The following is a 54,037-nucleotide window of genomic DNA, read 5'->3' as shown; positions in this document are numbered from 1 at the left end:
TAATAGCTGCGCTGGCTCATTCCCATTTCTGCATATACTTCATAATCATACATTTCTTCCAGTTGCATATAGAGCATGACGATGATCTGCCGTTCTCTTTGAGAAAGCCGGTTAACAGCCCTTTGAATCCTTTTTAAGAATTTGTCACGCTGAACCTCCCAATCAAGACGCTTTAATGCTGCCTCTTCTGTTGAAGAATGAAACTCATTTGTGATGCTTGGCGGAACAATGCTGTAAGTAGGTGTAACCTTTGGTAAAAAATCATCTGGCACCTGTAAGAGATATAACCGGTATTGATCAAGCAGCTTCTCTGCTTTTAATTTAGTCGCTTCTTCGTCAATCTGAGGAATGTTTAATGTTAATTGATTCATATTTTTACCCTCCCGTTTATTTGCGTCTTAAAGCCCCGCCTTTGCCTCTTTTCAATGTTTGCCTGTCTTGCCCCATCATTTGCCGCCAAAACCGTTCAGAACGCTCCTGTGCGTTTTTATTGGGCTTTTTCTTTTTCATGTCATCCCTCCGTTCAAATAAAAAACGGACACCAAACAAACAGCTTTAATGCTGTAAGTTCAGTGTCCGCAGGCTTTCCGTCTTGGACTTATTTAGTTTTAATTGAATCCCATTTGGCTCAATGCTGATTTTACTGCAAGTGGGACCACGTCTACTGGCTCAATATTTGGATTCTCTTTATATTCCACATAGTACAGTGATATTAGTTTTGAAGTCTCACTCACCATTTGCATTTGCAGTGGCATGATTTTTTTCATTTCATCAAACATCATCTGCATTTCAATATCTGAAAACTTATTCCCCATCACTCCGCACCCTCCACTTCGCAAACAGCGCATTTAAAGACGGGTTCATAATGTTCGTTTGTATAGTGACCTCTCAACTCTCGTTTGACTTCTAACGTTACATTGCCGACGTTCCCGAATTTCTTTTCTAAATGGCTTTTGATTATTTGTTTAACCTCTTCTGGCGATAAAGACACTTTCATTTTCATCAATCCGCGCCCTCCTTCACAGGTAGAAACAGATCAATCATAAACAAGTTAGGGGTGAAAACCCCATCCGGTTTCGCCTTCTCAAATTGAAAAACCTCTACCACGAATCCTAGATCATGCGCCGCTTGTATCCTTTCACACGCTTCTTTTAGGGTTCCGGCTTTGACTGACGTCACAGCTTTTTTATACATTCTCCACACCCTCCAATAACTCAGGATTTCGAAAAATGTCGCCGATTATTGAGATTATCGCCGTCTCAGAAAACAACGGGCGGCACTCTTCTTTTTTGTCGTTGACGATGCACCATTGACCCTCAATCATTTTCACTTCCCCAATAAGAGTGGGATTCCCGCATAAGTCAGGATCAAGATTCTCTTGTCGGACAATGTGCCCCGCATAAATTGTTTCCCCAAGTTGGATTTCTTCGGGCGCTTCTCTTATCCCAGTTCCCCACATGAGAGACGTTCCTTCTTCGTGACTTCCTGTGACATATCTCTTGTGACCTTTGTTGTCCATATTCCGTAAAAACCAATGAGTCCCTATAATCTCTAAACTCATACCTGGTTCATCCCAATAATGCATCTGCTCGCCGTCCCACACTCTGTATGCTGTGTTCATTGTGCATCCTCCTGAATATCTACTTTTATAGCGAATGAAGCCATATCTTTCACGTCTACTTTCTGCAAGCAATTTCTGCTTTCTGTATCACACGCTGGTATTTCTATGGTTATGTTGGATTGTTCATAGGTTTTATAAGAGTCAGTTTCTCTATTGCATACTGCACATGGCTTTTTTTCTGATGATAAGACGCTATCGATTTTCACGCTATTTCCTCCTCAACGCCCATGCTGCAGCCGCATTTCGGGCAGCGTGCATCTGGGCGGATTTTTATATCTAATTCGTTGTGACCACATTCGGGGCAGCTGTATTCGATCATGATGCCGCCTCCTGATCCATAATCGCTTTGAATATCGGGTAAATCTGCTGAGGCACAACCGCGTTGCCTAATCCTTTAATTCTGTCCACCCGGTTGGGAACCCCATGAGCCACTCGACCCACGTCGGGTTCAGCTGGCCAGCGTTGCCTGCTGTCATCTGTTTCCGTTCCTGTTCTGTAATAACTCCCTTTTCCTGTAGATCTATCATTGTCTGAAATGAACCGGTGCCGCCGCACATCCCTTTTGTTCTCGGAGTCGGCCAGAGAACTGCATCGGGGAGCGTCTGATGATTCCAGTTCGGTCCTGTTCGTCCTTTCCAATCCCTTGCTGTCGGAGTCGGAAAGAATTGAACGTACCTCCCCGACCCTATTGAACCGTCCGTCCCATTTCCGGTTTTCTTCCTGAGAGTCCCTGTGGAATTCACTGTGAAACTGTCGTTTTTCCCTATGATGCTCCCTGTTGTGCCGTCCGAAGCTGTCGGAGTAGGCAACAACGAAGGTTCGATCTCTTCGATGTTTGGCGTCGACGGCGCAAGCCGGTATAATAAACGATTGCCCTTTGTAACCTGCGCTTTCCAAGTCAAATAGCGTGCGGTCGAGCTCCATGTTTGCGAAGTTAGCAACGTTTTCACCAACAACCCAAGTGGGTCTAAGTTCTTTGATGATCCTAAACATTTCCGGCCAGAGGTCGCGGTCATCTTCCGTGCCTCTTCGCTTCCCGGCAATACTGTAAGGCTGGCAAGGGAATCCCCCTGAAATAATGTCAATTGTTCCACCTGGCTCAATCACTCCTTTTTCCTCTAAAAGCTGTCTATTCAAGGTGCGTACATCATCGAAGATGGGAACGCCCGGGAAGTTCTTATTCAATACTTTCTGGCAGAAGGGTTCACGCTCACAGAATGCGACTGTTTCAATTCCAGCCCATTCAGCAGCAAGCGCTATACCCCCTATTCCTGCGAATAACTCGATGCTTTTCATGCTGTCATCCCCCTATTCCCAGCCGACTGCGATTGCAAAGAATAAAATCAAAACCATCGCCACAATGAGCCAGCCATTTGTTTTGTCCCTTTTTGCAATAATTGCGTCATTGCCGATCATTCTTAGATCATCAGCCTGAGCAACGATCATAGGCACTTCCTCGACATTAACCTTTAAGTGTTCGGCCGCCTCGTAAATGGTCATCGCTTCGTCCTTCGTGGATTTAACTGCCCGCTGCAGCTCAACTTGTAAAGGAATCATTTTGCATCACCTACTAATGCTTTTTTTGCGATATCTCCCCAATCCATATCAATAGCAGGTGGACAGTCTTCAAATTCTTTTGTATATGTTGTTTCTTCCGCGTAAAATTTTAATGCTTCTTTATACCGCCCGTTCTCAGACTGTAGCCGCTGAAGTTCTTCCCGAGTCTGCCGGAATTGATGAACCGTTACTTCCTGCTGGCGCTTGTTTTCTTCAATGATTTCCTTTAGCCCAATAACTTCATCAGCAAGAAGGTTTACCGCTTGATCCTTGCCGAGTGGAAGACTGTTAGTACCCAGCTCGGTAAAACAAACCCCTGAAATATCCTTACGAAACACAACGCCCGATAATAAAGTGAATTTATATTGGTTCATGCCTGTTCCTCCCATATCGCAGAGAGGACCGGCCCCTCTGCGTCACATTTTATATCCGATCTCAAAATCAATTCTGGAAAGATTGCCTTTTGACGTTTGCACGATTGTTTTCCCGTGCTCTGGCATTTCCGTTAACTTGAATGATTTATTGTTTCCGTCAATCACAATGACGTAATTTTTGTCATTTTCAATTTGATTAAGTACCTGTTCCAGATTTTCTATATGTTTTGGACAGTTCACTATAAACGCCCCCGTATGGTATAATAAAAGTGTTGAGTTTCTATTTTCCATACGGTGGCATTTACTAAGTGACCATCATTACATCCAATCGTTCATCGGGAAAACTTGCAGCTTTGTCTGTGGTTCTTCCGCTGGGATGATTGGATGTTTTTTTATATACTCCAAACGCTCCTCTTCCGTCATAACCCATGTAATAACTTCCCCATGCTGACGTAAGTTTTTATTTTCTGTCATGTCCTCTCGCCTCCTTACTCTTCGTTCAATTGTTTGATGCGCAGATTGTAAAGTGTCTCAATTTCATCGTCTGACTGGCGTTCCAGAAATGCTTTTCCGTATCCACCCAAGACAGTGAGCCACTCAATCAAGTGCTGACGTTCTGTCCATTCCAACGGTCCCCGCTCCCTTCTTGATCAATAATTGCATCGCAGCATTTTTATAGTCAGGCGGACATTCTTCATACCGCACGATGACCATGAGTTGGTGAATGGTTGCTTTCTCAAATGGGAAGGCGCTGCCTGATAAGATCATGTTCTGTCGCATCCTTTCCGAGAAGCCCGTTCATTCGTGGCTGAATGAAGTCCCTGCTGGCTTGATCCATAACGAGGAACAGCACTTCGTCTATGTCTCTATTAAGCTCCTCTGAAATACAGATAATAGACTCATTGGCTTCCCACATTTCACGAAACCGCTTGATCTCCGAATCATTCCAGACAAAGTTTTTTTCAATGAATGGTATATACACCGGGCTATCCTGCACGAACCGCCGCAGATTATCTTTTTTACCTTTCAGGTGCGTTCTCTTGATTGAAATTCGTTTATTTGCATTTAAACCATAAGGACGTGGCGGGAGCACGCGGCCTCTTGCAAAGTCAACAATCAGCAAAATGATTTCATCTGGCTTTCTATTCAGCAGCTCCGCCATGTCATAAATGGATTTGCCGTCGTACCAGTAATCAACAACCTGACGCATTTGCACCAATGACCATTCAAAATTAAGATCAGTCAAAGCGATTTCTAAACGATCAGCAAGAACCGCCACGCTCATGCCAAACACTTCCTTACCGTACCGGTATACCGGTGAACAATGATCAATCTCTGTTCATGCTGCAGGTTTTTAGAAACCAGCCAGTTGTTTGGATTTAAACCGTTTTGCTTGATAATGTCCTTTTGCGCGCGTGTTGGGCGTTTACCGTGTTTCAAACTGCATTCCTCCTAAAGTTTTGATAGTCAGTAATTTTCTGATCAATGAGAGCAATAAGTTTATTAATCTCTTTTTTGCGTTCGGCGTCAGTAAGCTTCCGTTCTGGCTTGAGCTCCCATACGCCGGGCATAATCAATTGAGCATTAGTTCCATGCACTGTTTCCACCTCCTTTAGGGATGCGTTTATCCTCTCCGGTAAACTTGACAACCTTTGTCCCTTTCATCATTCGAGATATGATGCGGCCGCCGTGAATACCGTATTTCGCTTGAAGGCTTTCAACGTTGTAATTGGTGGTAATAATATTGGGCTTGTCCTGCCGAGACTCAATAATTGTCAGTATCAAGTCGGTAGCCCATGATTCCTCACCGTCTTTGTCCTTTTTGACGTACTCTGCGCCCAAGTCATCAAGCACAAGTAACTGGCATTCTTCAATGTTTTTAAGAATAAGGCTTTCTGTTTCCGTCTTATCTCCGTATGAGTTTCGGATTTTCCGTAGCAGCATTTTGGTATTTGCGAAAATCACTTTTTTCCGCAGCCCTTTAACATACTGCGCAACGCTGTGAGACAAGTGACTCTTTCCGATCCCGTAATTCCCTTGTAGTAGCAAAGAATCAAAGTCTCCCCAGTTTTCAAAGTTCTCAGCGTACCATTTCAGCTTTCGGAAGGCGTCCATCTGTGAGTCTGATAAGCCTTTCAAGTTGAAATTACCGAATGCGGCTTTCTGAATATCCGGAGGAACCAGACTGTTATTCCAGAAGAATGCGTCCGCTGCTGTTTCTTCTTGAAACTCAATCATTTCTTTTTCAAGTGCAAGGTTGTCACAAGCTAAACACCGGCTATGCTTCTTGCCATTCTGTAAGTAAATCGGAACCTCGTTACCGCACCCCTCACACTCTCTAACGCCGATCTTTTTCGGAAACAAGTGCTGCAGGCTTTTAGGAACTGCTTTAGAAAAGGCCTGTGTATTGGTTTGTTTCGTTTGCTGGGCTGGAATCAAACTGACGGCCTCCCTTTTGATTTAAATAATTTTCAAACTTGGTACCGAATAGCGTTTCTGGACGAATGAATTTGTTCATTTCCGGATCATTTAACCATTCTTGGGTTTTTACAAGGATGACATGTTTAAAATCATTGAATCTAAAACCTTCGTTCCATCTGGCCTTTATAAGATTTCTTGTTTTAGGTGTAGATGAGCGATAGTTTTTGCCTGATACTTTGTTCAAAAGATCAATGATCAGCTTGTAAGGAATCTCCTCTATTGCTTTTTTTGAGGAGGATGCGGCGTCGGGTTTACCCGACAATATATCTTTTTCTTTTTCTTCTTCTTTTTCTTCTTCTTTTTCTTGTCCACTTGTCGGTAACGTATCGTGATACGTGTCGTTTACGTATCGTGAAAATGATTCCCTGATAGCTTCATTAGGAATGTGCGGATAAAGAAGCTCTATCAACGTTTTGTCCTTAACTTCCTGCAGCTCTTTTTCTATGCAGTCCATCATTGGTTTTCCAGCTTTATTGAGGTTGTATTTCCCCCACTTGATGATGGCAATTTCCCGTGTATCAGAGTTATACACGATTAACCTATGATGATTTTGAAACCGTTCCATAAGACTGTTAATCGATTCGATTGAATATCCAATATCAAAGGCCATTTGCTTTTTAGTAATAGAGTAAATGCCTATTTGAGTCGTATTGGGATTAGTTAAGAGATACAAATAAAAGTATTTATCCTCAGGTGTTAATTCCTCTAATACTTTTGGATCTTGCCAGAATTGCACATGAACCTGCCGGAATTTAGCCATTAGTTTCACTCCCCTGCTCTATTGCTTCCGTTTTAGTCAAAGGCCAGGGCGATCTCTTTCCGTTAACAATTACAGAACCAAGGGTGTCAGCAGAACAATCATTTGCAACGACAGAGCCCCCTAACTCTTGTAATTTAGTTAGTTGACGCTGATGGGTTGTAGGTGATTCGCTAATCACAATGTTAAATTTTTGATTTAGCCAAACTTGACTAATTAAATACATGGCGCTTTACCTCCTAACTGCGATTTAACTCACTTTGAACAGTTCATCTATAGACCGCCCGAAATGTTGAGCCAAAATTCGCGCCTCCGACAGAAGAAATTCTCTTTTACCGGATTCCTTTAAGTAATAGGTCTGCGGACTAATCTTCAAAATTTCAGCAATTTCACGCTGAGATTTTCTTTTTTCTTTCCTAGCGACATAAAGGTTTAAATACATAACTCAATCAAACACCTCCTTTCCCTAATCCGTATTCCTGACAGGTATAAAACTATTCAAAAAAAAGTTTCGCTTTGATATTTAACGATTGCGAAATTTGTTCTAGGCTTTTTAAGGTCGGCGAAACCTTTCCGTTTTCTAACCGTGAAACATAAGAACCAGTACAGCCGATCTTTTCTGCAAAAACTGTTTGAGAAAGACCGCTCTCTTTTCTTTTTTTCCTGATCATATGACCAAGTTCAGATAAGTCTATCAAATTAACCCCTCCAAAGTATTCTTGTCAGGAATATATTCAAAATATACCACACAGGAATATTCATGGCAAGTATTTTTTTCAATACAATATTCCCGACGGGAAAGTTGCTATGATATAATATTTATATCATTATTTGTATCATTGACTTTAAATTTGAATTTAAAGTCAATTTATTTTTGACATTAAATTCAAATTATTTATCCTTTATCCCTTAGATGAAAAGGTGGTTAAAGCATGGAAAGTAAGAAAATTGGACATGCCGTTAAACGTCTGAGAACCGAAAAGAAAAAAACTGTGGATGAGGCAGCTAAAGAAATCGGAATTTCTCAGAGTTATTTATCAAGAATAGAAAACAATACTCAAGTGCCTTCGTTAAAGGTTATAGAGAAAATCGCTGATTACTTTAATGTTCATAAATCATATTTATTTTTTGATGAAGAAAGCTTGGATAGCTTTACAGACCCGGAGAAAAAGTTGCTCGCACAGCAAAGTATTACAGTAGACGATTTAAAAAAACTCAATATAGTGCACGAGAACGGTAGCAAGATAACAGAAGAAGAATTGCAAATTGTGATTCAACACTTGAAAGAATTAAGGAAATTAAAGGAAAGCTATATGAGCGATAAGGACTAAACCGCCTCTTTTCGGTCATTTAATTTTTCCTTATCTTTGTTAATCTCTTTTCTTAAATTTTCAATAAGATTTTCAAAAGTGATTTTCATGTTGTATCCCCCAATTTATATAGAACATATGTTCTATTATATTTTAAATTGTAATCAAAACAAATACTTTTAGAAGAATTTCCTGTTTTCGTTTTTTTTGAAAACAGGAAATTTCCCCAAAAAGCACGAAAGACGTTGCCATTTCTGGCAGCGTCTTTTTTGTTTATTTAATATGCTTTTCGGGGTGTTGATGAAAGATTATGCTCCGACTCTAATCTCAGCTGTTTGGAAATTACCTTGTGCATTTGAATGATCCAATGCACCATTTACATAAGCCAAGGTCAATATACCGAACGCCAAGGTTAGGACTAAAGACATTTTTTTCATCTGCAACACCTCCCGCTACTAAATATTAAAATTAAATCCTAATTTTATCAAGTATATTTTTGGAAGGTTTGCTCTAAATTGATCACGTTGCTGAGAAAAATGATAGAGTGACAGAAGCAACTTTTCTGCGGACTCTTCCATTATCCCATCGAAGAGCAGAGCATATTTTTTATAATAATCGTGCTCATAAAAAGAGCTTAGCGAAGTCTGTTTGGCCAATGCCTTTGCAAAATCAGTCACCTGAAATTCCTCAGAAATTTCTTTGTTCCAAAAGCGCTGTAAAATTGCTATCTCTTCTTTATTCTGAATTAATTCATCTTCTCGATCTGGAAAGTTTTCTAGTAGTTTTATACACTTTATGTAGTGCTCATATGATAACGAATATGACTCGTTCATATAGGACAACGCCAGTATATATAATGCTGTCATGTTAAGGTTTACGCTCAGATTTTTTTCCAACAAAGAATAAGCCGATTCTCTGGCTTTATAGATGTTATTGTCTTGCTTTAAGTATATATTCACCGAAACCTCTTCCAAACGTGCAGCGTAGGCTAATTTTAAAAATGGATCTGATATATCTTTAATTAACCTTTTAATGTTTTCAATTTGATAAAGGGTTAGCTCATATCTCCCATTATAAAAACTAGCATACATTTCTAATATCTGTAGTAATGTTTTCGTCTCATGACAACTTGGTCTGAATCGTTTTAGGCCTTCTATATACTCGTAATTTCCATCTGAGAGTCTAAATCTAAGGATGAATGTATAAATATCTGACCATATATTGGACTTTCCATCACGTTTAATCTGTTCATCAATCAAAGTTTCCACGACTGTAAATAGTCGTTTGGCATAACAATATTCTAGTGCCGCAGGGTAATTCTTCTTCTTTACTCCATTTAGACAATATCTTCTCAATAACTCAGTCTCATTGTTGCTATCCAAATATTGGACTATATCTCTTACCATCCAGAAATTTATTTCTTTCCCATTAAGAAATTTGCTTAGGTATCCTTCGCTAATTCCTATATTCGCTGCGACGGTATTCTGTCTTTCTCCCGATGATTTTATGAGTTCTTTTAGATGCACTCTTATGTCTCTTGTTGCTACCTCGTTCACTATAATCACCTTTTCAACTCAAATTTAACATAAGTGCAAAAAGAATATTGTCGAACCATGACGAAAATATTTAGAATTTTGCAATATTTTTGAAGAGAAATATTTCTATACTTAATTATACCATATTTGTAATAAAAAGTATTGAATTTTCCGTCTATTTTCGCATGAAATATGTAAACTTTTCTTTTCAAGTTTTAAATCCAGTGCTATCTTAATAGTATTATTTCACTATGCAATAGTTATTCTTTAGAAAGGTTGAATGATATGCCTGTATATAAGGACGAGAAACAAAACTCTTATTACTTTATTTGTCGTGTACCCCAAAATGATGGAAAGGTAAAACAAGTAAAGCGCCGAGGGTTTAAAACCAAAAAGGCAGCAAAAGAGGCAGAAGCAGAAATGCTCCTATTTAAGGATTCCGGATCACGGATCACGTTCAAAGAAGCTGCAGAAAGTTATTATGTTTGGTATAAGGCCCGACGAAAAACGTCATCGGTAAATGTCATTAAGAATATTCTTTTCAATCACTTGATCAAGGAATTCGGTAACATGAAAGTGGAATCCATAACACCTAAAAATGTTATGATGTATCAAAATAAAATCATTGATCAATACGCTCCTGACTTTTTGAAGAAAATTCATTCTACCCTCTCCGCTGTTTTCAATTTCTCAACAAGGTTTCATAACACGAAAAATAACCCGGCAAAAATCGCCGGCAATTTTGAGGTAGAAGTGAATAAGCGTTTGAATTACTGGGAGTTCGATGAATTTAAGAGGTTCATTTCGGTGGTAGATGATCCGATGTATAGAGCATTTTTTTCAACTCTATATTTTAGTGGAGCTCGTAAGGGTGAATTGCTAGCATTAACCTGGGCGGACGTTGATTTTGAGAACAATCATATTGACATAAATAAGACAGAATACAATCGAGAAATAACCAAACCCAAAACAAAGTCATCAATCCGGGTTATCCTCATGCCAAAACAAGTCATGGACCAATTAAAAGACATAAAAAAAAGCGCTGAAAACATAGCGCCAGTTAAATCAGATTATAGGGTTTTTGGTTCTTTTTACGATAGCATAGCGACCAGCACAATTGACAGACGCTACGAAAAATATCTTAAAAAATCAGGAGTTAAAAAAATAGTGCTCCATGAATTCAGACATTCACATGCATCATACTTGATCAATAAAAGATGCAATCCTTTGGTCATCGCTCAAAGGCTGGGGCATAAGAATGTTGCCGAAACATTGAACACGTATAGTCACCTTTATCCGTCTGCACAACATGAGGTTATTGGCTTTATGGAAAACGAAAAATTTTAAAAGTGTTACCAAAATGTTACCGCAGTGCCCTCAAAAGCTTTAAAAGCCTTGATAGCACTGCGGTTTCAAAGTATGTATGGAGACGGTGGGAGTCGAACCCACGTCCAGAAACATCGATTACTTAAGCGTCTACGAGCGTAGCCTGCATATTTATGGTTTCACTCATCTTCTTGCCTGCGGGCGGGCCTTCCGAGAGCTAGTCTGTTCATCTCTTCTTACGTTCTCAGACGGGAACGCAAGCGTAGCCTACTTAGATGTGCTCTTCACAGACACATAGGCAATGTCAGGAAGAGCTCGCTGCGCTTATTAGGCAGCTAATGCTACGTTTTGGTTAAAACTGTTAGTTTTGCCAGTTATATTTAAGTGCGTGTTTACGAGATCGCCTCTCGGCTCGCAGCTCAAGCTCGATCCATCCCTGTCGAATCCGTAACGTCCCCTTGGTATAAGGGAAATACGGGAGAAAATATCAAGCTCTCACTCAAACTGGCTATAGTCTTATTATAACATGATCACGGCTCTTTTCAATTGTCAAATCCTTCAAATGAATGTCGACGTGATCTGATCGTGAACACAGTATAGCACAGGCCTGATTTTCGAATCAAGCACTATGCCTTTAGAAGCCTTTTTGGCTGTCTCTGAATGCTCTTTCGATTTCCCGCTTCGCGTCCTTGCGCTTCAGGTCTTCCCGTTTGTCATAGTTCTTCTTCCCTTTTCCAAGGCCGAGAAGCACTTTGGCAAAGCCATTTTTCAAATATAGCTTCAGCGGAACGAGAGAATAACCTTTTTCCTTTGTTAACCCGATCAGCTTGTTAATCTCCTTACGGTGCATTAACAGCTTTCTCGTACGGAGCGGATCGTGGTTATAGCGGTTTCCCTGCTCATATGGGCTGACGTGCATATTGTGGAGAAACACTTCTCCCTGTTCGATTTTGGCGAAGGAATCCTTAAGGTTTACGCGACCGGCGCGAATCGATTTGATTTCGGTTCCTTGCAGAACGATGCCGGTTTCATAGGTTTCTTCTATAAAATAATCGTGGTTGGCTTTCTTATTTTGAGATAATACTTTTCCTGACCCTTTTGGCATGCCAGAACCTCCTCTCTCTAAGGAAAAACTGTCCACCTTTTGCGATACGCTCTATTTTACCAAATGTCACGTACCGCTACAATGAAAAGCTGTTTCCGAAAGAAAGCAAATAGAGCGCTGCGGCCCTATTTGCTGGTTGAGCTGTTATTTCTTCTTTTTCCGTTTCTGTTTCGGCGCATTTTGGAAGCCGCGTTTTTTCTTTTTCTTCTTCGGCTTAGTGAACCATTCTCCTTTTTCCTCAGACGGCGCTGGAGAAACAGGTGTATTGGTGCTTTGAACGCGTTTTCTGGCAGGTTTTCCGCGTTTTCTGCTCCGGCTGCTGTCCAATTCTCTCGGACGGCGTGGAGAGCCCTTCATGCCGACGATTTCAAAGTCGATATTGCGCTCATCTTTATTGACATCGACAACCTTGACTGTGATTTCATCCCCGATGCGGAAGACGTTGCCTGTCCGCTCGCCAATCATTGCGAAATGCTGTTCGTCAAAGCGGTAGTAGTCATCTGTCATAAAACTGACATGGACGAGTCCTTCAATTGTATTCGGCAGCTCGACGAACATTCCGAAGTTTGTCACAGAGCTGATCATGCCGTCAAACTCTTCACCGATTTTATCAAGCATGTATTCCGCTTTTTTCAGATCATCCGTCTCACGCTCGGCATCAACTGCACGGCGCTCCATAGATGATGTATGTTCGGCGATATCCGGCAGGCGTTCAGCCCACTTTTCCTGAGTCGCTTCATCGACTTTGCCGTTGATCAAATACGTTCGGATCAGACGGTGAACGATTAAGTCCGGATAACGGCGGATCGGCGATGTGAAATGCGTATAGAATTCCGTTGACAGACCGAAGTGCCCCAAGCTTTGCGGGTCGTATTTCGCCTGTTTCATCGAACGGAGCATAACAGTAGATATAACCGTTTCCTCTGGTCTGTCACGCACAGCGTCCAGAATGCTTTGCAGGGCGCGCGGATGAATATTTCCCGCCGTTCCTTTCACCACATAGCCAAATGTCGTCACAAACTCTAAAAACTTTTGCAGCTTTTCAGCATTCGGCTCTTCGTGAATCCGGTATATAAACGGGACGTTCATCCAATGGAAATGCTCCGCTACTGTTTCATTTGCCACAAGCATAAATTCTTCAATGAGCTTCTCGGCGACAGAGCGTTCTCTGATCACAACGTCTTTAACCGCTCCTTCGTCATCGACAAGCACCTTTGCTTCTTTGAAATCAAAGTCAACGGCGCCGCGGTCCATCCGCTTATCGCGAAGAATTTGAGCCAGGCGCTCCATGTCTTTGAACATCGGAACAAGAGGCTCGTATTTTTGTTTCAGCTCTTCATCATCGTCAACAAGAATTTTATTCACATCTGAATATGTCATTCTTTCCGTTGTTTTGATGACACTTTGGAAGATCTCGTGCTCTGTCACCTGTCCCTGACTGTTAATGGTCATTTCACAAGAAAGCGTCAGGCGGTCAACCTTTGGATTTAAGGAGCAGATGCCGTTTGACAATCTGTGCGGAATCATCGGGATGACACGGTCAACCAAATACACACTCGTCCCTCTTTCAAGCGCTTCTTTGTCAATCGGTGAGTTTTCGGTTACATAATGGCTGACATCAGCAATATGAACGCCAAGCTTGAAGCTTCCATCGTCCAGCTTCGTCACGGTAACTGCATCATCCAAATCCTTCGCGTCCGCCCCATCAATGGTGACAATCACCTGGTCACGGAGATCACGGCGGTCTTTCAGATCTTTTTCATCAATTGTGTCAGGCGTACTAGATGCCTGTTCCATCGCGTCAGCTGGAAATTCTCCCGGCAGGCCGTGCTTATGAATGACCGATAAAATATCAATGCCCGGATCATTTTTGTGGCCGAGAATGGTTTCAATCTCGCCCTCAGCGTTCATGCGGCCTTCAGGATAGCTCGTCAGCTTGACAACAACCTTATGCCCTTCCGCAGCTCCATTTTTCCCGTTTTTCGGAATGAAGATGTCACTCGTGATTTTTTTGTCGTCCGGAATGACAAAGCCGAAGTTTCTCGTTTCTGTATACGTGCCGACAACCCGCTGAATCGCTCTTTCTAAAATCCGTATGACGGTTCCTTCCTGTCTGGAGCCGCTTGACTGTGAATTCAGGCGAACCATGACGATATCGCCGTTCATTGCTGTATTCAGCTCATTAGGCGGAATAAACACATCGCTTAACGACGTATCCTCAGGCAGCAAAAAGGCGAATCCTTTCGCATGCGCTGAAATCTTTCCTTTTATTAAATTCATCTTCTCCGGAATGCCGTAGCGGTCACTTCTCGTCCGTACGATAAGCCCTTTTTCTTCCAAGGCGACTAACGCTTTGACGAGCTCTTTAAACTCCTCGGCTTCCGTAATTTTTAACATCTCCTCTAGTTCCTGAACAGTCAAAGGCTTATATGCCTCTTCCTTCATAAACGAGAGAAGCTTTTCCATAAATGCTTCTTTTTCCATTATCCGACCTCCTGTTGATTACCAATCGAGCTTCTCTAAAAATTCATACACATCCTGATGGACGAGGTCACGTTCTTTGTCGAGTGTAATGACATGGCCTGATTCCTCGTACCATTTCAGCTGTTTATCATCAGTTTCCACTTCGTTGTAAATAATATTGGCGCTTTCGGTATTAATCATGTGGTCATGACGGGCCTGCACCACAAATGTCGGTGAATAAATCATATCGACATTGTTCCGCACATCAGCAATTAAGTCTTGCAGCGCCTTGAGGGTATTCATCGGCGTTTTTTCAAATTCTTTCATTTCCTCTTCAATTTGCTCAGGGCTTTTCCCCTCAAACTTTTTATAATTGCGAGCGTATGAAAGAACGCCTTGATACATGACCTCTTCACTCTTAATATGCATCGGTGCGCACATTGGGACAATTCCCTTTATGGGTACAGTGTAACCCAATTTCAGCGAAAAAACCCCGCCAAGCGACAGTCCGCAGGCAGCAATGCTCTCATAGCCTTCAGATTTTAAGTATTCATAGCCATCCATTACGTTTTTCCACCAGTCTTCAGGCCCCGTATGTACAAGTTCTTCAGGCGGGACGCCATGTCCTTCATACTGAGGCGCGTGGCACGTATAGCCCCGTTCATTCAAATATCGTCCCAGCATCCTTACATCCGCTGTATTTCCTGTAAAGCCATGCAGCAAAAGCACCGCTTTGTCCCCGCCTTTAAATGTAAATGGTTTTGGTGTCACAACTTTCATGCTCATGTCTCCCTTTCTATCTGCACGATCATTATAGTTTTCCACAGTTTAATCAGAAAAAAACGTTTTGAATATCAGCCAGAAACGTGAAAAAGGCCTGACTTCACATCAGACCTTATACAAACATTGCCCTATAGGATATAAGCAAGCGCAATCGTTAACACGAAAAACAAGACTGCCAGCACTACCGTAATGCGGTGCAAAATTAAATCAAGACCTCTTGCTTTTTGTTTCCCGAAGAGCTGCTCCGCTCCGCCTGAAATCGCACCAGATAAACCGGCGCTTTTACTGGATTGAAGCAAAACGACAATAATAAGTGCAATGCTGACGATAACCAATAAGGTAATCAAAACTGCGTGCATCCCTTACACCTCCAGACTCACTGGCTACATTACTTCTATTTTACATGAAAAGGGTTGGCATGTCACGCTGTATCAGACGCCAAAAGGCCGGATAAGACGTTTTGTTTTGGTTACCCTATTCATATGAAAATGTCAAAGGAGAAAAGCGATGCCGCTTATCAGCATAGTCAGCAGGAAACATCTTTTTTATGAAGAATATGGACAGGGAATCCCTATCATTTTTATCCACCCGCCCGGCATGGGACGCAAGGTTTTTTATTATCAACGCCTTCTTTCAGAGCATTTCAGGGTGATTTTTCCCGATTTAAGCGGGCACGGTGACAGTGAACACACGGGTGAACCCGCTTCTATTTCCTATTATGCGAACGAGATCGTACAATTAATGGACGCTTTATCCATTGATAAAGCTGTGTTATTCGGGTATTCTGCCGGGGGCTTAATCGCGCAGCACATCGGCTTCACCCGCCCGGACAAAGTCTCACACCTGATTCTGTCCGGCGCCTACCCCGCTGTTCATAATGTAATTGGCCAGAAGCTTCACAAACTGGGAATGTATCTGCTTGAAAAAAACCCCGGTTTGCTCATGAGAATCCTCGCTGGGAGCCACACAAAAGACAGACGGCTTCGCAGCATATTAGCAGGCCATATGAAAAAAGCAGACCAGACCCATTGGCATCAGTATTATCAGGATTCGCTAGGCTACAACTGCATTGAACAGCTGCCCCGGCTAAACATGCCAATGCTTTTTATGTATGGCGGCCTGCGGGACTGGACCTTTACAAACGCGGGCTATTACCGAAGGGCGTGCAGCCATGCCGAATTTTTCAGATTGGAATATCAGGGACATCAATTGCCGACAAAACAATGGAAAACGTGCAATGAACTGGTGACAGGGTTTGTGCTGACACATCATTCAAGATAGAAAACGCTTGGATCTTCTTGCGTTTTTTCTCTTTTATTGACTTTTGTCAATAAAATCATAGTAAAAAAGATCCTCAAATTTCAAATTAAAGTAGTGAAGCATTTTACCAATCACAAGCTGCCCCGGCCTCCTTTCACCATTCAGCACGCGGCTCAGTGTGGCGGGTGAGACTCCGATTTCCAGCGCAAGCTGATTAAGGGAATAATCGTTATTAACCATATACTGCAAGACATAATCACGTCTAATCTGTATCTTTTCTACTGGCACTTTCCTCACCTTCCATTCCTGAAAAAACTTTTTTCTATAGTTTTACATTACGGCTTATGTTAACTTTTGTCAATACATTTCCAGTCTACCTATTCCCTTTAGTCAATAAACATACTAAAATATGAGTAACAGTGAGGGACGGGGTGAGACATATGGAAAGCTTTGGCGAACAATTGCGGGCATTGCGCGAGGAGAGAAAGTTAACGGTCAACCAGCTGGCGACTTATTCAGGCGTAAGCGCGGCCGGCATCTCCAGAATCGAAAACGGAAAACGGGGTGTTCCCAAACCCGCCACCATCAAAAAACTGGCGGAGGCCTTAAAAATTCCTTATGAGGGGCTTATGTACAAGGCTGGTTATATCGAAGAAGTGCATGAAGCCAAGGCCCCTTATGAAACAAAATGCAAGCTGCTCGAAAAAGCGGAGGCCTATGACCTGAAAAACCTTGCGCTTCTTGAGAACGAAAAATGGCAATATCTCAATAAAGAAGATTTGCTCATGCTCGATCATTATTTTTCGTTTATTTCAGACGAAGCCAAAAAACGGTCTGCTGATGACTGACTATTGATAGAAATGAGAGGCGATAGACCATGTCACCGTTCGGACAGCAATTACGGGAGCTGCGCCGCGCCCGCAAACTGACAGTGAATCAGCTTGCGGTGTACTCAGGCATCAGCTCGGCCACCATTTCAAAAATTGAAAACGGCAAACGCGGGACGCCAAAACCCGCCACGATCAAAAAACTGGCGTCCGTCCTGAAGGTGCCGTACGAAGACCTAATGGCCGCCGCAGGCCATATTCAGGCCTTTCCTAAAGAAATCCGCGAAGCATCTGAAAGCTATCAGTCCGTTTATGACATTTACCAGACGGCTGTCACGCGCGGAGCGGAGCACCTCCCGATTTTCAATAGCCGAAAATGGGAACATCTTTCAAAGCAGGATATTGAAAATCTCAGCAAATACTTCGATTTTTTATCTTCGGAAGCAAAAAAACGCGCTTCTTCCTCATAATCCCTTGTTCCTCTTTCTGCATTTCATCAATCACGCTTGCATACCTTCCCTCGTTATTTGCGTTATAATAGTGACAGACGAGGTGAAAAGTATGAACCAATCAGAAATGTGTCCTAGATTTGAAAAAGCAGTCGACATCTTAAGTAAACGCTGGGTCGCTTTAATCGTATTTCAGCTCTTAAACGGGTCGCAGCGATTTAGCGAAATTGAAGCAGCACTTCCAAATCTAAGCGGCAGAGTTCTGTCAGAACGGCTGAAAGAACTTGAGCTTGAAGGAGTAGTAAAGCGGGATGTCATCCCTGAAACTCCGGTTCGCATCGAATATTCATTGACCGATAAAGGAAAGGCGCTAGCCCCCATTTTAGGCGAGATTTCTAAATGGGCGACTGAATGGATTGACCCTTCCTTTCTTGACTAATTGCTAAAACGGTTCTGATCTCAAAGACGAGAAAAAGAACCGTTTTTTATTTTTTTATTTTCCAGGTGAAAAAAAGATATCTCAGCCGATATATAGTACATCCACACATTACGATTTTAAAGGAGACCACTATATGCGACTGACGATTTCCCGCAAATTCAGCCTGGTATTTTTGACACTGATCCTGATCAATTTACTTGTAGGCGGAATAGGCGTTCTTAATATGCAGCATATCATTCAAAAAACAGATGAAATCAACACGAAATGGATTGACGGCATCAAAGGAATCACTTCAATTAATTATGTAACTGAGCACCTGTCTTCTAAAGAAAAGGATTTTCTGATTTATACAGACAAAAGTAAAATGGATACACTTGATCAAGAAATGAATCAAATCATGGAAGACATTAACCAAAAGCTTGATAGCTATAAAAAAACGATCTCCACTGATAAAGAGCAGAAACTGTTCGAGCAGCTTCAAACTGAAGTGAACACCTATATCGATATTCATGCGCAAATAATCGAGAGCGGCCGCACTAATGACATGGACAAAGCAAGAGGTTTATTGGTCCAAACTGAGACCAGTTTTGAGGATATGAAAAAAACAATCACTCAGCTTGTTGACTACAATAAAGAAGGCAGCAACACAGCAGTAAAAGAAACGAAGGCCGTCTATCAAAAAGGGCTCATTTATACTGCTCTGCTTGTGGCAGCTTCGATCATCGTCAGCATTTTCATCTGGCTTTATATCGCGCGAAACATTGTAAAGCCTATCATTCGCATGAAGGAGTCTGCCAATCATATTGCCGAGGGAGATTTGTCGAACGACATGGAGCCGCTCAACTCAAAAGACGAGCTGGGCGACCTGAATGAAGCCCTGCAAAAAATGGTAGGGAATCTGAGAGATATTGTCGGATATTCTAAAGACATCTCAAGCCGGGTTCTTTCTTCTTCACAGGTGCTTGCTACCGCAACGAATGAAACAAGATCCGGCAGCAAACATATTACTGAAACGATGAACGAAATGGCTGAGGGCTCTGAACAGCAGGCCCAAGACGCTGTAACGATTGCCGAATCGATGAATGAGTTTACCGAAAGCATTGATAAAGCCTATAATCACGGCATTACAATCAGCGATACGTCTCAAAACGTTCTCGAACTCGCGGTAAGCGGAAACGAAAATATGGATACGTCTTTACAGCAAATGAAAACCATCCACCATATCGTTCAAGAAGCCGTGCATAAAGTGAGATCACTTGAACAGCATTCTCAGGATATCAACAAGCTCGTTCAGGTCATCAACGGGATTGCCGAGCAAACGAATTTGCTGTCCCTTAACGCCGCGATTGAAGCTGCCCGCGCAGGAGAAAGCGGCAAAGGTTTCGCCGTTGTGGCTGATGAAGTTAGAAAGCTGGCTGACGGCGTTTCTGATTCCGTGCAGGACATTACCCGGATTGTAAATGGGACACAGCAGGAAATCCACTCCGTTATTAAGTACTTGGAAAGCAGCTTTACAGAAGTCGAAAAAGGAACGGAAAACCTGACAGACACCGGACAGGCTATGCAGCATATCAAACAATCTGTCACTCATGTTGCAGACAGCATTAAGGAAGTTACGGATGGCCTGAAGCAGTTAACAAACCAATCGATTACCATCAATCAATCGATTGAAAATATCGCTTCTGTATCCGAAGAGTCGGCCGCCGGCATTGAAGAAACATTTTCAATTACCGAGCAATCCGCCCATTCGATGGATCAAGTGCTTCAAAATGCTGAGGAGTTGGAGCGGCTGGCGAAGGAGCTTAATGCAAAGATGGATCAATTTACAATTTAAATAGAAAAAAGAGGCTGGACTCCAGCCTCTTTTTTTATTCTATGCAGCTGATTGAACATGTTTGGCTCTTGTTCTTTTTTTCTTCACCGGACTTAATGCCCGCTCCAGCCAGGCCATGAGCAAATCGGCTGCCACCGCCATCACCGCAGTCGGTATCGCCCCGGCTAGAATAATCGCAGTTCCGTTTGTCGCGTTTGATCCGCGGACGATCATGTCCCCAAGGCCTCCGGCGCCGACAAATGTGCCGATTGCTGTAATCCCAATGGCAATGACGAGAGCCGTGCGAAGGCCCGCCATGATGACAGAAAGCGCGAGCGGGAGCTCAACCATTCTGAGCACTTGGAATTTCGTCATGCCCATTGCTTTTCCCGATTCTAGGTAGGCATGCTCAATGCTGACAATCCCTGTGTACGTGTTTCGAATAATCGGCAGCAGGGAATACAGAAATAATGATACAATCACGGTATTTGCGCCGAGCCCCATAACAAGCATCAAGACGGCCAGCATGGCGAGCGCGGGGATTGTTTGAATAACGTTTGTTACGGCGAACACCCAGGCTGACAAACGGCGAAAATGCGCGATGAGGATTCCGGCCGGGACCCCGACGGCAGCGGCAAACAAAACGCCGTAAGCCGACATAAGAAAGTGGCGGCCGAATTCATCCATGACATAACTGCCATTCTGCGCGTAATACGTCATTAACTGTTCAAGCACGTTCATTGACCTCACCCCCCTTTCACGATTCAAAGTAGTGATGCTTTTCTAAATATTCCTTGGCAACGACAGACGGTTCCTTTAGATTGCCGTCGACTTCAAAGTTAAGCGCCTGCATCGTGGCTGTGTCGATTTTTCCGATCATTTTCTTGATGATGCCTTCAAGCTCAGGATGTTCTTTGAGCACCTTTTCCGGAACAACCGGAGAGCAGTCGTACGGCGGGAAAAATTGTTTATCGTCCTTCAGCATTTTGAGACCATAGGACTTGATTCTTCCATCGGTTGAATACGCAAGCACAATGTCCATTTTTCCGCTTTTCACCGCATCGTACACAAGGCCGATCTGCATTGGATACGTGCCGCCGAATGTCATGCCGTAGGTTTTCGTAAAATCCTGATAGCCGTTTCCTTTGAGCTTCATCCAATAGTTATCGACGCCAAGTTTTAATTGCGGCGCCCGTTTTTTTACGTCTGATACAGTTTCTAAATGATATTGATCTGCCAGCTTTTTGCTGACCGTAAAGACGTACGTATTATCAAACCCGTAGGAGTCATACCATTTTAAATCGTATCTTTTTTTAAACTCCCGCTGAGTAAGCGCCAGCGCTTTGTCCGGGTCTTTTTCCGGTTGCATTCTCAACGTTCCTGTCAGCGCGTCTCCCGTATATCTTGTGGCTGCAATGTCGATTTCCCCGTTCATTAAAGCCTGCTGCTGCACCGCGTTGGAACCAAGATTTTTAATTGTTGTTGTTTTGAGATCAGTATGGTGTTCGATCAACTGGCCAAGCATGCTGGCGATGATTTCTGATTCGCTCATGCTTTGCGCGCCGATTTTAATGGTCTGGTCTGGAGCGGCACTGAGACCAGGAAGCGAACAGCCGCTCAACGTCAATGTTGCCGCAAGTGCTAAACCGATCATTAATGTAAGATATTTTCTTTTCATAAGCCGCCTCCTTATGACACTTCCTTCAACCTCTGCATGCCGGCAGGTGTCAGTTTTCGTTCAGCCACTGCCAGCACATAATCAATCACAACCGCCAATATTGTGACGGGAACCGCGCCCCCGATGATATATTCCGGCTGATATAAATTTAGTCCGATAAAAATGTAATCACCCAATCCGCCGCCTCCGATAAAAGAAGCAAGCGTGGCCCAGCCGATTAAGTAAATCGTCGATGTTCTGATTCCCGCCATGATCACTGGCGCGGCAAGCGGCAGCTCCACCAAGCGGACTTGTTCAGCCGGTGTCATTCCGATGCCTTTGCCAGACTCGAGAAGATTTTTGTTGACGCCGCGAATGCCGGTATACGTGTTGCGAAGTATCGGCAATACAGAATAGAAAAACAAAGCCACAATGGCTGGAACCTTCCCTACACCAAGGAGCGGGATAAAAAAGGCAAGGATAGCCAGACTCGGCAGCGTCTGAATGATATTCACAATGCCGATAATGATGCCGGCTCCTTTTTTCATTCTGGTCAGCACAATGCCGAGGGGGACGGCAACCAGCACGCCTAAGATAACAGCAATGAGCGATATCGTAATATGCTCGTATGTTTTATAAAAAAGCTCGCCTCCGTTGGTTTGCAAAAATTGAACAATATGATGCATGACTTATCCCCTCCCTATGACAATACCGCGAGCTGCTTTTCTTCTCCCCAGAGGGAGTCATACACGATATCGACCAAACTTGCTCTCGTCACAATTCCGATTAAGCGCCGGTCTTCATCCACAACAGGGACATATTTGACACCCCGTTTTAAAATTTTGCGGACCGTGTCGCGCAGCAATGTGCCTCCCAATACTGTGTATAGATCTTCATGTAAAACCTCTCCTACGAGATTGGCCTTTTTCCGGCATTGATCAATGATTTCAACATCGACATAACCTTGCAGAACGTGGTCGTCATCGACGACAAGCAATGAATCAACCCGTTCCTGCCTCATCAGCTGAATGGCCTCAGAAAGCGTTTTATCCGCGGTGATCATTACAGGCTGAGTATTCATAATCTGGTCAACCCGTTCAACATCCGGGCTGGATGACTGAATCAGCCGCTCCTTGCCGATAAATTCCTCAACAAATTCGTCTGCCGGATTTCTCAAAATGTCATCGGGCGTTCCAATTTGAACGATTTCTCCCGCTTTTAAAATCACAATCCGGTCTGCCAGCTTAATCGCTTCATCCATATCGTGGGTAACAAATACGATGGTTTTATGTAAGGTTTTTTGCAGTTTTTTAAATTCTTCCTGAAGGGAATCCCTCGTAATCGGGTCGAGTGCCCCGAACGGTTCATCCATTAAGATAAGCGGCGGCTCCGCGGCAAGTGCCCGTAATACACCAATTCGCTGCTGCTGCCCCCCGCTTAATTCATGAGGGTAACGGTCTAAATATTCTGGCCCCATATCGACCAATTTTAAAAGCTCACGCGCCCGCTCTTTCCGCTGCTGCTCCGGCCATTTCAGCAGTTTTGGGACGAGTGAGATATTCTGCTGAATGGTCATATGGGGAAACAGGCCGATTTGCTGAATCACATAGCCAATTTTGCGCCTGAGCTCTACAGGATCCTGTTCCATAATGTTTTCGCCGTCAATGAAAATCTTCCCGGCGGAAGGCTCAATTAATCGGTTAATCATTTTCATCGTTGTCGTTTTTCCGCAGCCGCTCGGCCCGATAAAACAGATAAATTCGCCTTTTGCAATCTTAAGATTCACGTTGTTCACGGCTTTTTTGCCGCCCTTATATGTTTTCGAGACATTTTCTAATGTCAGCAAACATCGCACCTCCAAAATTAAATTTATTCAATTTGTTCAGTTTAAATTTAATTTTTCAGACAATTGAATGCTTCCCATTATAGATTAAAGTTTATAAAATAAAAAGTTTACAATTTGTTCATATTATTTATAAAGTATGTGTAAACGCTGATTTACCCGCATTGACATGTGTTGATCTCCTTATTGCTCCAATTTCCTGCCAAATTCTCTTTTGACAGCATTTTCGCCGTATCAAAAATGTGGTATATTGACATCGGAATTGTTAGCTGAAAGGATGAAACCGTTGGAGAAAGATCCGTTAACGATCATTGAACAAGCCGAGGACCATTTTATAGAAAGAATTGCGGAAAACATGCATGCATTTGGAATGCCCTCTACCGTCGGACGTGTGCTGGGCATTATTTATATGAATCGAAAACCGATGACGCTTACCGAATTATCTGAGGCCACCGGCATGAGCAAAACACGCATGAGCCAGGTAGTGCGGGAAATGCTTGATGCCAATATTGCCGAGAAGGTGTTCGAAAAGGGCGTCCGAAAAGATTTATATGAGGTTGAACAGGATTACTATCAAACGTTTATCACGCTGTTTTCAGCCACTTGGAGCAAAGTCGTCAGCAAAAACAAAATGATGCATAAAAAACTCAATCGGGAGCTGCTTAGCGTGTTGGATGAAGAGCTTACTCCTGAAGCGGAAGAAAAAGTGAATGAACTGCTGAAGGAATTAAAGGAATGGCTCGATTATTATAATTGGCTCAGCCGTTTGATTGAGTTTTTTGAGAGCGAAGACATTTTTAAATATGTGCCGAAGCCGTAAAAAGTTCCCAAATTCAATTCTGGGAACTTTTTCAAGTCCAACCCAAATGGTTGAATATCAAACTTCAAGAAAACAAACAAAATAATGCATAATTTACATTAATTTATTCATTATCCATTTTTTGTTGATTATTCTGACTAGCTATTATATAATCTTTTTGAAATGATTATATTAGCTTAGAGGAGGTAATCTATATCAAAAAAAAAGGAATTATAACTGTAATGACTATATGTTTCCTATTATTTTCTTCTTATTACTTTAGTAATATTTCACCTCAGAATCCACTGTTCAAAAAAAATTTTTTGCAACAATTGTCTCCCCAAGGCTTTGGCTTTTATAGTAAAAGCCCTACAGAAGAAAACATTTCATTTCACACAAAAGAAAATTTAAAGTTACCTAATGCACTTCCCAATAATTTTTTTGGGATAAAAAGAGAAGGAAGAGTTCAGGCAATAGAATTAGGCAAAATTGTAGAGAATATCGATCCAAAGAATTGGAAAACTTGTGAAAACAACAACTCCTGCACAAATTTAGAGAAACAAATAAAACCTATTAAGGTTATAAAAAATGAAGATTATATACATCTTAGCAAAGGAGAATACCTAATATATCGCCAAAAACCACTCTCATGGTATTGGATAGACTTTAAGCAAACTACCTCTTTTGAAAGAAAGGTGCTAAAAATAAAAATAGTATGAAGATATTAAATAGTTTAGAAGGTTATATTGACACCTATAATCCATGGAAAAATACATATGCACTTTTTAGAAGTTTACTTGGTTTCTCAACATTACTAGTACTATTATTCAATAGTACTGATATTTTATTTAGTTATAGTGCAAATAATGTCACATGTGAAAATGTCTATATCCCTACCGCTTTTTGTTTTGCTAAAGAATATAGTATCAATTTTGAGATTATAAGATACTTAATGATTTTTATATTAACCTTAGTGGTTATAGGGTGGAGACCTAGGTTTACCGGTTTATTTCACTGGTATATTTGCTATAGTATTCAAACTTCAGCATTAACTATCGATGGTGGAGAGCAAATTGCAACTGTTCTTTCTTTTCTTATATTACCTGTTACATTATTAGATTCAAGGCGAAATCATTGGAATATAAAGAAAAACAATAATGAATCTTTCACAAAGAAGACAGTATTGTTTTATATAATGACAATAATTAAAATTCAAGTTTTTATCATTTATTTAAACGCAGCTTTAGAGCGATTGAAAAATAAAGAGTGGGCAGAAGGAACAGCAATTTACTATTTCTTTTCTGATCCGGTGTTTGGATTACCTGAATATCAACTTAACTTATTGAATCCACTACTTGAAAGCAATTTTATTGTTGTCATCACTTGGTTAGTAACTATTTTTGAGTTGTTCTTAGCAGCAAGTATAATTTCACATATCAGAATAAAGAGAATTGCCCTTGTTTTGGGAATATTATTTCATGTTGGGATCATATTCAGCATTGGTATTGTAAGTTTTGGCTTGATCATGATATCAGCATTAATTATATATCTGCATCCTGTACAACAAAATATCACTATGAATTGGTGTTCTCCTTTATTTAAATATATATATGTAAAAGGAAAGAGAAATTTCAAAAGAATAGGAGGTGAATCAGTCAAGTTTCTTACAAAATTGTTTCATAGCTAACATTTAGATAATGGAGAAATAACTTAATGGAGGTATAATAATTTGAAAAGTAAATTACTTAGGCTATTGATTGTTTCCATGGTGACGATGTTGGTTTTTTCATTGGTAGGACTCTCTAAGGAGTCAAGTACATCTGCTAAAGAAAACCATACATTTTCTGGAGAAGATTACTTTAGAGGACTTTTATTTGGACAAGGGGAAGTTGGTAAATTAATTTCAAACGATTTGGACCCTAAACTCGTAAAAGAGGCAAATAGTACAGAAGGTAAAAAGTTAGTAAATGATGTAGTCAAATTTATAAAAAAAGATCAACCACAATATATGGATGAATTGAAACAATCGATTGACAGCAAAGACCCTAAAAAACTCATTGAAAATATGACCAAAGCAGACCAACTTATCCAAAAATATGCTAAGAAAAATGAAAACGTAAAATACTCTTCTGATAAAGTTACTCCATCTTGTGGGCTTTATGCCGTCTGTGTAGCAGCTGGATATTTATATGTTGTGGGCGTTAACGCAGTTGCATTACAAACGGCTGCCGCGGTAACAACTGCAGTGTGGAAATACGTTGCCAAATATTCCTCTTCAGCTTCTAATAATTCTGATTTAGAAGCGGCTGCTGCAAAAACCCTAAAATTGATTCATCAATAATCCATTATAATTGAGTGTCTTGCGGATTGCTCCGCAAGACACTTTTTCAACTTGAACCGTTTAATTTTTTGTAATAAAGATATGAAGCTAGTGTTGAAATAACTAATGCTAGAAGAACTAGCACAATCATAATAAGAATTATAAATTCTCCTGTAAAAAATGAAAGAACAGCTATTATAAAACCACACACTACAAGTACTTTAGAGGCAAAGCGATTTCCCAGTTTCCAAACAGTCTCATCTTTTAATGTCCAAGGTGTCCTCAATCCAATAAGATGGTTTTGGTCTGCTAGCTGCATAGAATTTCCACCAATAATTAAAAAGATACCAACACCAAGCCCTATTATTAAATCAATATTCACTTCGTATCCTAAACTTATCAATAGAGTTGAGAGTTGTAAAATATATAAAAGGATTAACATATTATTAGAAGCTAGGAAAAGCAATGCTTTATTTTTTTGTGTAGACTTAATAGTTAACATATAAAAAGTAAGATAATAAATAAGCATAACAACAGGTATAATAAATATTGTTAAAGGTTTAGATACAATTGCAGTCGGTTTATTTCCTGACCATTGTATCGGTATTTCTTCTGGAAGGTATTGATATAATATAATTGAAGTCAAGAAACTCAAACATACAATAATTATGGAAATTATATTTTTCTTCATAAATCGTTATCCCCTTTATTTATAAAGTTAAGCATCCAATTTATTGAGTCTTGAAGTACTGTTGTATTTAGAGTGTAATAAATAAATTGTCCTTTGCGGTGGTCACTTATGACTTCCGCTTGCTTTAAAATATTCAAGTGGTGCGAAATACTCGGTTTGCTGATATTAAAATGCTCAGCAATATCTCCCGCAGTCATATCCCCTCCTTTTAACAAATCCAAAATTTTTCTCCTTGTTGGATCTGATATAGCTTTGAAAACATTATTCATAGCGTTTTCTCCTTTACAAAAAAACATTTAGACATTTAGATATTTGTATAAATGTATTATTTTCATTATAACTTGAAATTTTTTTAAAAACAACCCTCCAATTGGTTATAATATATGTTTTTGTATTTTATTCAAATAATTGGATGATCTCAACACTGGAAAATATGTTTAACAGGTACTAACACATGTTGTTTATTTAAAAAAACCACCTCCGTTGTATTTAAATAGAGGTGGTTTTTCTATCAGCTATAATAAAATTTCCTTTTTTCTTTTTAATCGGGCTTAACGCTCGTTCAAGCCCGCCCATGACCAAATCGGCAATCACCGCCATCAAAGCTGTGGGGATTGCTCCAGCTAATATAATCGCGGTTCCGTTTGTGGCATTTGATCCCCTGACGATGATGTCTCCGAGACCTCCTGCTCCGACAAATGTCCCGATGGCCGTAATGCCGATGGCAATGACAAGCGCAGTGCGCAGGCCGGCCATTATGACCGATAGCGCAAGCGGAAGCTCGACCATCCGCAGCACTTGAAATTTTGTCATCCCCATTGCTTTTCCGGATTCAAGATAAGCATGTTCAATGCTGATAATCCCTGTATACGTATTTCTGATAATCGGCAGAAGAGAATACAGAAATAATGACAATATCACCGTATTAGCGCCAAGCCCCATGACAAGCATCAGCACGGCGAGCATGGCGAGAGCCGGGATCGTCTGAATGACGTTCGTGACCGCAAAAACCCACCCGCTTAATCTTCTGTATCTAGCTATCAGGATGCCGAGCGGAATTCCAACAATGGCAGCAAATAAAACGCCGTACACCGACATCAGAAAATGGCGGTAAAACTCCTGCAGCACGTAACCGCCGTTTTGCGAATAGTAAGTGCCAAGCTGCTGTAGTACTTCCATATGATCCGCCTCTTTTCTTAGTCAAAATAATGATGTTTCTCTAAAAATTCCTTTGCTACGACAGACGGCTCCTTCAGCTTGCCATCCACCTCATAGTTCAGCTCCTGCATCGTTTCCGTATCGATTTGCCCAATCAGCTTATTAATCACACCCTCAAGCTCGGGATGCGCCTTAAGCACCTTTTCCGGAATCACTGGTGAACAGTCATACGGCGGGAAGAAACGCTTATCATCTTTTAAGATTTTCAAGTCATAGGCTTTAATCCGTCCATCCGTTGAATAAGCCAGAACGGCGTCCATTTTCCCGTTTTTGACTGCGTCATAGACTAGCCCGATCTGCATTGGATACGTTGTGCCAAACTCAAAGCCATATGTGCTGACAAAGCCTTTATACCCGTCGCCTTTTCGTTTCAGCCAAGCATTGTCGACGCCTAATTTATATTGGGAGGCATTTTTCTTCAGGTCAGACACGTTGTTAATATGCTCCTTTTCCGCAAACTTTTTTGTTACGGTGAAGGCATATGTGTTATCAAAGCCGTAGGAATCAAACCATTTATAAGAAAAGCGCTTTTGAAACTCGTTCTGCACAATGTTTAGCGCTTTTTTCGGATCTTTCTCCGCTTCCTTGCCCAGGGTGCTTGTTAAATCAGTTCCGGAATAGCGCGTGGCAGAAATATCAATGTCACCGCCCAGCATCGCTTGGTGCTGCACATAGTTTGACCCGAGGTTTTTCACTAAAGCGGTATTCAAATCTGTATCATGTTCAATAAGCTGCGCGATCATATTCGCTACAATTTCTGATTCTGTCATGCTTTGCGCCCCGATTTTAATCGTGTCGTCTGAAGCGCCGCCGAGTCCCGGCAGAGAACAGCCGCTTAGCAGTGTGACAAAGCCGAGAGCGCACGCACTAAGCCATTTGATTTTTTTCGTTTTCAACAGTGCCAACTCCTTACGAAACTTCCTTCATCCCTTGCAAGCCTTTCGGCGTCACCTTTCGTTCTGTCACAGCCAGCACATAATCAATGATAATGGCCAGAATTGTGACAGGCACGGCACCGCCAATGATATATTCAGGCTGATACAGGTTCAGGCCGATAAAAATATAGTCCCCGAGGCCGCCTCCCCCGATAAACGACGCAAGTGTCGCCCAGCCGATTAGGTAGATCGTTGATGTGCGGATCCCTGCCATGATGATGGGAATCGCCAGCGGGATTTCGACGAGCCGAATCTGCTCCCAGCCGGTCATGCCAATCCCTTTTCCCGATTCCAGCAGGTTTTTATTTACACCTTTAATGCCGGTATACGTATTGCGCAGGATCGGCAGCACCGAATAGAAAAATAAAGCGACAATCGCCGGCACCTTTCCTACGCCGAGAAGCGGAATAAAAAAGGCTAAAATCGCAAGACTCGGCAGGGTTTGCACAATGTTTACGAAACCGATAACCGCACCTGCGCCTTTTTTCATTCTGGTAAGAGCAACACCGAGCGGCACTGCAACGATAATGCCCAATACAACGGCTATGAGTGAAATATATAAATGCTCTCCTGTTTTATACAGCAGCTCTCCGCCGTTCGTTTGCAAAAAAGTCATCATTTGATTCATCTTAAAAGAGCTCCTCCCCTGGTCAGATCGTCATGAGCTGGTTTTCCTCGTCGCCCCATATGGAATCGTATACGATATCAACGAGGCTCGCTCTTGTCACAATCCCTGCTAAATGGTTTTGTTCATCGACGACCGGAACATACTTGATCCCCTGCTTCAAAATTTTTCGGACTGTATCGCGAAGTAGCGCCCCTTTTTGAACGGTATATATATCTGAGCGGTATACATCGCCAATGATGCTCGCTTTTTTGCGGTTTTGATCAATCATTTCCACATCAACATAGCCCTTCAGCACGTTTTGCCGGTCCACAACAAGCAGCGAGTCAACACGTTTTTCTCTCATCAGCTGAATCGCCTGAGAAAGCGTTTTGTCCGCAGATACCGTCACCGGCGTTCTGTTCATCATTTGCTCTACCCGCTCGATATCCGGTCTTGACTGAATCAGGCGTTCTTTCCCGATAAATTCTTCAACAAATTCATTTGCCGGGTTCCGGAGAATCTCATCAGGTGTGCCGACTTGAACGATTTCTCCCGCTTTTAAAATCACAATCCTGTCAGCAAGCTTAATCGCTTCGTCCATATCGTGGGTGACAAACACAATCGTTTTGTTTAGTGTTCTCTGTAGTTTTTTGAATTCTTCCTGAAGGGAATCACGCGTAATCGGATCAAGCGCTCCGAACGGTTCATCCATTAAAATGAGAGGGGGTTCTGCGGCCAGCGCGCGCAACACGCCGATTCTTTGCTGCTGCCCGCCGCTGAGCTCATGGGGATAACGGTCTAAATACTCCGGACCCATATCCACAAGCTTTAACAGCTCTCGCGCCCGTTCTTTCCGTTTTTCCTCAGGCCATTTCAGCAGCTTTGGTACGAGTGAGATGTTCTGCTGGATGGTCATATGGGGGAACAAACCAATCTGCTGAATCACATAGCCGATTTTTCTCCTCAGCTCAACAGGATCCTGTTCCATAATATTTTCTCCGTCGATAAAGATCCTTCCAGACGATGGTTCTATCAGCCTGTTGATCATCTTCATCGTTGTCGTTTTTCCGCAGCCGCTCGGGCCGATAAAACAGATAAACTCACCTTTGGCAATATCTAAATCAATGCTGTTCACAGCTTTTTTGCCGCCTTTATATACTTTTGACACTTGTTCCAATTTCAGCAATCCGTGCACCTCCGCAGGTTTCCATTAAATTTTCTGAAAAGTATAATCCTTATTATAATTTGAACTTTGTAAAATAAAAAGTTTACAATGTGTTGAAATTATATGTTATTTATAGATTATTTATTGTTATGACCGAGACGGAAAGGGTGTTCTTACAATTACGCCGGATACCTCCCACTTCCTCTGCATTCAGCTATTTTCAACATCAGGAAGAAATATGATATATTGACACCATCAATTGCCATTTGAAGGGATGATCAGCTGTGAAAAAAACCGCTCTCGACATCATTGAACATGCTGAAGAGCATCTCATTGAGAAGATTGCCGAAAATATGCATACGTTTGGAATGCCTTCAACTGTCGGACGTGTGCTTGGAATTATTTATATGAATCGAAAACCGATGACCTTAAGCGAGCTCTCTGAGGCTACGGGCATGAGCAAAACACGGATGAGCCAGGTTGTCCGTGAAATGATCGATGCCAATATCGCCGAAAAGGTGTTTGAAAAAGGCGTACGAAAAGACCTTTATGACGTCGAGCAGGATTATTATCAAACCTTCATTTCTTTATTCGTGGCCAATTGGACAAAGGTCGTGAGCAAAAACAAAGTGCTTTATAAAAAATTAAACCGGGAGCTGACTGATCTTTTACAAAGGGACGGGCTCACCCCGGAAGCGGAAGAGAAGGTTAATCAGCTGCTGAATGAATTAAAAGAATGGCTTCATTACTATGACTGGCTGAGCAGGTTGATTGAATTTTTTGAGAGTGAGGAAATCTTTCAATATGTGCCGAAAACAAAAGAAAGCAGCTCTCTAAAATAAGGGAGCTGCTTTTTTGCATCATGAAGTTAAGACCGGAAACATGCCTTTCAGCCCGGCACCAATCATCCCGACCGCAACCACGGCTAAGATTAATCCCATCAGTCTGGTAATCACATTCATCTCGGTTTTTCCGAGTTTGCTGCTAATGAAAGCAGAATAGTGGAAAAAGAGAAAGGTCAGGGCAATCACTGCAGCTATGCCAATCATGACAGCGACATAATGACCGATGCCGCTATGACCGGCGGAAAGGCTCATCACTGTTGCAATCGTTCCGGGCCCCGCAATGATCGGAATGGATAAAGGCGTGACTGATATATCGGCTTTTTCCTTGCTTTCCTTATGTTCATCATGATGAAGAGACTGCACGTGTGATTCTTTCGCATTCAATAGATTATAGGCAATGCCGAAAATGAATATGCCGCCCGCCACTCGGAGCGCGTGAATGTTGATATCAAACAGTTTAAAGATAAGATGGCCGAAAACCAAAAAAGCCGCGAGAATAAAAAAGGATAAAATAGCTGCCTTCCGGGCAATCGCTTTTCTTTCCGCTGATGTATAGCCTTCTGTCAGCGTCAGAAATATCGGTACGTTTCCGATCGGATTTGATACTGCGAATAAAGAAATGAAGACGTGAACGATGAATGCGAACATCATATACCTCCTTGTTGGTAGTGTCTGCACAGGAAATAGAATTATTCTCCCCCCTTTTACCCGGAGGTGATTTCCCGGTAAACCTTTATAGCCTGTTAGAAACGCTACCCTTATTCGCAATATAAAATCTCTGACGTTTTTCTTGAAACTGTCGGAAAAGTCGATTTGGATGTTGAAATTAAGTTTAAGCTGGGCGGTGAACAATTCGACATTGATGTCCACAGCGACGATTCTTCACCATACCCGCCCTGAGCACGTCAATATTGAAACGCAATATAAAGAACTGACCAAATTCGGATTCACTTGGCTGACATCCGTTCGCTCGCAGTATCATATCAAGGATTTTGGAGATGTATTTGAGCAATATATGAATAACTAGCATAAAAAAAGACACAGCTGCTATAAGGCTCGTGTCTTTTTTTGTATGAATATTGATTACTTTACAACTTTTTTCTTTTATAATAAAACTATTAGTCTATTTTCCCTATATTACAGGTAAAGGAGTTATTTTATGTATTGTCCTCAATGCGGCCATCAAACTGATGGCGGAAAGTTTTGTGAGAAATGCGGTTCGCCGCTCCCTGGTCAATCAGGCCAACAGCAGACATCTCAGACTGGAGCCGCTGCAAAACAAGCAGCAAAACAGTTCGGTTCATTTGTCCTGGCCGTCCTGAAACGCCCTTATCAGGAATGCAAAGCAACAGGCGGAGAGCAGTTGATCAGCGCGGTGATCACGCTGGTTCTTTTTAGTTTGCTGACCCCTTTGATGTTTTATATTCTTTTTTCAGACGGTCCCGGAAGCGTAAGCTTTACAGCAATCTTCTTAGAGCCAACCATTTATTTTATTTTATTTCTATTTGGCCTGCATGCATGCATTTTTTCCGCCCTGAAAATCGCGGGGAACCAAGTGTCTTTTAAAGATTCATTCTCAAGATTCGGAGCGTTTCTCATTCCGTTTACGGCTATTTTGATTCTTGCCCTTTTCTTCTTTTTATTACATACAGACATTTGCTTTACTATATTAGCCGTTGGTTTAATCGGTGCATTCTTCGCCATTCCTCCTGCGATGTTGAGCAGTTACCAGCATTCATATAAAGGGAAGGTTGACGTCATTTACTCAACGATTGTGATTTATCTGATCATCTGCGTCACATTTCAGCTTATTATCGAACACTATGTCAAAGAGATTTTCCGTTATATGCTCTTTTAAAAAGAACCCCATCACCTGCTGGCGATGGGGTTCTTTTATTGAATAGACGTTAAGTATATTCTTCCGTTCTTTACTACGCCGGTATAAGTCCAGTTATATGTTCTGAGCTTTGGACTGCCGCCTGATTTTGTGATTTCGAATTCTTCGTATGTTTTAATTGTGATATTCGAGCCGCTTTGACTAAAGCTTTTGACCTCTACATCAATAAATACTTCAGTCGTCCCCTCGCTATACAATTTCTTAACTAGTTTCTGCTGATCAGCATATAATGTGCTTCCTTTTTCCAAATTACCTTCCATCACTGCAAATTCATTTAAACTCACAGCACTTGATTGATTTGTCAGATAATCAACCATAAATGATGTCACTTGCTCTTTTGTAAGTGTGTCGGGATTAACTTTGGACTCATTTGATGACGCCCAAGCGGAGGTGTATATTTTAGGATTTTCATTTTTAAGAGTTTTTATATGGTCTCCTATGGAATCAGAAGTGGTCTCCGCACTCTCAAGCTTCCATTCTTGTTGTTTTTTATCATAAGACAAATAATAACGATAAGCTGTATGTTCTTGTTTCATCTCAGGTTCTGTATAATCATCAAAATAAGCTGATTCGTGAAGTTCATTTCCGTTCACTGAAACAATCCATTGTCCCTTGTCACTTTGTGAAATAGCAAATGAATCAAGATCGTAATCTGTTTCTATATATTTATCCTTATAATACATATGATTGCTCTTCATCTCTGAAATTTGTTTTTTCGTTTGAGCTTTAACATCGGATACAGCTTTTGTCATCTGTTCGGTTTTCCCATTGGAAAAGGCAGCCGTGTATTGCTCAGTCGCCTTATTAATGGTTTCTATGATGTTTTCTTTTGTTTCTTTATCGGGAACTAATCTCATCTTCATGTCGCTACCTGTAATTGGCATTGCATCAGTCATTTGCTTTCCCCATGGAAAGTCAGTTTTCACAGTCGCCGACATACTGCCATCAGTCAAAAGAGGGCCATATGTAAAAGTTTTGAATGGATCTTTATGAATCGACTTGCCGTTAATCAGTAAATCTCCCTTCCCGCTCTTGATGTCATCCTCTAAGCTGAATGTCACATCGTCTGCTTCCAATGAGAGATCTACACGAAAGCTGTTATCGCCAACTGCCTGAATGTCTTCTTTTTTCACAAGATCGACGACATCGTTTTTCAGTTTGGCTGAGACTGTATATTCACCGGGAATGTACGGACCAAGGGTTTGTGCTTGATCGGCTTTCTTTACAGATCCGGCTTCCTCTTTATTGACATATAAATCGGTATTTTTATAATTGCTGGCCACTTCAAAATAAACAGGTGCTATCATTAAGTCGTAATGATCGAATACCAGCAGGCTTTTCCCGTCTTTTTCCGCATATACAATGTCCTTCTGGGCTGCTTCATCACGCAGCGATGCAAAAAGTTCATCCTTTTTGTCTGGATGGTCCTTCAAATATGTAAGAAACGGTTTTACATTGTTTTTAGTGAGCTTCAGCTTGTCATTTACCGGTGTGAGAAGAGACGCGATTTGATCCTTGTCCTCATCATTTACGGCCTGCTCAAACTTGGCAATTAACCTATCCTTTGAAGTAAAGTACGCTCCGGTTTTATATGCGGCAAATAATATAACGCACGCTGCGGCAATGCTGCTCCATAAAATGATGGTTTTCTTAGGGATCGGTTTTCGCGGAGCCTGCCTCGTTTCGGCAGTGCTTGCTGTTTCTGGATCGGCCTGTTTACTGCTCCCTCCGATCGGGGTGCCGCATTCTTTACAAAACTTGGCCCCTTCATTATTCTTAGTACCGCAATTCTTGCAAAAAAACATGACTTTCCTCCTATTCTACTGAATTGATAACATTTACTACTTTTCATATTTTATAATAAAACAGAATGAAATTGGGAACGAATGAAAAAATTAAATGTCTATCAGACTAAAAAAGGTGGTAAGAATATGCAAAAACTCAGGATCGAATTAAGAGAAGATACAAATGACGAATTATATGATCTATTGCTGCTCGCCGATCCGTCCAAAGACATTGTAGATGAATACCTTGAGAGGGGAGAATGTTACACGGCTTGGGCCGGTGATGAGCTTGCAGGTGTTTATGTGTTGCTAAAAACAAGGCCGCAAACGGTTGAAATTATAAATATTGCCGTAAAAGAATCTCTTCAGAAGAAGGGCTTTGGCAAACAGCTTGTACTTGACGCCATCGAAAAGGCGAAGGAGCTGGGGGCGGACACAATTGAAATCGGGACGGGGAATTCAAGCATTCATCAGCTTTCTCTCTATCAAAAATGCGGATTCCGCCTTCAGTCAATCGACCATGATTTCTTTATCAGACACTATGATGAAGAGATTTTTGAAAACGGGATTCAATGCCGCGATATGGTGAGGCTTTATTTGGATCTTTCATAAAAGAGCTGATGGCTTTTTTCCCGGTACCCCGCTGCATTCCATGTCTCACTGATATGATAAAAAAAGCCAGCATGAGAGTCAGACCGAAAGACAGATATAATCAGCATCTATAAACACTAGAAGGCCTGTGTAAACAGCTGCTGAAAGAGGTTCTACAATCAGAAAAAATAAGTGAGAAAATTCTTCCAAAGTATTCAGTCGGGACGTCTTTAAAAAACTCAAAACTGTTTGTACATCAATATAGGAAATAGACAGGAGGAGAATAAAAGCTGAAGCTAGGAAAGTTTGCATAAAAAAACCGCCGAGACTTAACTCGGCGGTCTTTTTATTACTTGTTTAAGTTGTAGAAAGAGTTGATACCGTGATATTGAGCAGTTTCAGCCAACTGATCTTCGATGCGAAGAAGCTGGTTGTATTTCGCAACACGGTCCGTACGAGACGGAGCACCTGTTTTGATTTGTCCTGCGTTTGTTGCCACAGCGATGTCAGCGATTGTGCTGTCTTCAGTTTCACCAGAACGGTGAGAGATAACAGCAGTGTAGCCTGCGCGTTTCGCCATTTCGATCGCATCGAATGTTTCAGTCAATGTACCGATTTGGTTTACTTTAATCAGGATAGAGTTGCCTACGCCGTTTTTAATACCTTCAGCAAGTTTTTTCGTGTTTGTAACGAAGAGGTCGTCACCAACAAGCTGAACTTTTTTGCCAAGACGCTCAGTAAGAAGCTTGTGGCCTTCCCAGTCGTTTTCGTCAAGTCCGTCTTCGATAGAGATGATTGGGTATTTAGAAACCATTTCTTCGTACCAGTCAACCATTTCAGCAGATGTTTTCACAACGCCTTCGCCAGACAGATGGTATTTGCCGTCTTCTTTGTTGTAGAACTCAGAAGATGCAGCATCCATAGCAAGTTTCACTTCTTCGCCAGGTTTGAAGCCGGCTTTTTCGATTGCTTCAACGATTGTTTGAAGCGCTTCTTCGTTAGAACCAAGGTTTGGAGCGAATCCGCCTTCATCACCTACAGCTGTGTTCATTCCTTTAGCAGAAAGAACTGATTTCAGGCTGTGGAAGATTTGAGCGCCCATGCGAAGTGCTTCACGGAAGTTAGGAGCACCTACAGGCATGATCATGAATTCTTGAATATCCACGTTATTATCAGCATGCTCTCCGCCGTTTACGATGTTCATCATCGGTACAGGAAGAGTTTTTGAGTTGAATCCTCCAAGGTATTGGTAAAGAGGAATCTGTAAGAAATCAGCAGCAGCACGCGCACAAGCCATAGATACGCCAAGGATTGCGTTCGCACCAAGTTTGCCTTTGTTTTCAGTGCCGTCAAGCTCGATTAAAAGCTGATCGATTGCGTTTTGTTCAGTTACATCAAAGCCAAGAAGCTCTGGTGCAATGATTTCGTTTACGTTGTTAACAGCTGTTAACACGCCTTTTCCAAGGTAACGGTCTTTGTCGCCGTCACGAAGCTCAACCGCTTCGTATTCACCTGTAGAAGCTCCGCTTGGCACTAACGCGCGGCCGAAAGCTCCTGTTTCTGTATATACTTCAACTTCAACTGTTGGGTTGCCGCGGGAGTCTAATACTTCGCGTGCATAAACATCAACAATGTATGGCATGAGTTTTGTCTCTCCTTTTGATTTTCAAATTATTTTTGAATTAAAGATGTTCCTGTCATTTCTTTCGGTTTTTCAACACCGAGAAGGTCTAATAACGTTGGTGCAAGGTCTCCTAGGATTCCGCCTTCACGCAGCGTAACGCCTTCTTTCGTTACAATCACAGGGACTGGGTTTGTTGTATGCGCAGTGTGCGGTTCGCCTGATTCTGTAATCAGAATGTCAGCATTACCGTGATCAGCGGTAATGATGGCGTGTCCGCCTTTAGCGAGAATCGCGTCAACGACTTCGCCTAAGCATTCGTCCACTGCTTCAATTGCTTTAATTGTTGGTTCAACCATTCCGGAGTGGCCGACCATATCAGGGTTTGCGAAGTTCAGAATGATCGCGTCATGCTTGTCAGCTTCAATTTCTTTGACAAGCGCGTCTTTCACTTCATACGCACTCATTTCAGGCTTCAAGTCATACGTTGCAACTTTAGGCGAGTTGATGAGAATACGCTCTTCACCCGGGAATTCAGCTTCACGGCCGCCGCTCATAAAGAACGTGACGTGCGGATACTTTTCAGTCTCTGCAATTCGAAGCTGTTTTAATCCGTGCTGAGATAATACTTCTCCGACTGTGTTATCAAGATTTATCGGTTTAAACGCTACATAGCCGTCAACTGTTTCACTAAAGTGAGTCAGGCAGACGAAATACAGGTTCTTTGGATAATTCTCGCCGCGGTCGAAATCGCGGAAGTCTTTGTTTGTGAACGTGTTGGAAATCTGGATGGCGCGGTCCGGTCTGAAATTATAGAAAATCACAGAATCGCCGTCTTGGATTTTCGCAACAGGCTCACCGTTTTCTTTTGTGATGACAGATGGAATCACGAATTCATCGTAGATACCATTTGCATATGAATCATCAACAACATCCAGGGCGCTGCGGTAAGATGGGCCTTCGCCGTACGCCATTGCGCGGTACGCTTTTTCTACACGGTCCCAGCGTTTGTCGCGGTCCATAGAGTAGTAACGTCCGGAAATGCTGGCGATTTCACCCACACCGATTTCCTTGATTTGATCGTTCAATTGGTTGATGTACGTTTTCGCTGTCTGCGGACCTACATCACGGCCGTCAAGGAAGCCATGGATATAAACCTTTGTCAGCCCTTCTTTTTTCGCAAGCTTTAACAGTGCGAATAAATGGTTGATATGGCTGTGCACGCCTCCGTCAGATAAAAGACCGAACAGGTGCAAGGCTTTGTTGTTTTCTTTCGCGTTGCTGATCGCGTCAAGGAATGTTTGATTGCGTTCGAACTCTCCTTCACGAATGGCAACATTTACGCGTGTTAAGCTTTGGTACACAATACGTCCCGCACCGATATTTAAGTGACCTACTTCGGAGTTCCCCATTTGCCCTTCAGGAAGACCTACAGCCTCGCCTGAAGCAGTCAATGTTTGATGAGGATACTGGTTCCAATAGCGGTCAAAATTCGGTTTTTTCGCTAAAGCGACTGCGTTTCCTACTGTTTCGTTACGTAATCCGAACCCATCAAGAATGATGAGTGCAGCTGGTTTTTTACTCATATTGACCTTCCTCCAATAATTGAACGAATGACTGTGGCTCAAGGCTCGCGCCGCCGACCAAAGCACCGTCAATATCGGACTCTGCCATATATTCTTTAATGTTTGCAGGCTTTACGCTTCCGCCATATTGGATGCGAAGCTTGTCTGCAGTTTCTTGGCTGAAGCTTTCAGCGACGGTTTTACGGATATGCGCACACACGTCGTTCGCATCTTTCGCTGTAGAAGATTTGCCTGTTCCGATTGCCCAGATTGGCTCATACGCAATAACAGAAACAGCAACTTGTTCTTCAGAAAGACCAGCAAGGCCTTTTTTCACTTGGTCAGCAACTAGATCATTTGTTTTGCCGGCTTCGCGCTCTTCAAGCGTTTCACCCACACAGATGATCGGCACAATGCCGTGTTTGAAAGCAGCATGTGCTTTTTTGTTAACTGTTTCATCAGTTTCAGCGAACATTTCACGGCGCTCAGAGTGTCCGATGACGCAGTAGTCAACGCCAAGGTCTTTCAGAGCAACCGGGCTGATTTCGCCTGTGAACGCGCCGCTTTCTTCGAAGTGCATGTTTTGAGCGCCGACTTTAAGGTCAGTGCCTTTAACAGCTGAAGTAAGCTTTTCTAGGAAAAGTGCTGGCGCGCAAACAACAGCTTCCGCTTTGTCTGCTGCTGGAATGGAAGATTTCACTTCTTCAACGAAGCTGACAGCTTCGCCGAGTGTTTTGTTCATTTTCCAGTTACCGGCGATAATTGGTTTTCTCATCTGTTCCACTTCCTTATAGCAGTTTTGAGATTATTTATCGTTAAGTGCAGCTACCCCTGGAAGCTCTTTGCCTTCCATAAACTCAAGGGATGCGCCGCCGCCTGTTGAAATGTGGCTCATCTTGTCAGCAAGGCCGAATTTTTCAACCGCTGCCGCAGAATCTCCTCCGCCGATGACAGAGTATGTATCTTTCGCCTCTGCCAATGCTTCCGCAACCGCTTTTGTTCCTTGAGCGAACAAGTCGATTTCGAATACGCCCATCGGTCCGTTCCACACGACAAGCTTGCTGTTTTTGATGACGTCAGCATATGTTTCGCGTGTTTTCGTACCAATGTCGATTGCTTCTAAATCACTAGGGATTTCAGAGATCGGCACCATTTTTACGTTTGCATCGTTAGAGAAATCATCTGCAACGAGTACATCTTCAGGCATATAGAAGTTAACGCCTTTTTCTTTCGCGCGGTCCATAAATGATTTCGCAAGCTCGATTTTATCCTCTTCAAGAAGAGATTTACCGACTTCATAGCCAAGCGCTTTTACGAATGTATAAGCAAGACCTCCGCCGATGATCAGGTTGTCTACTTTATCAAGAAGACTTTCGATTACACCGATTTTGTCTTTTACTTTCGCTCCGCCGATGATCGCCGTGAATGGGCGGTCAGGGTTAGAAACCGCTTTTCCGAGTACATCAAGCTCTTTTTCCATTAAGAAACCTGCGACTGCTGGCAGATGCTTGGCAATTCCAGCTGTAGATGCGTGAGCGCGGTGGGCAGCACCGAATGCGTCATTTACATATACATCTGCAAGCTCAGCAAATGCTTTTGCAAGCTCAGGATCATTTTTCTCTTCACCAGGGTAGAAACGTACGTTTTCCAATACAAGAACGTCTCCGTCCTTCATCTCGGAAATTTGTGCTTTTACAGCATCGCCGTAAGCTTCATCCGCTTTTTTCACTTCTTTGCCAAGCAGTTCGCCGAGACGTGCAGCGACAGGAGTTAAACGAAGCTCCTCAACTACTTCGCCTTTCGGGCGGCCTAAGTGGCTCGCAAGAAGGACTTTTGCGCCTTGTTCTGCAAGGTGTTTGATTGTTGGAAGCGCAGCACGGATACGTGTATCGTCTGTTACTTCCCCGTCTTTCATTGGAACGTTAAAGTCAACGCGGCAGAATACAACTTTGCCTTTTACGTCGATGTCTTTGAGAGTTTTCTTATTCATGCCTAGGAGATCCTCCTTCAAAATGGTTTGCATACAGCACGAAAAACGTGAAACCGTCTGGTCAAGCGATAACGCCGCTAGGGCAGTTCGCAGTCTTTTTTCGGCACAGGGCAGTTCGTCTAAAAGCCAGGGCAGCGGCCTTAGGCGAAAGCGCCGGCAAAGCTGCTAAAAACGCGGTCGTTTCTCTTTCACAGAGCGTTTTCTGAAAGCCGGTCTTCATGGAAAAAGGGAAAGGGAGTCCGTCCCCTTCCCTTGTCCGCTTTCATTATAGCGCTTCTATTCAAAAGAACCAAGTCAGGTCCTTTTTCAGCTATAAATTAAAGACCTTTTTTTGCGATGTAAGCTGCAAGGTCAACAACGCGGTTAGAGTAGCCGCTTTCGTTATCGTACCAAGAGATTACTTTTACCATGCTGCCTTCCATAACCATTGTAGAAAGAGCATCGATTGTAGAAGAGTTTTTGTTTCCGTTGTAGTCGCCAGAAACTAATGGCTCTTCGCTGTAGCCAAGGATTCCTTTAAGGTCGCCTTCAGCTGCTTCTTTAAGAGCTGCATTTACTTCCTCAGCTGTTACTTCTTGGTTCAGTTCAGCAACCAAGTCAACTAGAGAAACGTTTGGAGTTGGAACACGCATTGCTCCACCGTTCAGTTTGCCTTTTAGTTCAGGAAGAACTAGAGAAACTGCTTTAGCAGCACCAGTTGATGTTGGGATGATGTTTTCAGCTGCTGCACGCGCACGACGGTAGTCTTTGTGCGGAAGATCAAGGATTTGCTGATCGTTTGTGTAAGAGTGAACAGTTGTCATCATACCGCGTTTGATGCCGAATTTATCGTTAAGTACTTTTGCAAACGGCGCAAGGCAGTTTGTTGTGCAAGATGCGTTAGAGATAACATCGTGGTTAGCCGCATCGTATTTATCTTCGTTAACACCCATAACGATTGTGATATCTTCTTCGTTAGCAGGAGCAGAGATGATTACTTTTTTCGCGCCAGCTTCTAAGTGTTTCGCAGCGTCTGCGCGTTTTGTGAAGAAACCAGTAGATTCAACTACGATTTCAACGCCTTGTTTGCCCCAGCTAAGTTTAGCAGGATCGCGTTCTGCAGAAACTTCAATTGTTTTGCCGTTAACAACAAGGTTGTTACCGTCAACTGAAACTTCAGCGTCTAATTTTCCGTGTACAGAATCATATTGTAAAAGGTGAGCCAGCATGTTAGCATCTGTTAAATCGTTAACCGCTACTACCTCAACTTCAGGATTGTTTAATGCTGCGCGGAATACGTTACGTCCAATACGACCAAAACCGTTAATACCGACTTTTACTGCCATGATTGTTTCCTCCTTTAAATAAGTGAGAGATATTTATATTGAGGGATTATTCATCCCTTAATAACTTCTTTGCGGCTCCTTCGTCTGTGACGAGAACCGTGTTGCGCGGCTTTTTAAAGTAAGCCTCGATCGCCTCGGCTTTTGATGATCCGCCCGCTACCGCAATAATATCGGGAATGGCGTCTATGTCATCCAGCTGCATTCCGACAGAATGCACTTTGTGGACCACTTCGCCGTCCGCATTAAAATAGTAGCCAAACGCTTCTGTCACCGCGTCGTTATCATCTATTTTCTTTAAGTCTTCTAAAGGCGTGTTTCTGCGCTGAGCCATAGTTTTAGCTTCGCCGATTCCGTGAACCAGCATACTCGCCGATTTAATGGTGTTCAGCACCTCTTTGACAGAAGGCTCTTCAATAATAGATGAATAGGCGCCTTGTGACAGCTGTCCCGGAACAAACAAAAGCCGGTAAGTGCCTGAAGCCTTCTCCGCCATATGCGCGCATATGGTGTTCGCCTGGTTTTTCACGTCTTCGCCTAAACCGCCTCTTGCAGGCACAAACAAAAGCTCGCGGTTTTTAGAATCCGGCGTCATCATTTCGGCGACAGCTTCAATTGTCGTACCGCCAGTTACAGCGACGATATTTTTGCCTGAAAATCTTTTTTTCATACATGCGACAGCCGCTCTACCCATTTCTTTTTTGACCCATGGAGAGTGATCGCTGTCTCCGGATACGATAATGACATCCTTTAGATTTAAACGTTCTTTTAATGTCTTTTCCAAAAGCGTCAAACCTAAAACATCTTTCATCGTATCTTCCAGAACAGAAAGCAGTTCATAGCCCTCTTCTGTCAATGTCATGCCGTTTGTCTTAATATCGACCAGGTTCTGTTCCTTTAAAAACTGAACCTCGCCCCTCAGCACACGCTCGCTGATTTCGAGACTGGCAGACAGGCTTCTTCGCCCGATGGGTTCTGTCAGCCTGATATACTGCAAGATTTCAAACCTCTTTTGCATAACGAGCAGAAGATCAGGCAATAATTTTTTTTGAGCTTGTATTAACTGGTTCATGACTCAAACGTTCCTTCCTTTTTTGCTGGACATTATATGTCCCACTATGACAAAAAACGTCCCATCATAGCCAAAAAAAATCATTTCTGCTTTCTTTAATTATTTTAACAGGGTGGAATTGTTTATTCAACTGTTAAGAGCCAATTCATCGACAATATTCGCAGAGTTTTCATGCCGCGGCGTTTTAACTAGCACTATTTTTTCCTATATATCTTTATCTTATACAGAAATCGCCAAATGGTGCATCCCAATATAAACAGCCCTTCTCATAGAAAGGGCTGTTCTTTTAAAGCGTTTTCATTTTATCCAGAGCTTTTCAATTTCTTCAAGCGATTTGTTCTTCGTTTCCGGGCAGATTGTTACGACAAACAGGAAGCAAAGGATGTTAATCACCGCGAAGATCCAGAATGTATAGGCGAGCCCGAACGAATCAATCATCATTGGCACAAACTGTCCGATCGCCCAGTTTGCTCCCCATAAAAAGATGGTCGCAATGCCCGCGGCCCGCGCACGCAGATGGTTCGGGAAGATTTCAGAAATCATAATCCATGTGATCGGTCCAACCGAAACACAGAAAGCAGCGACAAAACCTAATATAAGGATGATCATCATGATCCCGCTTGTTAACTCAAAATAAAACGACGTCCCGATTAAAATCATAAAAATAGCCATAAAAGCAGAACCGATGGACATCAGTTTTTTCCGTCCGACTTTATCAATCAGCAACACCGCAATAACGGTAAAGATGACTTCTACAACTCCAACGATACAAGTCGTCACGAATCCGGCGTTTTGCCCGAATCCCATCATTTTAAAGATTTCCGGCCCGTAGTAAGTAATGGCGTTCATGCCGATGACTTGGTTAAACAGCGCCAGCAGGATTCCAATGACAAGCGCCTTTCTGAGACCCGGCTTAAACAGCTGGGAGAGTGACCCCATTTGTTCTATTTTTAAAGAGTTCTCAATGTTCTTTAATTCTTCTTTTGCAACAGTTTCTCCATTAATACGTGTCAGAATCTTTAAAGCTTCGTTTGTTTTGCCCGCTTTCGCCAGCCATCTCGGACTTTCCGGGACGACGAGCAGGACAAGGAAGAAGATGACGGACGGCACCATTCCATAAGCAAGCATCCATCTCCAGCCGGTGTGCACGCCCCATTCGTATGTTCCGGACCGCTGCACAGCCAGATTAATAAAGTATGTTGCGGAAATACCCAGGATCGTAAAGAGCTGATATAAGGATGATAAACTTCCGCGTATGGCGGGCGGCGCCGCTTCTGTAATGTACGTAACAGAGAGCGATGAGCCCATCCCGATTCCCAGGCCCCCGATAATCCTTGCAATGATCAAAGTGGACACGTCTTGAGAAAGTGCTGAAACGATTGCTGATATCGCAAATAACAAAGCGGCTGTCATTAAAATTTTTCTCCGGCCGAATCTGTCACTTAAAAATCCGGATATCCCGACGCCCACAACTCCTCCAATCATAATGCTTGAAATGACAAGTCCCTCCATAAACGGACTCAGGCTGTATAAATCTTTCAGAAAACCAATGGCGCCAGAAATCACTGCCGTGTCATAGCCATACAATAAGCCGCCAAGCCCCGCCGCGCATGAGATCAAAATGACAAATCCCATTGAATGGCTTCTTGTTACAGGAACATTTGGTTCTAATTGAGTTGGAGTATTCTTCATTTCCCTGCCCTCCCGAAATGTTGAGTAAAGCGTTTTCATTTAAACCTTCAATTGTACGTACTTATATTAAAATTTAACGAAAATTACATTTAATTAGTACGTACAAATATAGAATAATCTTGTTTGTATTTTCTGTCAATGTTTTCTTACAAAGAACGCTGTGATATACTAAAATTTGTCCGTATACATTTTGGAGGAATGGATATGTTACCAAAATACGCGCAAGTAAAAGAAGAAATTAGTTCATGGATTAATCAAGGCAAAATACTGCCCGATCAAAAAATCCCTACCGAAAACGAATTAATGCAGCAATTCGGCGTCAGCCGGCATACCATTCGCAAAGCGATCGGAGACCTCGTATCACAAGGTCTGCTGTACAGCGTGCAAGGCGGAGGCACCTTCGTCGCTTCACGCTCTGCGAAGTCAGCGCTGCATTCCAATAAAACGATCGGTGTTTTGACAACCTACATATCAGACTATATTTTCCCGAGCATTATCAGAGGAATCGAGTCCTATTTAAGCGAGCAGGGATATTCTATGCTTTTGACAAGCACAAACAACAACCCGGACAATGAAAGAAGAGGCTTGGAAAACCTGCTGTCCCAGCATATTGACGGACTCATCGTAGAACCGACAAAAAGCGCTCTGCAAACTCCAAACATCGGCTACTATCTGAACTTGGAGAAAAACGGCATTCCCTTTGCGATGATTAACGCGTCATATGCCGAGCTTGCCGCACCGAGTTTTACCTTGGATGATGTGAAAGGCGGCATGATGGCGGCGGAGCATTTGCTTTCTCTCGGCCACACGCACATGATGGGTATTTTCAAAGCTGATGACACACAAGGCGTGAAACGGATGAACGGATTTATACAGGCGCACCGGGAGCGTGATTTGTTCCCCTCTCCAGATATGATTGTGACATTTACAACGGAAGAAAAAGAATCAAAACTTCTGGAGAAAGTGAAGGCCACACTGGAGAAAAACAGTAAGCATATGCCGACAGCCATTCTTTGTTATAACGATGAAATTGCGCTGAAGGTGATTGATATGCTGCGGGAGATGGATCTAAAAGTGCCGGAGGATATGTCTATCGTCGGGTATGATGATTCACATTTCGCCCAAATCTCCGAAGTGAAACTAACCTCTGTCAAGCACCCGAAATCCGTGCTCGGTAAAGCGGCGGCGAAATATGTGATTGACTCCCTTGAGCATAAAAAGCCAAAGCAAGAGGATGTTATATTTGAGCCTGAGTTGATCATTCGCCAGTCCGCACGAAAACTGAATGAATAAAAAAAGCAATGTATGGGTCTCCCCGCTACATTGCTTTTTTTATAGCTGTTATCTATTTTTCCAAACATCAGCGATGATTTCAAACGAACGCATTCTGTCTGCGTGTTCATAGGTTTCTGAGTTAACCATAATTTCGTCAGCCTGTGTCGTTTTGACGAAGTCTTCAAGCTTCGCCTTCACTTCTTCCGGCCCTCCGACAATCGTGGAGCTTAACTGCTCATTGACCATCGCTTTTTCATACGGGCTCCAGATTTGGTCCATATCCTCAACAGGCGGCTTCAGCTGGTTCGGCGTACCGCGGACAAGATCAAGAAATCTTTGATAATGCGACGTCGCAAGGTGCTGCGCTTTCTCGTTTGTATCTGCCGCGATAATGGTGACGCCGACCATCGCATACGATTCGTCGAGTACGTCAGACGGCGTGAAGGAATTGCGGTACAGCTCTAAGGCAGGAACCGTATTCGCCGGCGAGAAATGAGCGGCGAAGGCAAACGGAAGACCTAGTTCACCTGCAAGGCGGGCGCTGAAGCCGCTTGAGCCCAGCAGCCAAATCGGCACATCTATGCCCTCTCCGGGAATGGCGCGGACTTGATTGCGCACATTTCCTTTCGGTTTAAAGTAATTGCGAAGTTCCTCTAGTTGTTCTGGGAAATCCTCTCCGCTGTTGATGTTTCTGCGGAGCGCTCTTGCTGTCAATTGGTCCGTTCCCGGCGCACGTCCGAGCCCCAGGTCAATCCGCCCGGGATACAATGTTTCGAGTGTGCCGAATTGTTCAGCAATGATTAATGAAGAGTGGTTCGGGAGCATAATGCCGCCGGAACCGACGCGGATTTTCTTAGTGCCTCCGGCAATATGGCCAATCAAAACTGCGGTGGCAGAGCTTGCCACACCTTCTATATTATGATGCTCAGCAAGCCAGTAACGGTGATAGCCCCATTCCTCCGCACGGCGCGCCAAGTCCATGCTGTTTCGGAATGATTCCGCGATCGTTCCTCCCTGAACAACCGGAGATAAATTCAAGACAGAAAGCAAGGTATCTTTGCGTTGGTAGTTAGACATATTGTTCTCCTTTGCAAATGTGTTATCAGGAAACAGCCCAAAGCTGTCAGGTCATGATCGAATGTACTTCTATCACACCATAACACAACTGCATTCTGGAATAAAAGAATTTGATTCGATGAAATTCGAACAATATAAAACGTACGGTTTGGGACGTTATTCTGCTCCAAACAGCTCCTTAGCCATCTCAATAAAGAGCTTAGCCGCCAGAGAAGCCTCCTTCAGCGACGGAACAGCAAGCTGAACATCTCGGTATACCTGCGGGTCCAACTCTCTGGTCACCACATGCTCCGGCAGCGGCATGTGCGACATGGACATTTCTGATAAAATCGCGAGACCCAGTCCTTCTTTGACCATACTGATCGAGGTGTTCATGTTATAGACTGTGAAAGCGGCGTTCAGCGTAGCGCCCGCTTGCCTGAACATATCGTGAAAAGGTGATTCATAGCCGCCGTCGCAGACGATCATCGGTTCATCATCGAGATCTTTCAGCGTAATGGCTGAACGGCTGCAAAGCGGGTGATCATCCCTGAGCACGACTGCCATTTTGTCTTTTTTCAAATGAATGTACTCCATCTCCTCTGTTGGATACAGAAGAATGCCGACATCTATCATCCGCGTGTGAAGCCACTCCTTGACTTCATTTACAGTTCCCTCGTGCAGCACAAGCTCCAGTTTCGGATATTTTTGTTTAAATTCACTGATCAGCTTCGGCATAAAATAAGCCGAGGCAGTTGAGAATGTGCCAATATGGATTGTACCCAGTTCAAGCCCTTTTTCCGCGGCTGCGACCTGCTCAACTTTTTCAATGCCTTTTAAGACTTCCCTGATGTGTACTAAGATCTGTTTTCCCGTATCAGTCAGCATCAGGCCATTGCGGCGGTCACGAATAATCAGCTTTACATCAAGCTCAGCTTCGATTGCAGAAATCGCATGGCTGACAGCCGGCTGTGTCATGTTCAGCGCCTGACCCGCTTTTGTAAAGCTTCCCGTTTCAGCTATTTTGACGAAAACCTTTAATTGTGTAATAGTCATAACAATTTACTTATGCTCCTCATAAAAAAGATTCATTTTATTTATCTTATGTTCTACCGTATCATATGATGGAAAAGTTCTACAAGGAGTGAATGAACAATGAAGCAGCTCTCAAAAACGCGGACAGCTCTCCTGCTCGCATTTCTCGTCATCATGTGGGGCGTCAATTGGCCGCTGTCCAAAGCCGCGCTCGCCTATTCGCCGCCCTTATTATTCGCGGGCATCCGAACGCTGATCGGCGGGCTTTTATTAGTCATTGTCGCACTGCCGCGTTTTCATAAATTACGTTTAAAAGAAACGTGGCCGATTTATCTTGTTTCTGCACTTTTAAATATTACGTTATTCTACGGCCTGCAAACGATCGGGCTGAATTATCTTCCGGCCGGCCTGTTTTCTGCAATCGTCTTCTTTCAGCCTGTTCTGATGGGGGTATTTTCTTGGCTGTGGCTCGGCGAATCTATGTTTGTATTGAAAGTGATCGGGCTCATCCTCGGTTTTGCGGGAGTAGCCGTCATTAGTGCCGCGGGCTTTGACGGGCATATTTCTGTCATTGGGGTTCTGCTGGCGCTTGGCTCCGCAATCAGCTGGGCGCTCGGAACAGTATATATGAAAAAAACAGGCAGCCGCGTCGATTCCATCTGGATGGTCGCCTTGCAGCTGACGATCGGCAGCGTGTTTCTGCTTATATCCGGTCTTTGGACAGAAAGCTTTTCCGCGATCCAATGGACAGCTCCGTTTATCACGAGCCTGCTGTTCATCTCTGTATTCGTTATCGCACTCGGTTGGCTTATCTTTTTTACACTTGTCGGTTCAGGAGAAGCAAGCAAGGTCGCATCTTATACGTTTTTGATTCCGCTCATATCGATCGTAGCCAGCTCCATTTTCCTGCATGAACCGCTCACCCTTAGCCTCTTGGCAGGGCTGCTGCTGATTGTCACAAGCATCTGTCTCGTGAATACAAACTCAAAAGCGCAGAAAGCAGCGGCGATTGGCATAAATGAGAAAGCTGCACAATAATAAAAACCCTCTTGCCGGATGCGGCGAGAGGGTTTCTTATTTACTGATGCTTGCGCCCTTTGACCAAATATGCAACGGTAATCAAAAGGTAGATCGCCGCAGTAATGCCGGTAATGACAATTGACGTTGTCATTACGACCCCGATCAGAATGGCGAGTAATGCCACAATCGCAAACCATGTCGTGTACGGGAACCATTTTACATAATAAGCCGGTTTTTCCGTTTGCTGTTTTCTCGATTTCAAATGAGCGAATCCGATGATCAGCCAAATGAATAAAACGGTATATCCCAATGATCCCATTAAATAATTAAATGTTTGGCTTCCCGCGAACAGAGAAATCAACACTCCAATATAGAGAGAAGAAGTGCACATCAGAATTGCAAACATCGGTACGTTTTTTGATGAAAGCTTCGAGAAGACCTTCGGAAGCCTTCCGTCACTTGCCTGTGTATACAAAATGCGTGATGATCCGTATAAACCTGAATTCATAGAAGAAATGATCGCCAGCAGGATAACTGCGTTCATGATATGATCAGCGCCCGGAATGCCTACCATTTTAAAGACCATCACGAAAGGACTTTCCGGAACGGAATTGACTTGGTTCCACGGAATCAGGCTGACGATGATGAAAAACGGCAGCAGGTAAAACGCGACAATCCGTGTCAGTGTGCTGCGGACAGCTTTCGGGACAACCTTTTCTGGATTTTTTGTTTCAGCAAGTGTCACTCCGATAATTTCTGTACCGCCGTAAGAGTAGATGACGACAAGCATCGCCGTAATCAGCCCTGTGCCGCCGTGCGGGAAAAATCCGCCGTGCTCTGTCAGGTTTGAAAATCCGGCAGCTGTATGATCACCGAATGATACGAATAAAAGCAATAACCCTAAAATAATAAAGACAATAATAACGGTAATCTTGATCATGGCCAGCCAATATTCAGTTTCGGCGAAGATTTTAACAGAAAGCAAGTTTACGATCGTGACGATAAGAGAAATCCCCAATGCCAGCACCCAAATCGGGCAGCCCGGGAGCCAGTATTGAATAAAGATCGCAGCTACAACAGCTTCAGCCGCAATGTTGAGCACCCACATTTTCCAGTATATCCAGTCCAAGAAATAAGCGGCGTAATTCCCTAACACCTGCTGGACAAGGTCCCTGAAGGTTCTGGCGTTGCGGTTTCGAACAGCCATTTCCGCGAGCCCCTGCATAATAAACAGCAAAATAATTCCGCCGAGCAGGTATGCGATAATGACAGATGGCCCTGCCACATCGATCGCTGAGCTGCTCCCCTTAAATAAACCTGCGCCGATTGCTCCGCCCAGCGCCATCATCATAATATGGCGGGACGTCATCGTGCGTTTTAACGTTTGATTGTCGTTTTTCATCCTCTGCTACCTCTCCTTCTCGTTTTCAAAAACAAAAAAGCCCGCCGCCCCTTATCTAATCTAATAGATAAAGAGACGACGAGCCTTCGGCTGACCGCGGTACCACTCTTGTTGATTCTTCATGAAGAATCCTGCTTTTGACCTGTAACGAAGGTTAGCCGTTAAAACATAGGGAATATTCAATCTATTCCGTTCTGTCTTACCACTCCCGGGCGAGTTCAAAGAAGAATCAGGCTGCGTCGCACCACCCCGCAGCTCTCTGTTCTGATTACTTTCTTTTACTGCTCCCAATCTATGCGTTTTAGTTTTCTGAAAAACTCAAATTTTATGATCTGAATATATTAACATAATATACGTGCTTCTCTTTTCCCTGTCAATAACTTCAGAGAAAAAAGAAACTGTTATTTTGTCCCTTTTTGAATGGCTTTCCAAAAGGATTCTGACTCGTTTCCTAATGCGTAGACTGAAACACCTGCTATTTTATATTGCTTTGCCAAATGGCTTTTCGTTTGAACGGTTTTTTCGTTTTCATACCACACGACATGTTTATGCTTCTTTTTGTCAACATAAGAAAACGTCATCGAACCTGTTTTTTTGTTGAATGCCGGCTTTGCTTTTTGCTTTTGGATGAGGGATTTGAGTTCATTCCATCTCCTCACAGAGCTTCCGCTTCCGTCTTTTACATCCCAGTCATAGCCGTACGCGGGGATGCCCATGATGACTTTATTGGCTTTGATCTTTTTGACTGAAAACTGCAGAGAGCTTTTGATCCAGTTTGTGCTTGCCACTGATCCTGGCTCCCCCCAAATGCCGTGTTCGTCGTAGGTCATGACTTGTACGAAGTCGGCATATTTGCCGATTTTCGCATAATCATACGGCCAGCTCCAGTCATCATTTTTATCATCAGCGCTTTTGGCCGGAACGGATACCATTGTTTGAATATGTTTCTTTTTCAAAGCCTGTGAGACATCTTGAATAAAACGCGAGTATTTAGATCGGTCTTCTGGATTCACTGCTTCAAAATCGATATTGATACCGTAGTATGAGTGCTTTTTCGCCAAAGATATGAGCTGATCAGTGAACCGTTTTTTCGCTGTTTTATTACTCATGACCCGACTTGCCAAATCTCCGTCAAAGTCATAAATGGCATCATTATAGTTTGAAATGACAGCCCATGTCTTGATTTTTTTCTTTTTCGCATATGTCAGCTGCTTGCTTGGGGCATCGCCAATGATTTGTCCGTTTTTTTCAAACGCAAATGTATCGGTTGCGATGGCATTCATGTATGTATGATGTTTCGCAAGAGAATTGTATGAAGCCGTATCCCCAGTCGTGTAGCCTAATGTCATGCCGGCTGCCTTCGCTTCTCCTTTTGTATACATAAACAGAACAATCGCAATCGCCAGTGAAACCGCTATAATCAGCCATTTTTTCATCGCATTTCCTCCTGTATCAAGTCATACTCTTCTCATCGGCCAAAAAATTGGAAGTTGAAGTTTTTTTTCAAGCAAAAAGCCCGGCATATGCCTGCCGGGCTTTCTGAGTTTAGCGGTCAGAGACGAGAATATAGGCTGCCTTTACTGGTCCGTGCACTCCTACAACTAAATCCATTTCAATATCGGCTGAGTTGCTCGGTCCGGTAATGTAGTTGATACATGAAGGAACAGTGACACCGTCTGCAATGTTTTGGCGGATGATATCACTGGCTTGTGTCATTCTTGGCACAATGCTTGATTTCGGCACGATCGCAATATAAGTCGTAGGCAGAAGACTGACAGATCGGCCGATGTCTTTTGAGGAGAAGAGGACAACCGTCCCCGACTCAGCCAATGTAATTTCGCTGAATGTAATCCCTACATTGGCTTGCTCCGCTTTTTTGATATTTTCCTCGCCTTTGTCAGCATCCCACTCCCAGACTGGCGTTCCCTCACTCGGCCAGTCCTTGGTGAGCAGGCTTTTCAGTCCGTATGCTTCAAAGCGGGGGTCCTTCGGAATGATGACAGGGCCTCCGGAGAAGCGGCTGACTTGCTCGCGCAGGGCATCGTAAAGGCCGGTTGAATCCGTTTCAATCAGCTCTGTATGGATTTTGACACAATGGTTTTTGAGCACTGTGACTAAGTCATCCGCTGAATATCCTTCAAGTGTTTTATATTGCGGCTGATGCGCCCACTCAGGAACTGCCACGCCCCCTGTTCTTCTTTCACGGCCCAGGCTGGATGCGATTCGGTTTAAAAAGCTCTCTTGATTCTGAATGGTTCCCTTCGTCATCACTGCTCCTCCTTCGTGCGTTCACTTGTTTCTCTGTCCGCAAACCAGTCTCTGAATCTCGATTTATGCGGTGCCGGGAAGTCGCGGATCTGTGTCCAGCTTTTGAGCGGGCCGGGTCCCTTCGAAATTTTTTCGTCCTCTGTAAAAGGTGTCATGGCGGCCGGCGCCCATTTTGAGCCCATTTTGTATAGTGACAAGGAGGATGCGCCAAGTCCGAACGCTTTCATCGCAAGCTTTTCACTGATCGGCGCTCTGCCTTCTTTTTCG

Annotated in this window: 69 protein-coding genes, 1 other RNA gene, 2 pseudogenes and 1 other annotated feature (2 of these 73 only partly in view); of the genes and pseudogenes, 18 read left to right on the top strand and 54 right to left on the bottom strand. The window is 43.0% G+C overall.

Translation table 11 applies throughout. The features are described from left to right. From QA442_RS04740 to QA442_RS04640, 21 genes are all read right to left on the bottom strand, one after another. On the bottom strand, nt 1-371 hold the 5' portion of the coding sequence (locus tag QA442_RS04740; protein ID WP_147801349.1) for an ArpU family phage packaging/lysis transcriptional regulator. Its footprint begins 79 nt before the window's first position; only the first 371 of its 450 coding nucleotides appear in the window; it begins with the start codon at nt 369-371; its stop codon lies off the left edge, out of view. Nucleotides 372-387: 16 nt separating this feature from the next. Continuing rightward, nucleotides 388-510 (bottom strand): hypothetical protein, encoded by a 123-nt coding sequence (locus QA442_RS04735; protein WP_279473767.1) that lies wholly within the window; start codon nt 508-510, stop codon nt 388-390. A gap of 98 nt (nt 511-608) precedes the next feature. Next, a complete protein-coding gene (locus QA442_RS04730) occupies nt 609-815 on the bottom strand; it encodes a hypothetical protein (protein WP_208561495.1) in 207 nt (68 codons plus the stop codon). Then, the gene (locus QA442_RS04725; RefSeq protein WP_069150174.1) at nt 815-1,003 is read right to left on the bottom strand and encodes a hypothetical protein; all 189 of its coding nucleotides are present in this window, start codon (nt 1,001-1,003) and stop codon (nt 815-817) included. Before QA442_RS04725 ends, QA442_RS04730 begins: the two co-directional genes overlap by 1 nt. After that, on the bottom strand, nt 1,003-1,194 hold the full coding sequence (locus QA442_RS04720; RefSeq protein ID WP_279473766.1) for a hypothetical protein: 192 nt from the start codon (nt 1,192-1,194) through the stop codon (nt 1,003-1,005). Before QA442_RS04720 ends, QA442_RS04725 begins: the two co-directional genes overlap by 1 nt. Next, a complete protein-coding gene (locus QA442_RS04715; protein WP_279473765.1) occupies nt 1,187-1,621 on the bottom strand; it encodes a YopX family protein in 435 nt (144 codons plus the stop codon). The genes QA442_RS04720 and QA442_RS04715 overlap by 8 nt, the downstream gene beginning before the upstream one ends. Further along, nucleotides 1,618-1,827, bottom strand: a complete 210-nt coding sequence (locus QA442_RS04710; RefSeq protein WP_279473764.1) for a hypothetical protein — start codon at nt 1,825-1,827, stop codon at nt 1,618-1,620. The genes QA442_RS04715 and QA442_RS04710 overlap by 4 nt, the downstream gene beginning before the upstream one ends. Before the next feature lie 109 nt (nt 1,828-1,936). Next, a complete protein-coding gene (locus QA442_RS04705) occupies nt 1,937-2,917 on the bottom strand; it encodes a DNA cytosine methyltransferase (RefSeq protein WP_279473763.1) in 981 nt (326 codons plus the stop codon). A 12-nt stretch (nt 2,918-2,929) separates the two neighbouring features. Continuing rightward, nucleotides 2,930-3,178: a hypothetical protein gene (locus QA442_RS04700; protein WP_147801345.1), complete on the bottom strand. Its 249-nt coding sequence runs from the start codon at nt 3,176-3,178 to the stop codon at nt 2,930-2,932. Further along, a complete protein-coding gene (locus QA442_RS04695) occupies nt 3,175-3,552 on the bottom strand; it encodes a hypothetical protein (protein WP_187265322.1) in 378 nt (125 codons plus the stop codon). The genes QA442_RS04700 and QA442_RS04695 overlap by 4 nt, the downstream gene beginning before the upstream one ends. 42 nt (nt 3,553-3,594) lie before the next feature. Next, entirely contained in the window at nt 3,595-3,792 is a 198-nt protein-coding gene (locus QA442_RS04690) for an XtrA/YqaO family protein (protein WP_003220282.1), read from the bottom strand. Between the two features lie 78 nt (nt 3,793-3,870). Next, nucleotides 3,871-4,026, bottom strand: a complete 156-nt coding sequence (locus QA442_RS04685; RefSeq protein WP_164972453.1) for a hypothetical protein — start codon at nt 4,024-4,026, stop codon at nt 3,871-3,873. Between the two features lie 14 nt (nt 4,027-4,040). Further along, nucleotides 4,041-4,181 carry a BH0509 family protein gene (locus tag QA442_RS04680; RefSeq protein WP_128993388.1) on the bottom strand — a complete coding sequence of 47 codons (141 nt, stop codon included), beginning with the start codon at nt 4,179-4,181 and terminating at the stop codon, nt 4,041-4,043. Between the two features lie 107 nt (nt 4,182-4,288). Next, nucleotides 4,289-4,837 (bottom strand): hypothetical protein, encoded by a 549-nt coding sequence (locus QA442_RS04675; RefSeq protein WP_128993389.1) that lies wholly within the window; start codon nt 4,835-4,837, stop codon nt 4,289-4,291. Further along, nucleotides 4,834-4,992, bottom strand: coding sequence for a DUF6906 family protein (locus QA442_RS04670; RefSeq protein ID WP_003220291.1), 159 nt, complete (start codon nt 4,990-4,992; stop codon nt 4,834-4,836). The genes QA442_RS04675 and QA442_RS04670 overlap by 4 nt, the downstream gene beginning before the upstream one ends. After that, on the bottom strand, nt 4,989-5,150 hold the full coding sequence (locus QA442_RS04665) for a hypothetical protein (protein ID WP_187265335.1): 162 nt from the start codon (nt 5,148-5,150) through the stop codon (nt 4,989-4,991). Before QA442_RS04665 ends, QA442_RS04670 begins: the two co-directional genes overlap by 4 nt. Then, nucleotides 5,137-5,991, bottom strand: coding sequence for an ATP-binding protein (locus QA442_RS04660; RefSeq protein WP_116363035.1), 855 nt, complete (start codon nt 5,989-5,991; stop codon nt 5,137-5,139). Before QA442_RS04660 ends, QA442_RS04665 begins: the two co-directional genes overlap by 14 nt. Beyond that, the gene (locus tag QA442_RS04655; RefSeq protein WP_147801344.1) at nt 5,942-6,793 is read right to left on the bottom strand and encodes a conserved phage C-terminal domain-containing protein; all 852 of its coding nucleotides are present in this window, start codon (nt 6,791-6,793) and stop codon (nt 5,942-5,944) included. Before QA442_RS04655 ends, QA442_RS04660 begins: the two co-directional genes overlap by 50 nt. Then, entirely contained in the window at nt 6,786-7,016 is a 231-nt protein-coding gene (locus tag QA442_RS04650) for a hypothetical protein (RefSeq protein WP_116363037.1), read from the bottom strand. Before QA442_RS04650 ends, QA442_RS04655 begins: the two co-directional genes overlap by 8 nt. A gap of 24 nt (nt 7,017-7,040) precedes the next feature. Continuing rightward, nucleotides 7,041-7,232 (bottom strand): helix-turn-helix transcriptional regulator, encoded by a 192-nt coding sequence (locus tag QA442_RS04645; RefSeq protein ID WP_116363038.1) that lies wholly within the window; start codon nt 7,230-7,232, stop codon nt 7,041-7,043. A 52-nt stretch (nt 7,233-7,284) separates the two neighbouring features. Further along, on the bottom strand, nt 7,285-7,488 hold the full coding sequence (locus QA442_RS04640) for a helix-turn-helix domain-containing protein (protein WP_147801343.1): 204 nt from the start codon (nt 7,486-7,488) through the stop codon (nt 7,285-7,287). Between the two features lie 234 nt (nt 7,489-7,722). Here QA442_RS04640 and QA442_RS04635 point away from each other — a divergent pair, with 234 nt between their 5' ends. Then, nucleotides 7,723-8,121 carry a helix-turn-helix domain-containing protein gene (locus tag QA442_RS04635; RefSeq protein ID WP_147801342.1) on the top strand — a complete coding sequence of 133 codons (399 nt, stop codon included), beginning with the start codon at nt 7,723-7,725 and terminating at the stop codon, nt 8,119-8,121. A 287-nt stretch (nt 8,122-8,408) separates the two neighbouring features. On the opposite strand, the gene QA442_RS04630 is transcribed toward QA442_RS04635, so the two are convergent. Further along, on the bottom strand, nt 8,409-8,537 hold the full coding sequence (locus QA442_RS04630; protein WP_261799119.1) for a hypothetical protein: 129 nt from the start codon (nt 8,535-8,537) through the stop codon (nt 8,409-8,411). Nucleotides 8,538-8,555: 18 nt separating this feature from the next. Then, nucleotides 8,556-9,656, bottom strand: coding sequence for an AimR family lysis-lysogeny pheromone receptor (locus QA442_RS04625; protein ID WP_046663968.1), 1,101 nt, complete (start codon nt 9,654-9,656; stop codon nt 8,556-8,558). Between the two features lie 264 nt (nt 9,657-9,920). Between QA442_RS04625 and QA442_RS04620 the strand changes: the two genes are divergently transcribed. Beyond that, nucleotides 9,921-10,982 carry a tyrosine-type recombinase/integrase gene (locus QA442_RS04620; protein WP_046663969.1) on the top strand — a complete coding sequence of 354 codons (1,062 nt, stop codon included), beginning with the start codon at nt 9,921-9,923 and terminating at the stop codon, nt 10,980-10,982. A gap of 74 nt (nt 10,983-11,056) precedes the next feature. Here QA442_RS04620 and ssrA read toward each other — a convergent pair. The 5 genes from ssrA to secG form a co-directional block, all read right to left on the bottom strand. Continuing rightward, nucleotides 11,057-11,419, bottom strand: a transfer-messenger RNA (tmRNA) gene (ssrA, locus tag QA442_RS04615). A 176-nt stretch (nt 11,420-11,595) separates the two neighbouring features. Continuing rightward, a complete protein-coding gene (gene smpB / locus QA442_RS04610) occupies nt 11,596-12,066 on the bottom strand; it encodes an SsrA-binding protein (RefSeq protein WP_095431896.1) in 471 nt (156 codons plus the stop codon). A 144-nt stretch (nt 12,067-12,210) separates the two neighbouring features. Next, nucleotides 12,211-14,550 (bottom strand): ribonuclease R, encoded by a 2,340-nt coding sequence (gene rnr / locus QA442_RS04605; protein WP_095431897.1) that lies wholly within the window; start codon nt 14,548-14,550, stop codon nt 12,211-12,213. A gap of 18 nt (nt 14,551-14,568) precedes the next feature. Beyond that, a complete protein-coding gene (locus tag QA442_RS04600; RefSeq protein WP_003242610.1) occupies nt 14,569-15,309 on the bottom strand; it encodes an alpha/beta hydrolase in 741 nt (246 codons plus the stop codon). 131 nt (nt 15,310-15,440) lie between these two features. Continuing rightward, complete coding sequence (gene secG, locus QA442_RS04595; RefSeq protein WP_003220028.1) at nt 15,441-15,671, bottom strand: preprotein translocase subunit SecG; 231 nt, start codon at nt 15,669-15,671, stop codon at nt 15,441-15,443. 148 nt (nt 15,672-15,819) lie between these two features. On the opposite strand from secG, the gene QA442_RS04590 reads away from it, so the two are divergent. Continuing rightward, nucleotides 15,820-16,593 (top strand): alpha/beta fold hydrolase, encoded by a 774-nt coding sequence (locus QA442_RS04590; protein WP_095431898.1) that lies wholly within the window; start codon nt 15,820-15,822, stop codon nt 16,591-16,593. Between the two features lie 33 nt (nt 16,594-16,626). Here QA442_RS04590 and QA442_RS04585 read toward each other — a convergent pair whose 3' ends face one another. After that, entirely contained in the window at nt 16,627-16,860 is a 234-nt protein-coding gene (locus QA442_RS04585) for a helix-turn-helix domain-containing protein (protein ID WP_003220031.1), read from the bottom strand. Between the two features lie 152 nt (nt 16,861-17,012). On the opposite strand from QA442_RS04585, the gene rghR reads away from it, so the two are divergent. From rghR to QA442_RS04565, 4 genes are all read left to right on the top strand, one after another. Beyond that, nucleotides 17,013-17,420, top strand: coding sequence for a transcriptional repressor RghR (gene rghR, locus QA442_RS04580; RefSeq protein WP_014665397.1), 408 nt, complete (start codon nt 17,013-17,015; stop codon nt 17,418-17,420). A 29-nt stretch (nt 17,421-17,449) separates the two neighbouring features. Beyond that, nucleotides 17,450-17,869: a helix-turn-helix domain-containing protein gene (locus QA442_RS04575; RefSeq protein WP_014665398.1), complete on the top strand. Its 420-nt coding sequence runs from the start codon at nt 17,450-17,452 to the stop codon at nt 17,867-17,869. 91 nt (nt 17,870-17,960) lie between these two features. After that, nucleotides 17,961-18,287, top strand: coding sequence for a catDE operon transcriptional regulator CatR (catR, locus tag QA442_RS04570; protein WP_003242888.1), 327 nt, complete (start codon nt 17,961-17,963; stop codon nt 18,285-18,287). A gap of 133 nt (nt 18,288-18,420) precedes the next feature. After that, nucleotides 18,421-20,121 (top strand): methyl-accepting chemotaxis protein, encoded by a 1,701-nt coding sequence (locus QA442_RS04565; RefSeq protein ID WP_095431899.1) that lies wholly within the window; start codon nt 18,421-18,423, stop codon nt 20,119-20,121. 39 nt (nt 20,122-20,160) lie between these two features. Here QA442_RS04565 and opuBD read toward each other — a convergent pair whose 3' ends face one another. The 4 genes from opuBD to opuBA are packed head-to-tail and all read right to left on the bottom strand — an operon-like array spanning nt 20,161 to nt 23,603. Beyond that, nucleotides 20,161-20,841 (bottom strand): choline ABC transporter permease OpuBD, encoded by a 681-nt coding sequence (gene opuBD / locus QA442_RS04560; protein ID WP_071580896.1) that lies wholly within the window; start codon nt 20,839-20,841, stop codon nt 20,161-20,163. Between the two features lie 16 nt (nt 20,842-20,857). Continuing rightward, the gene (opuBC, locus tag QA442_RS04555; RefSeq protein WP_095431900.1) at nt 20,858-21,778 is read right to left on the bottom strand and encodes a choline ABC transporter substrate-binding lipoprotein OpuBC; all 921 of its coding nucleotides are present in this window, start codon (nt 21,776-21,778) and stop codon (nt 20,858-20,860) included. A gap of 11 nt (nt 21,779-21,789) precedes the next feature. Continuing rightward, a complete protein-coding gene (gene opuBB, locus QA442_RS04550) occupies nt 21,790-22,443 on the bottom strand; it encodes a choline ABC transporter permease OpuBB (protein ID WP_095431901.1) in 654 nt (217 codons plus the stop codon). A gap of 14 nt (nt 22,444-22,457) precedes the next feature. Next, a complete protein-coding gene (opuBA, locus tag QA442_RS04545) occupies nt 22,458-23,603 on the bottom strand; it encodes a choline ABC transporter ATP-binding protein OpuBA (protein ID WP_095431902.1) in 1,146 nt (381 codons plus the stop codon). 283 nt (nt 23,604-23,886) lie between these two features. On the opposite strand from opuBA, the gene QA442_RS04540 reads away from it, so the two are divergent. The 4 genes from QA442_RS04540 to sdpC all read left to right on the top strand — a co-directional run bounded on the left by QA442_RS04540 (nt 23,887) and on the right by sdpC (nt 26,740). Then, nucleotides 23,887-24,420 (top strand): GbsR/MarR family transcriptional regulator, encoded by a 534-nt coding sequence (locus tag QA442_RS04540; protein WP_003243347.1) that lies wholly within the window; start codon nt 23,887-23,889, stop codon nt 24,418-24,420. 221 nt (nt 24,421-24,641) lie between these two features. Next, entirely contained in the window at nt 24,642-25,118 is a 477-nt protein-coding gene (gene sdpA / locus QA442_RS04535) for a sporulation-delaying system protein SdpA (protein ID WP_009968174.1), read from the top strand. Continuing rightward, a complete protein-coding gene (gene sdpB, locus QA442_RS04530) occupies nt 25,115-26,086 on the top strand; it encodes a sporulation-delaying protein SdpB (RefSeq protein ID WP_095431903.1) in 972 nt (323 codons plus the stop codon). Before sdpA ends, sdpB begins: the two co-directional genes overlap by 4 nt. A 42-nt stretch (nt 26,087-26,128) precedes the next feature. Then, nucleotides 26,129-26,740, top strand: coding sequence for a sporulation delaying protein SdpC (gene sdpC, locus QA442_RS04525; protein ID WP_095431904.1), 612 nt, complete (start codon nt 26,129-26,131; stop codon nt 26,738-26,740). A 46-nt stretch (nt 26,741-26,786) separates the two neighbouring features. Here the strand turns inward: sdpC and sdpI are convergent, their stop codons facing one another. The 6 genes from sdpI to opuCA form a co-directional block, all read right to left on the bottom strand. Next, on the bottom strand, nt 26,787-27,410 hold the full coding sequence (gene sdpI / locus QA442_RS04520; protein WP_095431905.1) for an immunity protein SdpI: 624 nt from the start codon (nt 27,408-27,410) through the stop codon (nt 26,787-26,789). Continuing rightward, nucleotides 27,407-27,679: a sporulation delaying system autorepressor SdpR gene (sdpR, locus tag QA442_RS04515; protein ID WP_095431906.1), complete on the bottom strand. Its 273-nt coding sequence runs from the start codon at nt 27,677-27,679 to the stop codon at nt 27,407-27,409. Before sdpR ends, sdpI begins: the two co-directional genes overlap by 4 nt. A gap of 220 nt (nt 27,680-27,899) precedes the next feature. Further along, nucleotides 27,900-28,589, bottom strand: a complete 690-nt coding sequence (gene opuCD / locus QA442_RS04510; RefSeq protein WP_095431907.1) for a glycine betaine/carnitine/choline/choline sulfate ABC transporter permease OpuCD — start codon at nt 28,587-28,589, stop codon at nt 27,900-27,902. Nucleotides 28,590-28,606: 17 nt separating this feature from the next. Next, nucleotides 28,607-29,524: an osmoprotectant ABC transporter substrate-binding lipoprotein OpuCC gene (gene opuCC, locus QA442_RS04505; RefSeq protein ID WP_095431908.1), complete on the bottom strand. Its 918-nt coding sequence runs from the start codon at nt 29,522-29,524 to the stop codon at nt 28,607-28,609. Between the two features lie 13 nt (nt 29,525-29,537). Next, nucleotides 29,538-30,191 (bottom strand): glycine betaine/carnitine/choline/choline sulfate ABC transporter permease OpuCB, encoded by a 654-nt coding sequence (gene opuCB / locus QA442_RS04500; RefSeq protein ID WP_003228349.1) that lies wholly within the window; start codon nt 30,189-30,191, stop codon nt 29,538-29,540. Between the two features lie 22 nt (nt 30,192-30,213). Beyond that, the gene (opuCA, locus tag QA442_RS04495) at nt 30,214-31,356 is read right to left on the bottom strand and encodes an osmoprotectant ABC transporter ATP-binding protein OpuCA (RefSeq protein WP_095431909.1); all 1,143 of its coding nucleotides are present in this window, start codon (nt 31,354-31,356) and stop codon (nt 30,214-30,216) included. Nucleotides 31,357-31,619: 263 nt separating this feature from the next. Between opuCA and opcR the strand changes: the two genes are divergently transcribed. Continuing rightward, nucleotides 31,620-32,177, top strand: coding sequence for an opuC operon transcriptional regulator OpcR (gene opcR, locus QA442_RS04490; RefSeq protein ID WP_095431910.1), 558 nt, complete (start codon nt 31,620-31,622; stop codon nt 32,175-32,177). Nucleotides 32,178-32,195: 18 nt separating this feature from the next. Here the strand turns inward: opcR and QA442_RS04485 are convergent, their stop codons facing one another. Next, nucleotides 32,196-32,831 carry an NAAT family transporter gene (locus QA442_RS04485; protein ID WP_095431911.1) on the bottom strand — a complete coding sequence of 212 codons (636 nt, stop codon included), beginning with the start codon at nt 32,829-32,831 and terminating at the stop codon, nt 32,196-32,198. 96 nt (nt 32,832-32,927) lie between these two features. On the opposite strand from QA442_RS04485, the pseudogene QA442_RS22190 reads away from it, so the two are divergent. From QA442_RS22190 to QA442_RS04475, 3 genes and pseudogenes are all read left to right on the top strand, one after another. Then, a pseudogene (locus QA442_RS22190) lies at nt 32,928-33,050 on the top strand (PH domain-containing protein); the annotation flags it as partial. Between the two features lie 4 nt (nt 33,051-33,054). Next, nucleotides 33,055-33,207 (top strand): annotated as a pseudogene (locus QA442_RS22185) (YvbH-like oligomerization domain-containing protein); the annotation flags it as partial. 132 nt (nt 33,208-33,339) lie between these two features. Beyond that, entirely contained in the window at nt 33,340-34,038 is a 699-nt protein-coding gene (locus QA442_RS04475; protein ID WP_095431912.1) for a zinc ribbon domain-containing protein, read from the top strand. A gap of 35 nt (nt 34,039-34,073) precedes the next feature. Here the strand turns inward: QA442_RS04475 and QA442_RS04470 are convergent, their stop codons facing one another. Next, nucleotides 34,074-35,882 (bottom strand): zinc ribbon domain-containing protein, encoded by a 1,809-nt coding sequence (locus tag QA442_RS04470; protein ID WP_095431913.1) that lies wholly within the window; start codon nt 35,880-35,882, stop codon nt 34,074-34,076. A gap of 126 nt (nt 35,883-36,008) precedes the next feature. Here QA442_RS04470 and QA442_RS04465 point away from each other — a divergent pair, with 126 nt between their 5' ends. Beyond that, on the top strand, nt 36,009-36,473 hold the full coding sequence (locus QA442_RS04465) for a GNAT family N-acetyltransferase (RefSeq protein WP_095431914.1): 465 nt from the start codon (nt 36,009-36,011) through the stop codon (nt 36,471-36,473). A gap of 328 nt (nt 36,474-36,801) precedes the next feature. Here the strand turns inward: QA442_RS04465 and eno are convergent, their stop codons facing one another. The 7 genes from eno to araE form a co-directional block, all read right to left on the bottom strand. Further along, nucleotides 36,802-38,094, bottom strand: a complete 1,293-nt coding sequence (gene eno / locus QA442_RS04460; protein WP_003151625.1) for a phosphopyruvate hydratase — start codon at nt 38,092-38,094, stop codon at nt 36,802-36,804. 29 nt (nt 38,095-38,123) lie between these two features. Further along, nucleotides 38,124-39,659, bottom strand: coding sequence for a 2,3-bisphosphoglycerate-independent phosphoglycerate mutase (gpmI, locus tag QA442_RS04455; RefSeq protein WP_071582418.1), 1,536 nt, complete (start codon nt 39,657-39,659; stop codon nt 38,124-38,126). Next, nucleotides 39,652-40,413, bottom strand: a complete 762-nt coding sequence (gene tpiA / locus QA442_RS04450; protein WP_279473748.1) for a triose-phosphate isomerase — start codon at nt 40,411-40,413, stop codon at nt 39,652-39,654. The genes gpmI and tpiA overlap by 8 nt, the downstream gene beginning before the upstream one ends. Nucleotides 40,414-40,443: 30 nt before the next feature. Further along, nucleotides 40,444-41,628, bottom strand: a complete 1,185-nt coding sequence (locus QA442_RS04445) for a phosphoglycerate kinase (RefSeq protein ID WP_071582417.1) — start codon at nt 41,626-41,628, stop codon at nt 40,444-40,446. Between the two features lie 317 nt (nt 41,629-41,945). Continuing rightward, the gene (gap, locus tag QA442_RS04440; RefSeq protein ID WP_003219957.1) at nt 41,946-42,953 is read right to left on the bottom strand and encodes a type I glyceraldehyde-3-phosphate dehydrogenase; all 1,008 of its coding nucleotides are present in this window, start codon (nt 42,951-42,953) and stop codon (nt 41,946-41,948) included. Nucleotides 42,954-42,999: 46 nt separating this feature from the next. After that, nucleotides 43,000-44,022, bottom strand: a complete 1,023-nt coding sequence (gene cggR, locus QA442_RS04435) for a gapA transcriptional regulator CggR (protein ID WP_014665418.1) — start codon at nt 44,020-44,022, stop codon at nt 43,000-43,002. Nucleotides 44,023-44,319: 297 nt separating this feature from the next. After that, nucleotides 44,320-45,714, bottom strand: coding sequence for an arabinose-proton symporter AraE (gene araE, locus QA442_RS04430; protein WP_014665419.1), 1,395 nt, complete (start codon nt 45,712-45,714; stop codon nt 44,320-44,322). 204 nt (nt 45,715-45,918) lie between these two features. Here araE and araR point away from each other — a divergent pair, with 204 nt between their 5' ends. Beyond that, nucleotides 45,919-47,007 carry an arabinose utilization transcriptional regulator AraR gene (gene araR / locus QA442_RS04425; RefSeq protein ID WP_069838708.1) on the top strand — a complete coding sequence of 363 codons (1,089 nt, stop codon included), beginning with the start codon at nt 45,919-45,921 and terminating at the stop codon, nt 47,005-47,007. Nucleotides 47,008-47,055: 48 nt separating this feature from the next. On the opposite strand, the gene QA442_RS04420 is transcribed toward araR, so the two are convergent. Together QA442_RS04420 and QA442_RS04415 are read right to left on the bottom strand one after the other, a co-directional pair. After that, entirely contained in the window at nt 47,056-48,066 is a 1,011-nt protein-coding gene (locus QA442_RS04420; RefSeq protein ID WP_095431915.1) for an LLM class flavin-dependent oxidoreductase, read from the bottom strand. Between the two features lie 156 nt (nt 48,067-48,222). Further along, nucleotides 48,223-49,101: a LysR family transcriptional regulator gene (locus QA442_RS04415; RefSeq protein ID WP_095431916.1), complete on the bottom strand. Its 879-nt coding sequence runs from the start codon at nt 49,099-49,101 to the stop codon at nt 48,223-48,225. A gap of 99 nt (nt 49,102-49,200) precedes the next feature. Between QA442_RS04415 and QA442_RS04410 the strand changes: the two genes are divergently transcribed. Next, nucleotides 49,201-50,118, top strand: coding sequence for a DMT family transporter (locus tag QA442_RS04410; RefSeq protein WP_095431917.1), 918 nt, complete (start codon nt 49,201-49,203; stop codon nt 50,116-50,118). A gap of 40 nt (nt 50,119-50,158) precedes the next feature. On the opposite strand, the gene QA442_RS04405 is transcribed toward QA442_RS04410, so the two are convergent. The 4 genes from QA442_RS04405 to lutB form a co-directional block, all read right to left on the bottom strand. After that, complete coding sequence (locus QA442_RS04405; protein WP_014665424.1) at nt 50,159-51,502, bottom strand: amino acid permease; 1,344 nt, start codon at nt 51,500-51,502, stop codon at nt 50,159-50,161. A gap of 68 nt (nt 51,503-51,570) precedes the next feature. Then, nucleotides 51,571-51,806, bottom strand: a binding site (T-box leader). Nucleotides 51,807-51,903: 97 nt separating this feature from the next. Then, a complete protein-coding gene (locus QA442_RS04400) occupies nt 51,904-52,938 on the bottom strand; it encodes a glycosyl hydrolase family 18 protein (RefSeq protein ID WP_071582414.1) in 1,035 nt (344 codons plus the stop codon). A gap of 109 nt (nt 52,939-53,047) precedes the next feature. Next, the gene (lutC, locus tag QA442_RS04395; RefSeq protein WP_040081779.1) at nt 53,048-53,770 is read right to left on the bottom strand and encodes a lactate utilization protein LutC; all 723 of its coding nucleotides are present in this window, start codon (nt 53,768-53,770) and stop codon (nt 53,048-53,050) included. After that, a protein-coding gene (gene lutB / locus QA442_RS04390; RefSeq protein ID WP_014665427.1) for a lactate utilization iron-sulfur protein LutB crosses the window boundary here: on the bottom strand, nt 53,770-54,037 show its 3' portion. 1,172 nt of this gene lie beyond the right edge of the window; the window shows 268 of its 1,440 coding nt (coding positions 1,173-1,440); its start codon lies off the right edge, out of view; the stop codon is at nt 53,770-53,772. Before lutB ends, lutC begins: the two co-directional genes overlap by 1 nt.

The organism is Bacillus stercoris (assembly GCF_029772985.1).
Classification (GTDB): Bacteria; Bacillota; Bacilli; order Bacillales; family Bacillaceae; genus Bacillus; species Bacillus stercoris.
The sequence above is the reverse complement of the archived record's forward strand: the minus strand, read 5'-3'. Positions and strand labels throughout refer to the sequence as shown.

What these genes read in the sequence shown, in the direction of transcription:
- QA442_RS04470 (WP_095431913.1), bottom strand. Translation starts at nt 35,882, where the DNA reads ATGTTTTTTTGCAAGAATTGCGGTACTAAGAATAATGAAGGGGCCAAG.
- QA442_RS04620 (WP_046663969.1), top strand. Translation starts at nt 9,921, where the DNA reads ATGCCTGTATATAAGGACGAGAAACAAAACTCTTATTACTTTATTTGT.
- QA442_RS04410 (WP_095431917.1), top strand. Translation starts at nt 49,201, where the DNA reads ATGAAGCAGCTCTCAAAAACGCGGACAGCTCTCCTGCTCGCATTTCTC.
- opuCD (WP_095431907.1), bottom strand. Translation starts at nt 28,589, where the DNA reads ATGGAAGTACTACAGCAGCTTGGCACTTACTATTCGCAAAACGGCGGT.
- opuBC (WP_095431900.1), bottom strand. Translation starts at nt 21,778, where the DNA reads ATGAAAAGAAAATATCTTACATTAATGATCGGTTTAGCACTTGCGGCA.
- QA442_RS04415 (WP_095431916.1), bottom strand. Translation starts at nt 49,101, where the DNA reads ATGACTATTACACAATTAAAGGTTTTCGTCAAAATAGCTGAAACGGGA.
- QA442_RS04485 (WP_095431911.1), bottom strand. Translation starts at nt 32,831, where the DNA reads ATGATGTTCGCATTCATCGTTCACGTCTTCATTTCTTTATTCGCAGTA.
- sdpB (WP_095431903.1), top strand. Translation starts at nt 25,115, where the DNA reads ATGAAGATATTAAATAGTTTAGAAGGTTATATTGACACCTATAATCCA.
- QA442_RS04420 (WP_095431915.1), bottom strand. Translation starts at nt 48,066, where the DNA reads ATGTCTAACTACCAACGCAAAGATACCTTGCTTTCTGTCTTGAATTTA.
- QA442_RS04400 (WP_071582414.1), bottom strand. Translation starts at nt 52,938, where the DNA reads ATGAAAAAATGGCTGATTATAGCGGTTTCACTGGCGATTGCGATTGTT.
- lutC (WP_040081779.1), bottom strand. Translation starts at nt 53,770, where the DNA reads ATGACGAAGGGAACCATTCAGAATCAAGAGAGCTTTTTAAACCGAATC.
- QA442_RS04575 (WP_014665398.1), top strand. Translation starts at nt 17,450, where the DNA reads ATGTCACCGTTCGGACAGCAATTACGGGAGCTGCGCCGCGCCCGCAAA.
- araE (WP_014665419.1), bottom strand. Translation starts at nt 45,714, where the DNA reads ATGAAGAATACTCCAACTCAATTAGAACCAAATGTTCCTGTAACAAGA.
- QA442_RS04645 (WP_116363038.1), bottom strand. Translation starts at nt 7,232, where the DNA reads ATGTATTTAAACCTTTATGTCGCTAGGAAAGAAAAAAGAAAATCTCAG.
- secG (WP_003220028.1), bottom strand. Translation starts at nt 15,671, where the DNA reads ATGCACGCAGTTTTGATTACCTTATTGGTTATCGTCAGCATTGCACTT.
- QA442_RS04715 (WP_279473765.1), bottom strand. Translation starts at nt 1,621, where the DNA reads ATGAACACAGCATACAGAGTGTGGGACGGCGAGCAGATGCATTATTGG.
- QA442_RS04475 (WP_095431912.1), top strand. Translation starts at nt 33,340, where the DNA reads ATGTATTGTCCTCAATGCGGCCATCAAACTGATGGCGGAAAGTTTTGT.
- QA442_RS04650 (WP_116363037.1), bottom strand. Translation starts at nt 7,016, where the DNA reads ATGTATTTAATTAGTCAAGTTTGGCTAAATCAAAAATTTAACATTGTG.
- smpB (WP_095431896.1), bottom strand. Translation starts at nt 12,066, where the DNA reads ATGCCAAAAGGGTCAGGAAAAGTATTATCTCAAAATAAGAAAGCCAAC.
- rghR (WP_014665397.1), top strand. Translation starts at nt 17,013, where the DNA reads ATGGAAAGCTTTGGCGAACAATTGCGGGCATTGCGCGAGGAGAGAAAG.
- sdpA (WP_009968174.1), top strand. Translation starts at nt 24,642, where the DNA reads ATGACTATATGTTTCCTATTATTTTCTTCTTATTACTTTAGTAATATT.
- QA442_RS04725 (WP_069150174.1), bottom strand. Translation starts at nt 1,003, where the DNA reads ATGAAAATGAAAGTGTCTTTATCGCCAGAAGAGGTTAAACAAATAATC.
- rnr (WP_095431897.1), bottom strand. Translation starts at nt 14,550, where the DNA reads ATGGAAAAAGAAGCATTTATGGAAAAGCTTCTCTCGTTTATGAAGGAA.
- gpmI (WP_071582418.1), bottom strand. Translation starts at nt 39,659, where the DNA reads ATGAGTAAAAAACCAGCTGCACTCATCATTCTTGATGGGTTCGGATTA.
- QA442_RS04630 (WP_261799119.1), bottom strand. Translation starts at nt 8,537, where the DNA reads ATGAAAAAAATGTCTTTAGTCCTAACCTTGGCGTTCGGTATATTGACC.
- QA442_RS04405 (WP_014665424.1), bottom strand. Translation starts at nt 51,502, where the DNA reads ATGAAAAACGACAATCAAACGTTAAAACGCACGATGACGTCCCGCCAT.
- QA442_RS04720 (WP_279473766.1), bottom strand. Translation starts at nt 1,194, where the DNA reads ATGTATAAAAAAGCTGTGACGTCAGTCAAAGCCGGAACCCTAAAAGAA.
- QA442_RS04445 (WP_071582417.1), bottom strand. Translation starts at nt 41,628, where the DNA reads ATGAATAAGAAAACTCTCAAAGACATCGACGTAAAAGGCAAAGTTGTA.
- QA442_RS04600 (WP_003242610.1), bottom strand. Translation starts at nt 15,309, where the DNA reads ATGAAAGTTGTGACACCAAAACCATTTACATTTAAAGGCGGGGACAAA.
- catR (WP_003242888.1), top strand. Translation starts at nt 17,961, where the DNA reads ATGAACCAATCAGAAATGTGTCCTAGATTTGAAAAAGCAGTCGACATC.
- araR (WP_069838708.1), top strand. Translation starts at nt 45,919, where the DNA reads ATGTTACCAAAATACGCGCAAGTAAAAGAAGAAATTAGTTCATGGATT.
- QA442_RS04695 (WP_187265322.1), bottom strand. Translation starts at nt 3,552, where the DNA reads ATGAACCAATATAAATTCACTTTATTATCGGGCGTTGTGTTTCGTAAG.
- tpiA (WP_279473748.1), bottom strand. Translation starts at nt 40,413, where the DNA reads ATGAGAAAACCAATTATCGCCGGTAACTGGAAAATGAACAAAACACTC.
- QA442_RS04655 (WP_147801344.1), bottom strand. Translation starts at nt 6,793, where the DNA reads ATGGCTAAATTCCGGCAGGTTCATGTGCAATTCTGGCAAGATCCAAAA.
- QA442_RS04565 (WP_095431899.1), top strand. Translation starts at nt 18,421, where the DNA reads ATGCGACTGACGATTTCCCGCAAATTCAGCCTGGTATTTTTGACACTG.
- QA442_RS04705 (WP_279473763.1), bottom strand. Translation starts at nt 2,917, where the DNA reads ATGAAAAGCATCGAGTTATTCGCAGGAATAGGGGGTATAGCGCTTGCT.
- opuBD (WP_071580896.1), bottom strand. Translation starts at nt 20,841, where the DNA reads ATGAACGTGCTTGAACAGTTAATGACGTATTACGCGCAGAATGGCAGT.
- QA442_RS04735 (WP_279473767.1), bottom strand. Translation starts at nt 510, where the DNA reads ATGAAAAAGAAAAAGCCCAATAAAAACGCACAGGAGCGTTCTGAACGG.
- QA442_RS04675 (WP_128993389.1), bottom strand. Translation starts at nt 4,837, where the DNA reads ATGAGCGTGGCGGTTCTTGCTGATCGTTTAGAAATCGCTTTGACTGAT.
- eno (WP_003151625.1), bottom strand. Translation starts at nt 38,094, where the DNA reads ATGCCATACATTGTTGATGTTTATGCACGCGAAGTATTAGACTCCCGC.
- QA442_RS04465 (WP_095431914.1), top strand. Translation starts at nt 36,009, where the DNA reads ATGCAAAAACTCAGGATCGAATTAAGAGAAGATACAAATGACGAATTA.
- gap (WP_003219957.1), bottom strand. Translation starts at nt 42,953, where the DNA reads ATGGCAGTAAAAGTCGGTATTAACGGTTTTGGTCGTATTGGACGTAAC.
- cggR (WP_014665418.1), bottom strand. Translation starts at nt 44,022, where the DNA reads ATGAACCAGTTAATACAAGCTCAAAAAAAATTATTGCCTGATCTTCTG.
- sdpI (WP_095431905.1), bottom strand. Translation starts at nt 27,410, where the DNA reads ATGAAGAAAAATATAATTTCCATAATTATTGTATGTTTGAGTTTCTTG.
- QA442_RS04730 (WP_208561495.1), bottom strand. Translation starts at nt 815, where the DNA reads ATGGGGAATAAGTTTTCAGATATTGAAATGCAGATGATGTTTGATGAA.
- QA442_RS04685 (WP_164972453.1), bottom strand. Translation starts at nt 4,026, where the DNA reads ATGACAGAAAATAAAAACTTACGTCAGCATGGGGAAGTTATTACATGG.
- opuBB (WP_095431901.1), bottom strand. Translation starts at nt 22,443, where the DNA reads ATGCATCATATTGTTCAATTTTTGCAAACCAACGGAGGCGAGCTTTTT.
- QA442_RS04700 (WP_147801345.1), bottom strand. Translation starts at nt 3,178, where the DNA reads ATGATTCCTTTACAAGTTGAGCTGCAGCGGGCAGTTAAATCCACGAAG.
- opuCB (WP_003228349.1), bottom strand. Translation starts at nt 30,191, where the DNA reads ATGAATCAAATGATGACTTTTTTGCAAACGAACGGCGGAGAGCTGCTG.
- QA442_RS04590 (WP_095431898.1), top strand. Translation starts at nt 15,820, where the DNA reads ATGCCGCTTATCAGCATAGTCAGCAGGAAACATCTTTTTTATGAAGAA.
- QA442_RS04635 (WP_147801342.1), top strand. Translation starts at nt 7,723, where the DNA reads ATGGAAAGTAAGAAAATTGGACATGCCGTTAAACGTCTGAGAACCGAA.
- sdpR (WP_095431906.1), bottom strand. Translation starts at nt 27,679, where the DNA reads ATGAATAATGTTTTCAAAGCTATATCAGATCCAACAAGGAGAAAAATT.